50 protein-coding genes and 1 pseudogene (1 of these 51 cut by a window edge) are annotated in these 57,083 nt (G+C 60.8%); 12 read left to right on the top strand and 39 right to left on the bottom strand.

Annotation, left to right across the window (positions count from 1 at the left end; genetic code table 11):
* The 7 genes from LIY45_RS08690 to LIY45_RS08660 all read right to left on the bottom strand — a co-directional run.
* A protein-coding gene (locus LIY45_RS08690; RefSeq protein WP_226476009.1) for a TolC family outer membrane protein crosses the window boundary here: on the bottom strand, nt 1-759 show its 5' portion. It extends 579 nt beyond the left edge of the window; 759 of the gene's 1,338 nt are visible here — the first part of the coding sequence; it begins with the start codon at nt 757-759; its stop codon lies beyond the left edge, outside the window.
* 2 nt (nt 760-761) lie between these two features.
* The gene (locus tag LIY45_RS08685) at nt 762-2,096 is read right to left on the bottom strand and encodes an HlyD family type I secretion periplasmic adaptor subunit (protein ID WP_226476008.1); all 1,335 of its coding nucleotides are present in this window, start codon (nt 2,094-2,096) and stop codon (nt 762-764) included.
* Complete coding sequence (locus LIY45_RS08680; RefSeq protein WP_226476007.1) at nt 2,093-3,844, bottom strand: type I secretion system permease/ATPase; 1,752 nt, start codon at nt 3,842-3,844, stop codon at nt 2,093-2,095. Before LIY45_RS08680 ends, LIY45_RS08685 begins: the two co-directional genes overlap by 4 nt.
* A gap of 104 nt (nt 3,845-3,948) precedes the next feature.
* On the bottom strand, nt 3,949-4,317 hold the full coding sequence (locus LIY45_RS08675) for an AprI/Inh family metalloprotease inhibitor (protein ID WP_226476006.1): 369 nt from the start codon (nt 4,315-4,317) through the stop codon (nt 3,949-3,951).
* Nucleotides 4,318-4,391: 74 nt separating this feature from the next.
* On the bottom strand, nt 4,392-5,840 hold the full coding sequence (locus LIY45_RS08670) for a serralysin family metalloprotease (RefSeq protein ID WP_226476005.1): 1,449 nt from the start codon (nt 5,838-5,840) through the stop codon (nt 4,392-4,394).
* Between the two features lie 364 nt (nt 5,841-6,204).
* Nucleotides 6,205-7,305: a P1 family peptidase gene (locus tag LIY45_RS08665; RefSeq protein ID WP_226476004.1), complete on the bottom strand. Its 1,101-nt coding sequence runs from the start codon at nt 7,303-7,305 to the stop codon at nt 6,205-6,207.
* Nucleotides 7,306-7,314: 9 nt separating this feature from the next.
* Complete coding sequence (locus LIY45_RS08660) at nt 7,315-8,679, bottom strand: APC family permease (protein ID WP_226476003.1); 1,365 nt, start codon at nt 8,677-8,679, stop codon at nt 7,315-7,317.
* A 191-nt stretch (nt 8,680-8,870) separates the two neighbouring features.
* Here LIY45_RS08660 and LIY45_RS08655 point away from each other — a divergent pair, with 191 nt between their 5' ends.
* On the top strand, nt 8,871-9,671 hold the full coding sequence (locus LIY45_RS08655; protein ID WP_226476092.1) for a helix-turn-helix transcriptional regulator: 801 nt from the start codon (nt 8,871-8,873) through the stop codon (nt 9,669-9,671).
* Between the two features lie 115 nt (nt 9,672-9,786).
* Here the strand turns inward: LIY45_RS08655 and LIY45_RS08650 are convergent, their stop codons facing one another.
* From LIY45_RS08650 to LIY45_RS08635, 4 genes are read right to left on the bottom strand one after another with little or no spacing between them, the layout of a single operon-like run.
* A complete protein-coding gene (locus LIY45_RS08650; protein WP_017479712.1) occupies nt 9,787-10,866 on the bottom strand; it encodes a polyamine ABC transporter substrate-binding protein in 1,080 nt (359 codons plus the stop codon).
* 60 nt (nt 10,867-10,926) lie between these two features.
* Nucleotides 10,927-11,268: a cupin domain-containing protein gene (locus LIY45_RS08645; protein WP_226476002.1), complete on the bottom strand. Its 342-nt coding sequence runs from the start codon at nt 11,266-11,268 to the stop codon at nt 10,927-10,929.
* Nucleotides 11,269-11,295: 27 nt separating this feature from the next.
* On the bottom strand, nt 11,296-12,702 hold the full coding sequence (locus LIY45_RS08640) for an FAD-dependent oxidoreductase (RefSeq protein WP_226476001.1): 1,407 nt from the start codon (nt 12,700-12,702) through the stop codon (nt 11,296-11,298).
* Nucleotides 12,703-12,751: 49 nt separating this feature from the next.
* A complete protein-coding gene (locus LIY45_RS08635; protein WP_226476000.1) occupies nt 12,752-13,567 on the bottom strand; it encodes a helix-turn-helix domain-containing protein in 816 nt (271 codons plus the stop codon).
* A gap of 260 nt (nt 13,568-13,827) precedes the next feature.
* Between LIY45_RS08635 and LIY45_RS08630 the strand changes: the two genes are divergently transcribed.
* On the top strand, nt 13,828-14,100 hold the full coding sequence (locus tag LIY45_RS08630; RefSeq protein WP_017479708.1) for a DUF1652 domain-containing protein: 273 nt from the start codon (nt 13,828-13,830) through the stop codon (nt 14,098-14,100).
* A gap of 130 nt (nt 14,101-14,230) precedes the next feature.
* Here LIY45_RS08630 and LIY45_RS08625 read toward each other — a convergent pair whose 3' ends face one another.
* On the bottom strand, nt 14,231-16,699 hold the full coding sequence (locus LIY45_RS08625) for a UvrD-helicase domain-containing protein (protein WP_226475999.1): 2,469 nt from the start codon (nt 16,697-16,699) through the stop codon (nt 14,231-14,233).
* Between the two features lie 218 nt (nt 16,700-16,917).
* Here LIY45_RS08625 and LIY45_RS08620 point away from each other — a divergent pair, with 218 nt between their 5' ends.
* The gene (locus LIY45_RS08620; RefSeq protein ID WP_017479706.1) at nt 16,918-17,613 is read left to right on the top strand and encodes a pirin family protein; all 696 of its coding nucleotides are present in this window, start codon (nt 16,918-16,920) and stop codon (nt 17,611-17,613) included.
* 155 nt (nt 17,614-17,768) lie between these two features.
* On the opposite strand, the gene pgm is transcribed toward LIY45_RS08620, so the two are convergent.
* The 4 genes from pgm to LIY45_RS08600 form a co-directional block, all read right to left on the bottom strand.
* Complete coding sequence (gene pgm, locus LIY45_RS08615; protein WP_226475998.1) at nt 17,769-19,412, bottom strand: phosphoglucomutase (alpha-D-glucose-1,6-bisphosphate-dependent); 1,644 nt, start codon at nt 19,410-19,412, stop codon at nt 17,769-17,771.
* 100 nt (nt 19,413-19,512) lie between these two features.
* Nucleotides 19,513-20,925, bottom strand: a complete 1,413-nt coding sequence (locus LIY45_RS08610; RefSeq protein ID WP_226475997.1) for a PLP-dependent aminotransferase family protein — start codon at nt 20,923-20,925, stop codon at nt 19,513-19,515.
* Nucleotides 20,926-20,949: 24 nt separating this feature from the next.
* Nucleotides 20,950-22,359, bottom strand: coding sequence for a hypothetical protein (locus LIY45_RS08605; RefSeq protein ID WP_226475996.1), 1,410 nt, complete (start codon nt 22,357-22,359; stop codon nt 20,950-20,952).
* Nucleotides 22,360-23,007: 648 nt separating this feature from the next.
* Nucleotides 23,008-24,030, bottom strand: coding sequence for a zinc-dependent alcohol dehydrogenase family protein (locus tag LIY45_RS08600; protein WP_017479702.1), 1,023 nt, complete (start codon nt 24,028-24,030; stop codon nt 23,008-23,010).
* 248 nt (nt 24,031-24,278) lie between these two features.
* On the opposite strand from LIY45_RS08600, the gene LIY45_RS08595 reads away from it, so the two are divergent.
* Together LIY45_RS08595 and LIY45_RS08590 are read left to right on the top strand one after the other, a co-directional pair.
* Nucleotides 24,279-25,193, top strand: a complete 915-nt coding sequence (locus LIY45_RS08595) for a LysR family transcriptional regulator (protein WP_008433801.1) — start codon at nt 24,279-24,281, stop codon at nt 25,191-25,193.
* 550 nt (nt 25,194-25,743) lie between these two features.
* Nucleotides 25,744-26,211, top strand: a complete 468-nt coding sequence (locus LIY45_RS08590; protein WP_226475995.1) for an NIPSNAP family protein — start codon at nt 25,744-25,746, stop codon at nt 26,209-26,211.
* 11 nt (nt 26,212-26,222) lie between these two features.
* Here the strand turns inward: LIY45_RS08590 and LIY45_RS08585 are convergent, their stop codons facing one another.
* Nucleotides 26,223-27,107, bottom strand: coding sequence for an SMP-30/gluconolactonase/LRE family protein (locus LIY45_RS08585; RefSeq protein ID WP_226475994.1), 885 nt, complete (start codon nt 27,105-27,107; stop codon nt 26,223-26,225).
* Nucleotides 27,108-27,109: 2 nt separating this feature from the next.
* Nucleotides 27,110-27,955 carry an SDR family oxidoreductase gene (locus LIY45_RS08580; RefSeq protein WP_226475993.1) on the bottom strand — a complete coding sequence of 282 codons (846 nt, stop codon included), beginning with the start codon at nt 27,953-27,955 and terminating at the stop codon, nt 27,110-27,112.
* A gap of 308 nt (nt 27,956-28,263) precedes the next feature.
* Between LIY45_RS08580 and LIY45_RS08575 the strand changes: the two genes are divergently transcribed.
* Entirely contained in the window at nt 28,264-29,202 is a 939-nt protein-coding gene (locus LIY45_RS08575) for a LysR family transcriptional regulator (RefSeq protein WP_226475992.1), read from the top strand.
* Here the strand turns inward: LIY45_RS08575 and asnB are convergent.
* Genes asnB through LIY45_RS08540 form a run of 7 tightly spaced genes read right to left on the bottom strand, consistent with a single transcriptional unit; the run spans nt 29,199 to nt 37,150 of the window.
* Nucleotides 29,199-31,034: an asparagine synthase (glutamine-hydrolyzing) gene (gene asnB / locus LIY45_RS08570; protein ID WP_226475991.1), complete on the bottom strand. Its 1,836-nt coding sequence runs from the start codon at nt 31,032-31,034 to the stop codon at nt 29,199-29,201. The genes LIY45_RS08575 and asnB overlap by 4 nt on opposite strands.
* A 12-nt stretch (nt 31,035-31,046) precedes the next feature.
* Nucleotides 31,047-32,429, bottom strand: coding sequence for an amidase (locus tag LIY45_RS08565; RefSeq protein WP_226475990.1), 1,383 nt, complete (start codon nt 32,427-32,429; stop codon nt 31,047-31,049).
* Entirely contained in the window at nt 32,426-33,400 is a 975-nt protein-coding gene (locus tag LIY45_RS08560) for an acyl-CoA synthetase (protein WP_226475989.1), read from the bottom strand. The genes LIY45_RS08565 and LIY45_RS08560 overlap by 4 nt, the downstream gene beginning before the upstream one ends.
* 3 nt (nt 33,401-33,403) lie before the next feature.
* Nucleotides 33,404-33,688 carry an acyl carrier protein gene (locus LIY45_RS08555; protein WP_226475988.1) on the bottom strand — a complete coding sequence of 95 codons (285 nt, stop codon included), beginning with the start codon at nt 33,686-33,688 and terminating at the stop codon, nt 33,404-33,406.
* A gap of 4 nt (nt 33,689-33,692) precedes the next feature.
* Nucleotides 33,693-34,088, bottom strand: coding sequence for a hypothetical protein (locus tag LIY45_RS08550; RefSeq protein ID WP_226475987.1), 396 nt, complete (start codon nt 34,086-34,088; stop codon nt 33,693-33,695).
* Nucleotides 34,089-34,097: 9 nt separating this feature from the next.
* A complete protein-coding gene (locus LIY45_RS08545) occupies nt 34,098-35,837 on the bottom strand; it encodes a prenyltransferase/squalene oxidase repeat-containing protein (protein WP_226475986.1) in 1,740 nt (579 codons plus the stop codon).
* Nucleotides 35,834-37,150 carry a phenylacetate--CoA ligase family protein gene (locus LIY45_RS08540; protein ID WP_226475985.1) on the bottom strand — a complete coding sequence of 439 codons (1,317 nt, stop codon included), beginning with the start codon at nt 37,148-37,150 and terminating at the stop codon, nt 35,834-35,836. Before LIY45_RS08540 ends, LIY45_RS08545 begins: the two co-directional genes overlap by 4 nt.
* A 427-nt stretch (nt 37,151-37,577) precedes the next feature.
* Between LIY45_RS08540 and LIY45_RS08535 the strand changes: the two genes are divergently transcribed.
* Together LIY45_RS08535 and LIY45_RS08530 are read left to right on the top strand one after the other, a co-directional pair.
* The gene (locus tag LIY45_RS08535; RefSeq protein ID WP_226475984.1) at nt 37,578-38,942 is read left to right on the top strand and encodes a 3-deoxy-7-phosphoheptulonate synthase class II; all 1,365 of its coding nucleotides are present in this window, start codon (nt 37,578-37,580) and stop codon (nt 38,940-38,942) included.
* Nucleotides 38,943-38,975: 33 nt separating this feature from the next.
* The gene (locus LIY45_RS08530; protein WP_226475983.1) at nt 38,976-40,169 is read left to right on the top strand and encodes an MFS transporter; all 1,194 of its coding nucleotides are present in this window, start codon (nt 38,976-38,978) and stop codon (nt 40,167-40,169) included.
* Nucleotides 40,170-40,324: 155 nt separating this feature from the next.
* Here LIY45_RS08530 and LIY45_RS08525 read toward each other — a convergent pair whose 3' ends face one another.
* Both LIY45_RS08525 and LIY45_RS08520 read right to left on the bottom strand, forming a co-directional pair.
* Entirely contained in the window at nt 40,325-41,158 is an 834-nt protein-coding gene (locus LIY45_RS08525; RefSeq protein ID WP_226475982.1) for an oxidoreductase, read from the bottom strand.
* Nucleotides 41,159-41,255: 97 nt separating this feature from the next.
* Entirely contained in the window at nt 41,256-42,173 is a 918-nt protein-coding gene (locus LIY45_RS08520) for a LysR family transcriptional regulator (protein ID WP_226475981.1), read from the bottom strand.
* Between the two features lie 110 nt (nt 42,174-42,283).
* Here LIY45_RS08520 and LIY45_RS08515 point away from each other — a divergent pair, with 110 nt between their 5' ends.
* Complete coding sequence (locus tag LIY45_RS08515; protein WP_226475980.1) at nt 42,284-42,502, top strand: DUF2790 domain-containing protein; 219 nt, start codon at nt 42,284-42,286, stop codon at nt 42,500-42,502.
* Here the strand turns inward: LIY45_RS08515 and LIY45_RS08510 are convergent.
* The 8 genes and pseudogenes from LIY45_RS08510 to LIY45_RS08475 form a co-directional block, all read right to left on the bottom strand.
* Nucleotides 42,499-43,746, bottom strand: coding sequence for an OprD family porin (locus LIY45_RS08510; protein WP_226475979.1), 1,248 nt, complete (start codon nt 43,744-43,746; stop codon nt 42,499-42,501). The genes LIY45_RS08515 and LIY45_RS08510 overlap by 4 nt on opposite strands.
* Before the next feature lie 30 nt (nt 43,747-43,776).
* A complete protein-coding gene (locus LIY45_RS08505; RefSeq protein WP_226475978.1) occupies nt 43,777-45,111 on the bottom strand; it encodes an MFS transporter in 1,335 nt (444 codons plus the stop codon).
* Between the two features lie 55 nt (nt 45,112-45,166).
* Entirely contained in the window at nt 45,167-45,928 is a 762-nt protein-coding gene (locus LIY45_RS08500; protein WP_226475977.1) for a 1,6-dihydroxycyclohexa-2,4-diene-1-carboxylate dehydrogenase, read from the bottom strand.
* Between the two features lie 10 nt (nt 45,929-45,938).
* Complete coding sequence (gene benC / locus LIY45_RS08495) at nt 45,939-46,961, bottom strand: benzoate 1,2-dioxygenase electron transfer component BenC (protein ID WP_226475976.1); 1,023 nt, start codon at nt 46,959-46,961, stop codon at nt 45,939-45,941.
* Between the two features lie 10 nt (nt 46,962-46,971).
* On the bottom strand, nt 46,972-47,460 hold the full coding sequence (benB, locus tag LIY45_RS08490; protein ID WP_226475975.1) for a benzoate 1,2-dioxygenase small subunit: 489 nt from the start codon (nt 47,458-47,460) through the stop codon (nt 46,972-46,974).
* Entirely contained in the window at nt 47,457-48,833 is a 1,377-nt protein-coding gene (locus tag LIY45_RS08485) for a Rieske 2Fe-2S domain-containing protein (RefSeq protein WP_226475974.1), read from the bottom strand. Before LIY45_RS08485 ends, benB begins: the two co-directional genes overlap by 4 nt.
* A gap of 85 nt (nt 48,834-48,918) precedes the next feature.
* Nucleotides 48,919-49,878, bottom strand: coding sequence for an AraC family transcriptional regulator (locus LIY45_RS08480; protein ID WP_226475973.1), 960 nt, complete (start codon nt 49,876-49,878; stop codon nt 48,919-48,921).
* A gap of 118 nt (nt 49,879-49,996) precedes the next feature.
* A pseudogene (locus LIY45_RS08475) lies at nt 49,997-50,242 on the bottom strand (MFS transporter); the annotation flags it as partial.
* 193 nt (nt 50,243-50,435) lie between these two features.
* Here LIY45_RS08475 and LIY45_RS08470 point away from each other — a divergent pair.
* Nucleotides 50,436-51,287, top strand: a complete 852-nt coding sequence (locus tag LIY45_RS08470) for a DUF1989 domain-containing protein (RefSeq protein ID WP_226475971.1) — start codon at nt 50,436-50,438, stop codon at nt 51,285-51,287.
* 30 nt (nt 51,288-51,317) lie between these two features.
* Here LIY45_RS08470 and LIY45_RS08465 read toward each other — a convergent pair whose 3' ends face one another.
* The 4 genes from LIY45_RS08465 to LIY45_RS08450 are packed head-to-tail and all read right to left on the bottom strand — an operon-like array spanning nt 51,318 to nt 55,792.
* Nucleotides 51,318-52,295: an ABC transporter permease gene (locus LIY45_RS08465; protein WP_226475970.1), complete on the bottom strand. Its 978-nt coding sequence runs from the start codon at nt 52,293-52,295 to the stop codon at nt 51,318-51,320.
* Complete coding sequence (locus LIY45_RS08460; RefSeq protein WP_226475969.1) at nt 52,292-53,284, bottom strand: ABC transporter permease; 993 nt, start codon at nt 53,282-53,284, stop codon at nt 52,292-52,294. Before LIY45_RS08460 ends, LIY45_RS08465 begins: the two co-directional genes overlap by 4 nt.
* Complete coding sequence (locus LIY45_RS08455) at nt 53,271-54,806, bottom strand: sugar ABC transporter ATP-binding protein (protein WP_226475968.1); 1,536 nt, start codon at nt 54,804-54,806, stop codon at nt 53,271-53,273. The genes LIY45_RS08460 and LIY45_RS08455 overlap by 14 nt, the downstream gene beginning before the upstream one ends.
* Nucleotides 54,806-55,792 (bottom strand): sugar ABC transporter substrate-binding protein, encoded by a 987-nt coding sequence (locus LIY45_RS08450; RefSeq protein ID WP_017479686.1) that lies wholly within the window; start codon nt 55,790-55,792, stop codon nt 54,806-54,808. Before LIY45_RS08450 ends, LIY45_RS08455 begins: the two co-directional genes overlap by 1 nt.
* Before the next feature lie 265 nt (nt 55,793-56,057).
* Here LIY45_RS08450 and LIY45_RS08445 point away from each other — a divergent pair, with 265 nt between their 5' ends.
* Together LIY45_RS08445 and LIY45_RS08440 are read left to right on the top strand one after the other, a co-directional pair.
* A complete protein-coding gene (locus LIY45_RS08445) occupies nt 56,058-56,444 on the top strand; it encodes a cupin domain-containing protein (protein WP_017479685.1) in 387 nt (128 codons plus the stop codon).
* Nucleotides 56,445-56,512: 68 nt separating this feature from the next.
* The gene (locus tag LIY45_RS08440; RefSeq protein WP_226475967.1) at nt 56,513-56,923 is read left to right on the top strand and encodes a DUF3757 domain-containing protein; all 411 of its coding nucleotides are present in this window, start codon (nt 56,513-56,515) and stop codon (nt 56,921-56,923) included.
* The last annotated feature ends 160 nt before the right edge of the window (nt 56,924-57,083 follow it).

Genomic DNA, 57,083 nt, shown 5'->3' with positions numbered 1-57,083 from the left:
GTTGGGGTTGTTGGTCAGCGCGAGTTCGTGCCAGGTGTCGTAGTTGGCCGGGGTCAGGGTGAAGGCGGCAAATCCCGGGTTCAGCGGCGCCAGGTCACTGATGTTGACGCTCTGCACACCGATCAATGCGCCAAGCTCCCGCAGCGACGCGTCTTGCTCATCCAGCGCCTGGATTTCCTCGGCAGTCGCCAGCTCATAGCGCGATTCCGCTTCCAGGATGTCGGTGCGGGTGCCTTCGCCCTGCTGGAACAGATGCTGGTTCTGCTGAAACTGCTGCTCGTAGGCCTTCTTCTTGGCACGGGCGATGTCGATCTGGTCCTGGGCGAACAACGCCTGGGTGTAATAGGTCAGCACCCGTACCAGCAGCGCCTGGCTCTTGTCGCGAAAACTCTCGTCGGCAAACAGCGCCTGGGCCACGCCCTTGCGGTAGTTGGCATAGGCTTCGTAGTCGAACAGCGGCTGTTGCAGGGTGAAGGTGGAGCCGTAGCTGTTGTAGTTGCGGTCATCGTGATAATTGCCGCCGCGGCCATCGGGCAAGGTGGCCTGGGAGTTGTTGCGGCCCTTGTTGTAGTTGTACGACAGCTTGGGCAGCAGGCCGGCGCGGCCGATGGTGCGGTTCTCCAGGCCGGCGTCGCGCTCCTTGATGGCGCCGAGGAATACCGGGTCATTGCGCAGGGCCTGCTCGTAGACATCGAACGGCCCCATGGCGGCCTGGGCGCTGCTGCACGCGAGTAACAAGGCGATGAACATCGGCTTCATGCTCATTCCTCGGTCAGTGCCGAGCCGGCGCGGTCCAGCAGCGGCTTGAACAGGTAATTGAGCAAGGAGCGTTCGCCGGTGCGGATGAACATCTCGGCGGGCATCCCCGGCTTGATCACCAGGCCATGGAGTTTTTCCAGGGCGTTGCTGCTGACGACGGTGCGCAACACGTAGTACGGCATGCCGGTTTTTTCGTCGAGCATCTGGTCGGCGGAGATCAGGCTCACCTCCCCCGGTACCCGGGGCGTGCGGCTCTGGTTGAAGGCGGTGAAGAGGATGTCCACCGGCAAGTGGGCGCCGACCTTGTCCACCAGATGCACCGGCAAGCGCCCTTCCACTTCCAGGCGGGTGTCCTGGGGCACGATTTCCAACAGGGTTTCGCCGGCCCGCACCACAGCGCCTTCGGTGTGCACGCCGAGGTTGACGGCGATGCCGTCGGCGGGCGCGTTGATTTCGCTGTGCTGCAGGTCGAAACCGGCGGAGGTCAGTTGCTGCTCCAGGGTCAGGCTGCGCAGTTGCGCGTCAGCCAGTTGGCTGCGGACTTCCTTCTGATATTCCTCGCTGTGCTGCTGCAACTTGAGGCGCGATTCGAGGATGCCCTGCTCCACCCGCCCGCTTTCCCCGGTGTTCTGTGCCAGGTCCTGTTGCACCTGGGACAGTTGGCGCTGGTACTCCATCAAGCGGTTGCGCGGGATGTAGCCGTTGTCGGCCAGGGGTTGAAGGTTGTTCAACTGGTCACGCAGGGATTGCGCCTGGGCGGTCAGGTCGCTGCGGGCGCGGCGCATGCCGTTCAACTGCGCGGTGGCGCCTTCGATACTCGCGCGAATCCCGGCCTGTTCCCGGGCAAAGGCTTCGCGGCGGCTGCTGAACAGTTGGCGCTGGCCGTCGAGGACCAATGCCAGGGCTTGATCGGGGTTGGTGCTGAGTTCGGGGGGAAAGGTAATCGTCGACTGGTTATCCCGCTCGCTCTGCCACCGCGCCACGCTGGCCCAGGCCATGCGGTATTGGGCTTGCAGGGAGTGCACGTCAGCCTGGTTTTGCGTCTGGTCGAGGCGGAACAGGGGTTGGCCCTGCTTCACCGCCTCGCCTTCACGCACCAGGATCCGGCTGACCACGCCGGGGCTGAGGGTTTGTACCGCCTTGCGCTTGCCCGACACCACCACCGTGCCTTGTACCGGAATCCCCTGGTCCAGCGGCGCCAGGCTGGCCCACAGGAAAAACCCGCCAGCGCCGACCACCGTCAGCAGCCAGCCCATGCGGGCAAAGAAGCGCGCGTCGTGTTCGGGGTGAGTCTGTTCGTAATCGCGGTTGATTTGAATGCTGTTGTCGCTGCTCATGCGCCTGGATTCCTTCCGGCTTGATACTGACGGCTGAGGCTGACCCCGGCCTTTTCTCGCGGTGCTTCCTGCTGGCCGGACAGCGCCCGCAGCACGTCCTGGCTCGGACCAAACGCCTGCAAGCGGCCATCGTTAAGCACCAGCAGCTTGTCGGCCTGGGCCAACGCCGAGGAACGGTGAGTCACCAGCACCACCGTGCTGCCCTGGGCCTTCATCTGCATGATCGCGCTGGCCAGGGCGGCTTCGCCCACGGTGTCGAGGTTGGAGTTGGGCTCGTCGAGCACGATCAGGCGCGGGCCGCCGTACAGCGCACGGGCCAGGGCGACCCGTTGTTTCTGGCCGCCGGACAGGCCGCTGCCCTCGTCACCGAGGATCGTGTCGTAGCCGTGGGGCAAACGCAGGATCAATTCGTGCACGCCCGCTTGTTGAGCGGCCTGCACCACCCGCTCCGGGTCGGCTTCGCGAAAGCGTGCGATGTTGTCGGCGATGCTGCCGCTGAACAGTTCGATGTCCTGAGGCAGGTAGCCAATATGCGGGCCGAGGTCGTCGCGGTCCCAGCGATGGATGTCGGCACCGTCCAGGCGCACGGTGCCCGCCAGGGTTGGCCACACGCCCACCAGCACCCGAGCCAGGGTCGACTTGCCGGAGCCGGAAGCACCCAGCACGCCGAGCACTTCACCCGCCGTCAGGTTGAAGCTGACCTGATGCAAGGTCGGTACACGCCTCCCCGGCGGGCCCGCGCTGACCTGCTCGAAACTGACATTGCCCTTGGGCGCCGGCAAGGCCATCTGCTCGCTCTGGGGCGGGAATTCGCGCATCAGGCTGTCCAGGCGCTGATAAGCCAGCTTGGCCGAACTCCATTGCTTCCACACGGCAATCAACTGGTCGATGGGGCTCAACACCCGGCCCATCAGGATCGAACCGGCGATCATCATCCCTGCCGTCATGTCGCCCTTGATCACCAGCAACGCCCCCAGGCCCAGCACCAGCGATTGCAGGCACAGGCGCAGGGATTTACTGAGGGAACTGATGATCGAACCGGTGTCGCTGGCCTTGTTCTGCAAGCCCAGAAACTGCGAATGCACCTTGAACCAGCGCTTGCGCAAGGCGCCGAGCATGCCCATGGCCTGGATGGTTTCGGCGTTGTGCAGGTGGCTGGTGGCCAACTGGGTGGATTGCTGGGAAAACCCGCTGGCTTCACCCAGGGGTTTTTTGGTCAGGTATTCGTTGAGGCACGCCAGGGCAATCAGCAGCACTGCACCGGCGCTGGCCAAGACCCCCAGCCAGACGTTGAACAGGAAGATCACAAACAGGTAGATCGGAAACCACGGTGCATCGAAAAACGCGAACAGCGCCGGCCCCGTGATGAATTGGCGGATGTGGGTCAGGTCCCCCAGGGATTGCCCGCCATGGCCTTCGCCCCGTTGCAGGTTGCGCTCGAAGGCGGCCTTGTACACCCGCAGGTTGAAACGCCGCTCCAGTTGGCTGCCGATGCGAATCACGATAAAGCTGCGGATCACCTCAAGCACGCCGATAAAGGCGAAGAACCCCACCACCATGAGCGTCAACATCACCAGGGTGGTTTCGTTCTGTGAAGACAGCACGCGGTCGTAGACTTGCAACATATAAATCGACGGCACCAGCATCAATACGTTAATCAATGCCGTGAAGCAGCCAATACTGATCAGAATACTTTTGTAGTCACCGAGTGCTTTGAACAGTGGTGCAGCGGGAGTGGTCTTCGCCATGTTGCCTGATCTTCCCTGAGCCGAATGACGCGCAATAGTTTGCCAGGCGCCCCATTAAGGGGCGGGCAAACATTAAAATCGGGTTATATCGTTATAACGAACTTTTAGGGTGCACGTTGTAATATCAATACCGCGCCAGACTTTACGCGGCCTTCATATTCGCCTTCTTTCTGGCGATTCAAATGAGTGATGCCGGTGCCTTCGGCATTCATCAACCAAATACCGTCGGGCGTTGGCGTCCAACTAACGGGGGTTTCACCCAGCCATTGTCCCGCGCACTCCACATCGCCCCCCAGGGCGTTGGCCTGTTCAATCAGATCCAGCGCACACACCTGCGCTTGCTGGTGCAGCGTCCAATGCCCGGCCAACTGCGCGGACGTGGGTAAAACCAGACTGCTTGCCATTGCTGTGGCTCCTGCCGACATAAGCAACGCCTGGAGACACCAGGCAACTGTACTGCGAAATAGCGTCATCACCTTCGCCCGTTCAAGGGGTGGATGCAAGGGCAGAGGGCGGCGCGTGTGCGCCACCCTCCTTTACACCTGAATCAAGCCACGATGTCGCTGACGGCTGCCTGGCCAACGGTGGTGACGAGGAAATCCGCCACGCCGTGCCCGGAGAAGTCCACTGCCAATGTGCCCAGATTGGTACCCGAGGCGTAGGACAGTACCGCGTCGCCGGCGTGACCGGTAAACGCGTTGACGAAGGTCAGGCCTGCACCTTTGGTGATGCCGGTGAGGTCGATCTTGTCCGAACCCGAAGTGAAGTCGAAGATCTTGTCGGCCGCACCTGGCTTGGAGTCCGAGCTGGCGCCGAACACAAAGGTGTCGTTGCCTGAACCGCCCCACAGCTGGTCTGCACCGCCGCCGCCGTAGATGATGTCGTTGCCGGCACCGCCCTTGAGGACGTTGGCTGCGGCGTTACCGATCAGCAGGTCGTTGCCCGAACCGCCGATGGCATTCTCTACGGTCACGCCCTTGGCGATGGAAACGTTACCCACCAGGCCGCCAACGTCGGAGAACGAGGTCTCATTGAGGTTGATCTTCTGGTTTTGGGTAAAGCCGGAGAAGTCCAGGGTGTCGTTGCCGCCACCGTCCCACACCGAGAACACCAGCTTGTCGGCCGATGAGGTGGCGCTGAGGAAATCACGCCCGGTGTTGGAGTTGAAGCCGTAGGTGGTGTCGCCGGCGCGGGTGTTGTAGTTGGCGCCGTAGAGCTTCTGGATCGCGGCGATGTCGTCGATCAGCGGGCCGGAGGAGTAAGCCTCTACCCCGCCTTTGCTGAAGTTCTGGTTGGTGTTGCTCTCGCTCCAGTAACTCATGACGCTGTAGCCACGCGTGTCCTGTCCATAGTCCGCGTCTTTGTAAGAAGGGTTGCCGGTCCCGGCGTTGTAGTCGCCAGGGTGGTCCAGGCCCAGGGTGTGGCCGATTTCGTGGGTCAGGGTCTGCCGGCCATAGTTGTTCAGGTCTGGCGTCTTGTTCGGCGTGTAGCTGTTGTTGGTCAGGTACCAGGAAGTGCCGTCAAGCCCGCTTTCGTTGTACTTGGCGTTGGTGCCTGGCAGGTAGGCAAAGGCCGCTGCGCCGTCCTGGCCGCCGCTGTAGTTGCCGAAGGTCATGTGGAAGTCACCGCCCGAGGCTTTCTCGGTGAAGGTGACATTGGCCACGTCAGCCCAGGATTGCATGGCCAGTACGGCCTGTGCTTTCTGCTGGGTGTTGAACTGGCTGAACCCGGTGATCCCATGCTTGTTCATGGTGGCGTTGGAAGCCGAGGTCAGGAAGGTGTAGGTGAGATCGATCTTGCCGTTGCCATCCACGTCCCGGTACGCGGCGTTCTCACGCAGCAGGTGGTCGGCGGCCTGGTCAACGGTGAACGAGGGTTTGCCATTGACCGTGAGGTTGCCGCCACGGTCGTATTGATGGCTAAAGCTATCGATTTGCGTATAGGCGGTACTTGCTTGAGCCGCCGACACAATAGCTTTGTCTTTTACTTTTGACATAAACGTACTTCCTTGTTTGCAAGTGGAACAGTTTTTGTCCGACCGGACTCACTTTGGCGAGTAAGTCCGATCACTCGCCCCTTTTGAAGGCGAAAGAAAACTGACACAACCTGAAATCATTCGTCCAGCGGTTTTTATCCAAGGAAAAAGTTGGGCCGACGAACAAAACCTGCAAACATTGGCAAATAGCACCTTATAAAAATCCAGCTATTTAAATATTAAATACTCCTAAAGACATTTGATGAGGAATGGATCCAAAGTATTGCTTGAGGTGCACTAAGAAAGTGTCACCGTGTCATTATTAGTATTGAATGGCCACTATTTAAGTATTTGTCCCGCATTACCGGGACAAGACTTAGTTTATTTATCGGTCGCGCCAGCCTGCTTTACGTAATGCCTGCAGGAGTGTTTGCGAGTCCAGCCCCGGCACGCATACCCCGTCGTCGGTGAGCATGTCCTCCCCTGCCACTATCGCATTAATGATCGCTTCCTCGACCGCTTCCGCCGCCGCGCTGAACAAGGGCGAAATGTGGTCGTTATTGACCATCTGCAGCGATGTGCTAAGGGGCAAGCCCTTGCGCCCGTAGTCGGCCGCCGGTAAATCCTGGTTGCCAGTGGCAAACGCGAGGAACAGGTCCCCGCTGGAGTCCTCGGTACCGCCACCCGTGCGCGCAATCCCTATGGACGCGCGCTGTGCCAGGCGCTGGCATTGATGGGGCAACAACGGCGCATCGGTGGCAATGATCACCACGATGGAGCCCATGCCGGGAGTGCCGCGATCGGCGAACGGTGAGGGAATTTCCATCAGTTGCCGACCTACCGGATAACCGTCCACCCGCAATTCCTGGCGCTTGCCGTGGTTGGCCTGCACCAGCACGCCGACGGTCCAGCCACCCTGCTCCGCCGACAGGCGCCGCGAGGCCGTGCCGATCCCGCCCTTGAACTCATGGCAGATCATCCCGGTGCCGCCGCCCACGGCGCCCTCCGCCACCGGGCCGGACTCGGCGTTGGCCAGCGCCTCGCGCACATGCTCCGGGCCGACGTGCTGGCCCCAGATATCGTTGAGCAAGCCGTCGTAGGTTTCCATCACCACCGGCATGCACCAATACACGGCGGGGTCTTCGAGGCTTTCGCGCTCCAGGGCGATCAGCGTGTCGCGCACAATCCCGATGCTGTGGGTGTTGGTGATCGCCAGCGGCGTGGTCAGCAACCCCGATTCGCTGATCCACTCAAGGCCCGTGGCGTCGCCATTGCCGTTGAGCACGTGGTAGCCGGCAAAACACGGCTGATACCGCGCGGCACCGGCCCGGGGCTGGATCGCCGTGACCCCGGTACGCACCTGTTTGCCATTGATGCGGGTCTTGATCGTGCTGTGGCCGACCCGAACCCCTGGAACGTCGGTGATGGCATTCAACTCACCGGGCGTGCCCAGTCCCAACGTGATGCCCAATTGACGTGCGCGCATAACCACTCCTTACAATTTCTGAAACGCCGGACTCAACCGGCCACTGATGCAATACAGGATCACCGACAGTGCCAACAGGCCGATGATAATCATGATGTCCCGAACCGAGGCGGCCATCGCCAGGGTCACCAGCAGGTAACCGGCGCCGATGACCGCCAGCAATGCCGGCACTGGCCACAACGGCATGCGATACGGATGCTCGCGGTCACGCAGCAACACCCGGCTCATCAATGCGCTCAACGCCACAATCAGGTACACCAGCATGATCAGCAGCACGCTGAAGGACGTCAGGTCCGCCAGGTTCGAGCTGAAGCTGAGCAACGCCGATGGAATCGCCAGGAACAGCGTCGCCAACCACGGTGAATCCCAGCGCGGATGAATCCGAGTGAACAGTTTGTTGATGGTCGGCGTCCACAGCGCATCGCGGCCGCTGCTGAACACCACCCGACCGATCTGAATCACGATGGCGACAATGGCGTTGAACACCGACAGGAAAATCCCGGCGCTCACCAACCGTGACAGGGTTTCATTGCCATGGCTGGTCAGCAAGTAGCCGATCGGGTCGGGGCTGCTGATCATCGCGCTGAGGGAGGGAGCACCGATCAACAACGCTGTGATGGGCACCAGTTCGATGACCACCACCAGGCCCAGGGACCACAACACCGCCTTGTGCACGCCCTTGCCGCCGCACTTCATGTCTTCGGCCAGCAACACCGCCGGGCCATAGCCATTGAAGGAGAACAGGCCAATGCCCACCGCACCGATCACCAGCGCCCAAGGCGCCAGGTGCAACACGCCGTTTTCGACGATTTGCGGTTGCAGCAGCACGCTGATCGGCTGCACCGGGTTGCCGAAGCCGATAAACACGATCACCAGCAACGCCGCCACTTCCAGCAGCAGGCAGGTGCCGGTGATCCAGGCATTCAGCTTGATATTCAGGATGCCCAGGGCGTAGCTGCACACCACAATCACCAGGGCTACGGTTTGCGAGTCGAACGTTGTACCCAGGGCGTTATTCAGGTAAGTCGCCGCCCCGGTGGCCAGCACCGGCGGGATAAACAGCAACATCACCAATACCGTGAGGAACGTCGCGTAACCGGCCATGCCGCCGAACACCCGCTTGGCGTACACGTACTCACCGCCGGCACTGTTGTGGGCGCGCCCGAGTTCGGCGTAGCAAAAGGCGAACATCAGCGCGAGCAACGCGGCCATCACAAAAGCCAGGAACACCCCGCTGCCGGCCTGCTGGATGGCAAAGGGCGCAATCACGAACACTGAACTGGCCGGGGTCACCGCCGAGACGGTAATGGCCACCACATCGAACACACTCAGGGTGGGTTTCAGCACGCCGTCGGGCGTGGAAGGAGCACTCATATCGTTATCCTCTTGATTGTTCTTGGTTTGAGGCAGAAACGAAAAGGCAAAGCGACGCGGGGTATGTTCCCCGCTGACTGGCGGCCAACTTAAACGCTCTGTATAAGGCGGCCAATTCCCCTATTGGAGTACTCCCCTTGACGCCGCCGGGCAAAAGTCGAACCCTTGCGGCCTGAATCCTTTGCGTGGAGCTGCACATGAGCCTGTTCAGGGAAGTCGGCATGCACGCGGGCCTGGGCCGTACCGTCGCACAGATCGGCACCGGGCGCTTCTGGAAACAACTGGTGCTGTTGTTGCATCAATGCGTGCCCTTCGACAATGCCCTGGCGATCTTCTACCCCACCGATGGCGCGCCCCAGGCGCTGGAAGAATACGACGCACAACCGAGCAGCAAACCGGCGTCGATGCTGGTTTACCTCAATGGCTTGTACTTGCTGGACCCATTTTTCCAGGCATGTCGCGAGGGGTATGCCAGTGGCGTGTACCGCCTTGAAGAAGTCGCACCGGATCATTTTCGACAGAGTGAATACTTCCTCAACTACTTCCACGACAACGTGCTGGAGGACGAGGTGCAGTTCATCCTGCAATTGCCGGGTGCGGGGACGTTGTCGCTGTCGTTGGGCATGCAGCGGCTGTTTACCGGGGAGGAGACGGGGTTGATGACGACGTTGGCGGCCTGGGTGTTGCCGTTGATGCAGCAGCATTGGCAGCAGAGTACCCAGCGGGTGGCGGCGCCTGCGCAAATGGCCAGCCAGATTCGCGATGCGCTGAGTCATTTTGGTTGCGGGGTGTTGTCGGAGCGGGAACTGGAGATTGCACGGCTGGTGTTGCGCGGGTTTTCGTCAAAAGCCATGGCCGAACGGCTGAATATCTCGCCGGATACGGTCAAGGTTCACCGTCGGCACCTGTATGCCAAGCTGGATATCTCGTCGCAGCCGGAGTTGTTTTCGTTGTTTATCCAGTCGTTGGGGCATGACTTGGAGAATCCTTAATGATCGTTCCCACGCTCTGCGTGGGAACGCCGCCCTGGACGCTCCGCGTCCGCTTTTGAAGTCGTGACGCGGAGCGTCACAGGATGCATTCCCACGCGGAGCGTGGGAACGATCATCAGCGGCCGGTGCGAATGGTGTTCCACACCCGTGTGCGAATCCGGTCGATGTTCAGCGGCATCGCTTCCAGTGCAAACAACTTGCCCATCATTTCCGGGCTTGGGTACACCTTGGTGTCGCTCTTGATCGCCGGGTCTACCAGGCTGTCAGCTGCGGAGTTGCCGTTGGCGTAGTGCACGTAGTTGGTGATGCTGGCCATGACTTCCGGGCGCAGCAGGTAGTTCATGAACGCATAACCGGCTTTTTCATCCGGGGCATCGGCGGGCATGGCGACCATGTCGAACCAGATGGCGGCGCCTTCCTTGGGAATGTTGTAGCCGATGTTCACGCCGTTCTTGGCTTCCTTGGCGCGGCTTTCGGCCTGGAGGATGTCGCCGGAGAAGCCCACGGCCACGCAGATGTCGCCGTTGGCCAGGTCGGCGGTGTATTTCGAGGAGTGGAAGTACGCCACGTACGGCCGCACTTTCATCAGCAGGTCCTCGGCCTTTTTGTAGTCTTCCGCCTTCTTGCTGTGGTGCGGCAGCCCCAGGTAGTTGAGCGCTGCCGGCAGCAGTTCCGGGCCATTGTCGAGGATCGCCACGCCACATTTCTGCAGCTTTTGCATGTTTTCGGGCTTGAAGATCAGGTCCCAGGAATCCACCGGGGCGTTGTCGCCGAGTACCGCCTTGACCTTGTCGATGTTGTAGCCAATGCCAGTGCTGCCCCACAGGTAAGGGAAGCCGTGGGCGTTGCCCGGGTCGTTGTTTTCCAGGGCCTTGAGCAGCACCGGGTTGAGGTTCTTCCAGTTGGGCAACTGGCTCTTGTCGAGCTTCTTCAACGCCCCGCCCTGGATCTGCCGGGCCATGAAGTGGTTGGACGGGAACACCACGTCGTAGCCGGATTTGCCGGTCATCAACTTGCCGTCGAGGGTTTCGTTGCTGTCGTACACGTCGTAGGTGAAGCCGATCCCGGTTTCTTTCTGGAAATTCTTGGTGGTGTCGGGGGCGATGTAGTCCGACCAGTTGTAGATCTTCACCGTCTCGGCGGCTTGGCTGAGGGTGGCGACAAATACCAGCGGCAACAGGGCAATGGGTCTCATGGTTCGATTTCCTGGCGGTTTTAGGGCTGTTTTTATGGCAGGCGATCAAAGATCAAAGAATCAGAGGATCAATACATAGGTCTTGCGCACAGTTTCCTGGATGTCCCAGATACCGGTGCTGTTGGCCGGCAACATCAGTGCGTCACCGGCTTCTATGTGGAGCATGTCCCCGTTGTCGGGGGTGAAGGTGCAGCGTCCCTGGATAAAGTGGCAAAACTCCTGGGCTTTGATCTGCCGGCGCCAGCGCCCGGGCGTGCATTCCCAGATGCCGCTTTCGACGCCGTCGTTGCGCTCCACGCTCAGGGTCGAGGCCACCGCCACTGGCGTGCCCAATGGCACGGCAACCGGCGAAGCGTCCGGCAAATGAGCGCTGAGTGTGTCTTTGAACTGGGTAATGCTCATGTTCATACCTGTGGTGATTGAAACGACTTAGTGCATGAAACCTTCCATGAAGCCGGCAAGCCCGCTGGCCAGCTTGCGGCGCCACGGCGCGGTGTTGGGGTTGGCCAGCACCTGGTCCTCATGGACAAAACTGCGAATGATCGCGTTGTAGCCCAGCCAGCGGCAGGGTTCCGGCTCCCAGGCCTTGAGCCCGTCCAGCCGGCCCGGCTGGACGACCCATGGCTGCGTGACCAGCGGCGTGTCGAGCCCCAGGATCAAGTCTGCCAACGTGCGGCCGCCCAGGTTGCTGGCCCCTACGCCCTCGCCGCCATAACCACCGGCCAAGGCGATGCCCGCTGCGTGATCGCACAGCATGTGCGGCTTGAAGCGCCGGGACATGCCGAGGTTGCCGCCCCAGGCGTGGGTGATGCGGACTTTCTTGAGCTGCGGGAAGAGTTCACCGAACAGGTAGCGACGCAGTTCGACTTCGCTGTCGGTGAGGTCGAAGTTGTGCCGCAACTTGCCGGCAAACTGATAGCCCCCACGGGCGCCGAACACCAGGCGGTTGTCCGCCGAGCGCTGGCCGTAGGTGACCTGGCGACTGCTTTCGCCGAACGCCTGGCCACGGTTCAGGCCGATTTCATCCCAGGTGCTGGCGGGCAACGGCTCGGTGGCGACAATCAGGCTTTGTACCGGCAACTGATAGCGGCCCAAAGGCGCCAACGTGGTGGCGTACCCTTCTACCGCCGGCACCACCCATGACGCGCGTACTGAGGCTTTAGCCGTGCGCAGGCTGCCGGACTGCCACTGGGTCACCGGGCTGTTTTCGTAGATCGTGACGCCCATCTGCTCCACCACCCGCGCCAGGCCACGCACCAGCTTGGCCGGGTGAATCGTGGCAACGTGGGGGGCATAGATGCCGCCATAGGGTTTGGCGATGCGGATTTGCTCGGCCAGTTGCTGCGGGCCGAGCCAACGGTAATCATCGTCGGTCAGGCCCTGAGCGTGAAGCTTGGCCAGGTAGGCCCGCAGGGTGGCTTCCTGTTCGGGATAGCGCGCGGCGCAATACAGCACGCCACCCTTGCGGTAGTCGCAGTCGATGCCTTCGTGCTCAATCACCTGCGCGACTTCATCGGGAATCGCGTGCAACAGGTCGAACGAAGCCCGGCGCTGTTCGGGAGACAAGCCGGCCAACAGGCGGTCTTCCCCCAGCAAGTTGCCCATCAGCCAGCCGCCGTTACGGCCCGAGGCACCGAACCCGGCGGTTTGTGCCTCAATGATCGCGATTTTCAGCTCGGGCGCCTGGCGCTTCAGGTAATACGCGGTCCAGAGCCCGGTGTAGCCGGCGCCGATAATGGCCACGTTGACGTCCAGGTCGTGCTCCAGGGACGCGCGAGCCACCAGCGGCTCGTCCAACTGGTCCATCCATAAACTGATATTGCGCCATGCAGGCATGCCAAGCTCCACCACCACACTTCGATGGCCGTGATCCTAGAGCCTGGCCTCAGGGGCTGTCTTGCGCGCGTGCACGCAGGGAAATTTGTTTGACGTAGGCCTTGGGCGACTGGCCGGTGTGCTGGCGGAAACAGCTATAGAACGCCGACGTCGAATTGAAGCCCGCGGCAAACGCCAGTTCGTCGATGCGGATCGGCGGCGTGGCCTTGTCCAGTGCGGCCAGCAAATGCTGGAGGCGCGCCTGGTTGACGTAGCGGTAAAAGCTTTGGCCCAGCACCTGGTTCAGCAGGTAGGAGATCTGGTTGCGGCTGTACCCGCACTCCTTTGCCACCCGTTGCAGGTCCAGTTCGGGATCCAGGTACGGTTGCTGGCGCTCGAAGTACTGCTGCAGGTCGTTGGCCATGTAGCTCAGTTGCTGGGGCGACAGGCCCAGGCGGCTGACGGTGGGGCGCGTGGTCTCGCTGCGGCTGGCGGACTGTTCGTGCACCAGGGAGGCGTATTCGTTGACCCGCCAGATCAGGCCATCACGTACGGTGATGGCTTCACTGGTGCGAAATGACACCAGTCCCTGGCCGCCGCGCAACGTGATGCGGTACTGGATGAAGGCGGTGTCGCCGTCGGCGCGAATACGGTCGGTGTGCTCGATCGCTTCATCCGCGCCACGGGGCATGCTGGCTTGCAGGTACTCGCGCAGCTCGTCTGCACCGACCACGCGGTTCTGGAAGAAATCGTGGTACTGGATGTCCGGGTGGTAGTACGACATCACGCCATCCAGGTCCCGGTGTTTCCAGCACAGATGGTGACGCAGCACCAACTCGCCAGTGGCTTGGGTTTGCTGGGAGTCATCCGCGATGAAGTCGGGCATGGAGCGCTCTAAGGCTGGGACAGCCTGCGAGCTTGCCGAACTTTCCGGGCGGGTTCAATGGCCATTTGACAGTTATCACTAATGGCCTTTCGCCCATTCCCGCGTAGGACATGACCCACATCAACCTTCCCGGAAACAACCGCTGAACGGGGCGAAAAAACTCCCCTGCCGGATGCGAACGAATGCTATTTTTAGAGCTCACGACGGCCAGGACCATTGATGGTCATGGCGCCCCTGCTGCGAGCTAAAGGAAGTGCTCAATGAACAAGGTGGGCAAGATGAACAAAGTGACATTCCCCAACGCTTGCCAGCTGATGCGCTGGCATTTTCATCCCATGGGCTTTGAGGCGAGCATGGATGCTCCCGGTAGCATGATCGCCCGCCTGTTCGACCGCGCCAGCGGAGAAACCCTGATTGCGATTGCCGGCATTCCTTGTGCCACGGTGATGAATGCCGCTGATGTGGAGCGGATCATCGAGGCCGTGGAGGATGAGTTGGAGTCGTTTGTGCCGCCGCTGTCGCTACGCGCTTGATCTGGCGGAGCAGGTATCCTGTGGCGAGGGAGCTTGCTCCCGCTGGAGTGCCCAGCGCTCCCAGGATTTTGGGACTGCTACGCAGCCCAGCGGGAGCAAGCTCCCTCGCCACCTGATTCAACGTCGGCCCTTATGATTTGCTGATGCGCTGATCATCAAAACACGGCTTGTCTGCGGCAATCCGGTCCGAAGCCTTTGGCACATTCACCCCTTGGCCATCCTGCGCCTCGACATACCAATAGCAATGGCTCACCGCCCGGGTAATCCCCACGTAGGCCAGGCGCAGTACTTCGTCCTTTTGTGCACTGTCGTAAGGTTCGGTGTCACCGTCCTTGCCCAGGCCCGCCATGCGATAGACCTGGTTCTTGTAAGGCGAAGTGGTCAAGTGCTGGCAGTCGCCCAGCAGGAACACCGCATCCGCTTGAAGACCCTTGGCGCTGTGATAGGTCAGTTGCTTCAGACGACGATCGCCGTACGGCAAGCTAGAATCCAGATTAACTACAGACTGAATATGCTCTTGCATCAATGACTTATCACTGCTTTTTCGATACAACATTAATACCGAATCACCCTTTTGATAGTGCGCCAGCAGTTGCTGGCCCAGCGCCGCATCGTCACGATCACGCACGGTGACAGGCACCAATGCCTTCGGCGTTCCACTGGCCTTGGCTTTTTTGCCGCTGATGGCCGGGGCGGCACGCACGATGTGTTCGGCAGCATCAATAACGTGCTGATGGCTGCGGTAATTCTCGCCCAGCATCACCCGTGTGGTGGTGGGCGACGGGAATTCCTTGTTGAACTCCATGAAGTACTTCGGCGAACTGCCGCGCCAGCCATAGATGGATTGCCAGTCATCCCCCACGCACAACAGCGAAGAGCGCTGGGCACCACGGCCTACGTGCATGGCCGGGCCGCGACTGCGAATCTCCCGCAGGCTGGCACGGACCCACGAGACGATCTGCGGCGATACGTCCTGGAATTCGTCGATCATCAGGTGCGACATCGGCCGCAACAGGCTATCGCTGAGGAGCTTGAGGTTTTCCGGGGTATTTTCGCCAAACAGCGAGAACATCCGGTTGTAGGTCATCACGGGGGGCGACTGGTCCAGCAAGTGGTCTTCCAGGGCTTTCCAGAAAATGCTCAGGGCTTCGAAGTAGAAACGGTCCGGATCGTCCTTGGCAAAGCTCATCTTGCCCACGGCGGTGGGCACATCCAGCCCGAGGTTCTCGATAAACCCGGCGGCGGCGACAAAGCTGTCCAACAGCGGCGCCGAACCCAGCTCGCCCTTGACCTTGTAATCGAAGCCCGGGCCCGCAGTTGCGTCGCCAGCCAGGCTGCTCAAAAGGCGCTTTGATGACTCATAGTTATCAATCCATATCAGTGGCTTACGGCAGAAAGCTTGAAACAGGGTGCGCTTTACCGCCCACTCTGCGCGCACGGACAGCTTGGAGCCAGGGCGACTGAGCAGGGCATTTTCCCGAGGGTCAAAGCCCAGCATCACCCAGGCATCCAGCTCGGCAATGTAGCCGTGGCAATGGAACTGCGCGCCATTGATATCGAAGGTCTGGCGGTTGGGCTCAATCCCTTTGATCGGCCAGGCCCCGGCGCGAAACCACAGGTCTTCGATCACATCACAGAGTTCTTCATCGCGCCTGGCCGCCAGTTCGGTCACCGCCACGCGTTTCTGTACGTCCGGATGATCCCGTTCCAGCTCCTTGAGTTGCAGGGCATGGCGCGCCAACGGGGCGATCAGCTCGCGGAAGCGCGCGTGACGGCCATGCAACTGGTGGTAGCAGGCATTCAGTTGCTGGCGCTGGGCGTCGTTGATGCGCAATTCGAAGGGATTACTGTCAGCCTCATCAAAGCCCGCTTCGGTGCGCGCGTTGAGGTTTTCAAACGCCTGCAGCCGTTCAAGGCCCGTCAGGCTGCGCACCATCGGCAGAATGCGCGAGTGAAAGGTGCGCACCACGGCTTGTGCCTCTTTCATACCAAGGGGTTGGCCCCACAAGGCGAGAATTTCCATGAGTTTGTTGATGAAGTCCTTGCGCGACTCACGGGTGAAGGTCACCACCGTCATCGAGCTCAGCTCAAAGCCCAGGTAATGGGTCAGCAGCAGGATACGCAGCACCAGCGAGGTGGACTTACCCGCACCGGCGCCGGCGATCACCGAGGTGGACGGCGTATCGCTGAAGATCATCTTCCACTGGGCTGCGCTCGGCTGGGCATGGGCTGGCAGCAGGCGTGCCACGTCGGCCTTGATACGTTTTTTCAACTCGGCGGTCAGTGGCAGGCGCCAATCGTCGAACAGGTTGTCGTCGACACCTGGCGCGGTGTGTTCATCCGGCCGAAAGTCACGAATCAGCAGGACCTGGCGGCCTTCCTCGATGCCATCCGCCTTGCCTTCCTGATAGCCATATTCCACGCCGGCCGTGTGGCCACTTCGAAAGCCGTCGGCCTGGCCATGCAACCAGGAAAAACGGTGCTGGGCGCGCAGGCGCGTCAGGCCGTGACCGAATAATCGGGCGGCGAGCCGTTTCAACAGGGGCATTTCGGCCAGTGGCCGCAGTTCGGGAGGCAGATCGGGGGTGTGTTGCGGCACGCGGACTCCTGCAATGCGTTAACTCGGACAAGAGCCCTATGGTCGCCGCAAATGCCCCACAGTTCCAGCCAATTGCTTTGGGCTCATGCAGTTAGGCGATGAAGTGAAGATAGGTCCTTAGGATCGGCATCGAAGCATTCGATAGGAATCCTGCATTTTTTACGCTTTTTATCGATCTGGCGCTGCTGGATCATGGCTCCCATCCACAGGAGACGATCATGCTTGAACTTCGACCTTTCAACACCCTGGGCGGCGCCAATCACGGTTGGCTGGACGCTCACCACCACTTTTCCTTTGCCGAGTACCACGACCCCAAGCGTATGCACTGGGGCAACCTGCGGGTATGGAACGACGATCTCATCGCACCGGGCACCGGCTTCCCGCAACACCCGCACCGGGACATGGAAATCATCACCTATGTGCGTGAAGGCGCCATCAGCCATGCTGACAACCTGGGCAACAAAGGCCGCACCGAGGCTGGCGATGTCCAGGTGATGAGCGCCGGCACCGGGATCGCCCATAGCGAATACAACCTGGAAGCCACGCCGACCAAGATTTTCCAGATCTGGATTATTCCCAACGAGGCCGGTTTGCCGCCGTCGTGGGGCGCCAAGCCGTTTCCGAAGGGTGACCGCGAAGGTTTTGTGACCCTGGCCAGTGGCAAGGCTGGAGACAGCGAAAGCCTGCGCATTCGGGCGGATGCACGCCTGGTGGCAGCTAATTTGAAGGCTGGTGAAAGTGCCGAGTATCGGCTGGACAGCGGACGCCGGGCGTATCTGGTGCCTGCCACTGGGGTGATTGAAGTCAATGGCTTGCGTGCACACGCTCGAGACGGTGTGGCGGTTGAGGATGAGCAGGTGTTGCGGGTGACGGCGGTTGAAGATAGCGAGATCGTGTTGGTCGACCTCGCCTGAATTCGCAAGCTTACAAATCCAATGGGTAATGAGCTTTATGTGAGAGCTGGCTTGCCTGCGATAGCATCAACTCGGTATGGCTGAAAGACCGAGTTGACTGCATCGCAGGCAAGCCAGCTCCCACAAAAGCCTGGCTACCACATTGGGTTGTGGTGTTACTGGGAAATCGCCCCGTCCACTAACACCTGTGCCTCTTCCACCAGTTGCTTGAGGTGATCCTCACCGATAAAGCTCTCGGCGTAGATCTTGTAGATGTCCTCGGTGCCCGATGGCCGTGCGGCAAACCAGCCGTTTTCAGTCATGACTTTCAGCCCGCCAATCGCCTGGTCGTTACCCGGCGCATGGCTGAGGATCTGCTGGATGCTTTCCCCCGCCAACTGCGTGGACGTCACCTGGTCCGGCGACAGCTTGCCCAGCAGGGCCTTCTGCGCCGGGGTGGCCTTGGCATCCACACGAATGGCGAACGGTTCGCCCAGCGCATCAGTCAACCCACGGTAGATCTGGCTCGGGTCCTGGCCTTTGCGTGCCGTCATTTCGGCAGCCAGCAGCGCCGGGATCAAACCGTCCTTGTCGGTGCTCCAGACGCTGCCGTCCTTGCGCAGGAACGACGCACCGGCGCTTTCTTCGCCGCCGAAACCCAGTGAACCCTCGAACAGCCCGTCTGCAAACCATTTGAAGCCTACCGGCACTTCGTACAGGCGACGGCCAATGCGCTTGGCAACCCGGTCGATCAGGCCACTGCTGACCACGGTCTTGCCCACGGCGGCATCCGCACGCCACTCAGGACGGTTCTGGAACAGGTAGTCGATGGACACGGCAAGGTAGTTGTTCGGGGCCAGCAAGCCACCGGATGGCGTCACGATGCCATGGCGGTCGTGGTCCGGGTCGCAGGCGAAGGCCACGTCGAAGCGGTCCTTGAGACCAATCAAGCCTTGCATGGCGTAGCTGGAGGACGGGTCCATGCGAATCTGACCGTCCCAGTCGACGCTCATGAAGCGGAACGTGGCGTCGACTTCGGTGTTCACCACATCCAGGTTCAGGCGATGGTGCTCGGCAATGGCCGACCAGTAGCGCACCCCTGCTCCGCCCAGCGGATCAACGCCCAGGCGCAGGCCTGAACTGCGGATCGCATCAAAGTCGATGACGTTGACCAGGTCGGCCACGTAGGTGTTGAGGTAGTCGTGACGATGGGTCGTGTCGGCCTTCAGGGCCTGGGCATGGGTGATGCGCTTGACCCCGGCCAGCTTATTGGCCAGCAGTTCATTGGCCTTGGCTTCGATCCACTTGGTGATGTGGGTATCGGCCGGGCCGCCATTCGGCGGGTTGTATTTGTAGCCGCCGCTTTGTGGCGGGTTGTGGGACGGCGTGATCACGATGCCGTCGGCCAGGCCGCTGGTGCGGCCGCGGTTGTAGCAAATAATGGCGTGGGAAATCGCCGGTGTCGGGGTGTACTCGTCGCCTTCGGCCAGCATCACGTGCACGCCATTGGCCGCCAGCACTTCCAGGGCGCTGGCGCCGGCAGGCGTCGACAGGGCGTGGGTGTCCAGGCCGACAAACAGCGGGCCGTTGATGCCTTGGGCTTCACGGTAAAGGCAAATGGCCTGGCTGATGGCAAGCACGTGCCATTCGTTGAAGCTCAGGTCGAACGAGCTGCCGCGGTGCCCGGAGGTACCAAAGGCCACGCGCTGGGTGGAGATCGCTGCATCAGGCTGGCCGGTGTAATAGGCCGTTACCAGTCGCGGGATGTCTACCAGCAATTGAGCTGGTGCCGGCTTGCCCGCAAAAGGACTGAGAGTCATGCATAAACCTCTGAAAGAGAAGGATTCGGAAAAAGAGTGCAGTTTACTGAGAGTTGGACTGCTCCGCGACGTTATAAATCCTACAACAATCAGTGAAATTTCATTCGAAGCCGGTCTGTGCCTGCCTCAGCGCCTGGGCCAACTCATCCAGGGCGTTTTCCAGGCTATGCGCCCCGTCATAGGTATGGCTCAGTCGCAAGTGCTGGCGGTGCAGGCCGCTGATGCTGAACAGCTCTCCCGGCGCGATCACCACCTGCCGGGTGAGCAGGCGCTGGAACACCTGGCGCATGTCCACCACCGCCGTTGAACGCAACCAGAAGGTGGCGCCAGCGGCAGGCATCCGGTAGCTCACCTGCTCCCCCAAATGCTCATCCAGGCGCTGGCTCATCAGTTGGGCCTGCTCGTTGAGTTTCGGTCGCAACTCTCGCAGATGCTGGTCGATCCGCCCGCTGAGATAGAGCCGCGCAATCGCCCGCTGGCGAATGGAGGACAGCCGGAATTCACGCAGCAGGAACTGGCGTTGCAACTCGCCGCTCAAGTGGCGGGACAACAAATAGCCAAACGGCGCTTCGGGCCCGAGCATTTTTTCGAAGGTGGAAAACACCATCAGCCGCTCGGGGTTGGCCAGGTCACGCAAGGCGGTGGTTGGCTGCTCAAAGCCCAACTCACCATGGCTGTCATTTTCTAACAACCAGCAGCCATGCTGGTTCAGCAACCGGACCAACTGCAGGCGGTCATGGGTGGACAGGACGATGCCGGACGGCAGGCTGACGCCCGAAGAGAGCAGCGCCAGTTGAACCGACTCATTGCCGAGCAATTGCTCGAGCAGTTCCTGGTCCAGGCCGCCGTCCGCCGTGAAAGGCAGTTCCAGGACCTTCACCCCCGCGCCCTGCAACAACCGCAGGATCAACCAGTCACAGGGCGATTCCACGATGATCGCCGCGCCCTTGAGCCCCAGCACCTCAATCAGGATTTCCAGGACCCCGCGCAGATCGGCACCGATGTACACCTCATCCGCCTGCCAGCAACGGGTGGGCGACGAGGTATAACGCGCGGCCAGCGCGGCGCGCAGCTCCCAGACGCCGCACGGCTGCGACCATGGCTGCAGATGACGCGGGTAGTGACGCAACAGTTCGCGCTCCAGCAGCAACAGTGCACCGTCCAACGACGCCCCAAGTGCCGGTTCATCGGCGCTGAGCACCCGCATTCCCGGGCGCCGTGCACCGGCGTAGAGGCGCTCCAGCAGATCACCACCGCTGCTGCCTGGCGGTTTATTCAATACCGGCCAGGCGTAATAGCCCGACTTGGCCACCGAATAGACCCGGCCTTCCTTCTCCAGCAGTGAGTAAGCGTATTGAATGGTCGAGATCGACACGTTCAGGCGCTCCGATAATTGCCGCAATGACGGCAACTTTACCCGGGCATCGGTACCGACCTCGTTGATGAGGTTGATCATGTAGCGATACACCGCCTGGTAGGCGAAGTCGGTTTGCCTGTCGTCCCTGAGGTTCATCGCTGCTCACCCGCCGTCACCCCGTTAACGCCCGGTTGCCATGGCAGGCGCGCCTTGCTGCGGGGCTGCGGCCGCGCACGGAATCGCGGTGGCCGGCCGTTTGCGATAGAGGTGCTGCAGCAGGTGGATCGGCAGCCCGCTGATGTCGACAGCCCATTGCACCAGCATTTCGGCCACCGGCTTGCCTTGCAGCGCCTTGTGCAGCTCGGGAAGTGCCACCAGCATGCCGGGGTGGCACTGGCGCAAGAAGCTCTCGAGGCGCTCGCCGTGACGGATAAACGGCGAAAACATCAGGCAGCTCAGTTGGCTTTCATCCAGCCCGAACAGCGCCTGGGCGTAGCCGGCGGACAAGGCGCGGCCTTCCGGGGTGGCAGCCTGGGCAATCATAGGTTCGGGAATCTGCTTGCGGCGCATGAACAGCAAGGCCTGCTGCACAAAGCCCAAGGCGCCCTCTTCGTAGTCCAGTTCCCGCAGGCACTCGGCCTGCAAGCCTCGCAGATGGGCCATCAGCATTGGGTTCGCGTAGGTCGCGTGGCTGAAATGAAAGCCAAACTCGTCGGGCTTATAGTCGAGGAACTGCCGTAACAGCGGGCAGGTCGGGTACTCAGCCGCCGCCATCAGGTCCGCCATGCAGATGTAGGCGATGTGGCGGTAGTTGTCCTTTTCAGACGTATCGACGGCATCGTAGTGCTCACCGTAGACGTCGCAGTAATAAGCGTGACTCCACTCATCCATGCGCGCAAACAGCCCGCTGAGCATCAGGGGCTGGCGGGCCGGGATCTCTACTCCGGCCGCCAGCGCGGCCTTTTTCAACCACGCAAGGTACTCGCGTTGCTTGCGCGCGGAATCACCGCTGACCAATGCATGCACGCCGCCATTCCACGTGGTCACGCGCTGGTAAAAATCGCCAAGGGCCAGATAGGCGTCGTTGCACAGGGTCTGGCGAAGGTCGCCCGAGGTCAGGTGCCCCACCATCAGCATGTTGCGCCGGCTGGTGTCACGCGCAGTGCCGGAGGCCGGCCGCAGGTGATTGAACGGCAACACTTCCTGGTTTTCCACCATCAGCAGCTCGACACGCGGATCGTCATGCATAAACAGCGCGCTGTAGCCGCGATGCAATGTGTCCAGCGCCGACTGCGTCATGCCGGCATGGCGCAAGGTGGCGACGCGCAATTGAAAGGTCCGCGGCGCCCGGCCCGCAAGTGTCAGTTGTGCCGCCCGCAGCAAGGTCAAGGCGTAGCTGGTGCCAGCGCCCGTTCCATGAGCCAGCAGCACCTTGTAATCACCGATCCGCTCCATGCCACCTGCCGCCACCACGATGCGCTGAATCAATAATTGGAGCGAGGTGCGTTCTGTTCGTGAGAAATGCCCTACCAAGCGTTGCAATACTTGTTGATAGACATAGTTCATGGCTTGCTCGTGAATAGCGCTCATAGTTCTACTACCTGAGTTGAAATATCAGTTTCGGGCAACCGTTAACGGTGTTTGCCTGACCTGTTGTTTCTGTAGGGGCGTTACAATATGTGACTTCAGAAGATTAGCACCGAGCCATGCCTGCAAACGTGCGCCTCAGGGCCTCCAGCCCAGCACAAGCGCCACACTTCGGGGGGCATAGCTAAAGCGGGCGATCTTAGGAAGATTCTGACAACTTCCTACTCGCTCCTAACTTACAAATTAAAGAATCATCCGACATGTCCAACTTTAATATAAGTTTTTCGCCTGGCCGGGCATATAGCGCATTATTGGATTTAACGAACGCACGGGTTAATTTCAGATATTCAATCATTGCTCAATCCTTGAGATGAAAGTGACCGCGCAATTATCAGCACTTGCGACGTGATTAACAGATACAGAACGGCCGCTAAAACCAGTTCAGATGGGGGCACCCGTGGGGTGTCGAATGTCCAGACACGACAACGCCGCGCTGGGATTCAGGGCGGCGTCAGGGGGCAGACAGGTGATTTATCGGGTTGAAACGTTGAAGTCCCGATTCAAACGGTGAGCAGGTTAAGCCCTGTCAAATGGCGCATTTGCCCCATGCGCCCGGGGGCAGGAATACTCGCTTGAGAATATTCCCACAGATCAAACAGCTTCTACCTGCAAGGCCACACGTTCACGGCATGGGCATTCGTCCATATAACGGTGTGCTTCAACGAACTGGCTGAAGGGAAATACTGTGGTCTTCAGCGGTATCAGCACCTTGTCGGCCGTCAATTGGTTGATGTCACGCAGGGCACGCTGCAAGGCCACCTGGTCCTGGATGATGCCCAGTTCCGGTTTGCCGGTGAAGTTGCCGATGCAGTGCACAAAGAACTGGATGTTCTTCTGGAACGCCGCGCAGGCCGGGAATGGCGTCTGGTTACCACCTTGCAGGCCGTACAACACCAGGCTGCCACGGGGCGCCAGCACATCACCCAGCAACGACATCTGCGGGCCACCCAAGCCATCGAACACCACGTCTACGCCGCGGTTGTCGGTGAACTTGTTGACTTGCATCAGCAGGTCCTGTTCTTCGGTAACGATGACCTTTTCCGCCCCGAGGGACAGCAGGTATTCGCGCTCATCACTGGTCTTGGTGGCGGCAATCACCCGCACACCCAGGGCTTTGCCCAGCTGCACAAACGATGGACCGGCACAGTGACTGGCGTCCGTCACCAGGGCGAATTGCCCGGGCTTGACCCGCGCCAGGTCCATGTACGCAAAGTAGGCAATCAGCAGCGGCGTGTAGTGCACGCTGGCTTCGATCGGGCTCAGGACATCCGGGTAACGGGTCAAGGCCGAACGGGGCAGGACAATCTGTTCGCCGTATACCGGGTAATCATTCGGGCTCTCGGCCGGGAAGCTGGCGACCTTGTCACCCACCGCCAGGTCGTCGACACCCTCGCCAACGGCCACCACCACGCCGGCCATTTCATGGCCCAGGCCGGATGGCAGCCGGGCATGGGACGACGCCAGGTTCTGGCGCCAGAGAATGTCGTACCAGCTGATGCCAATCGCCTCGACGCGCACCTGCACTTCGCCCGGTGCGGGCTTAGCGGCTGCATGCTCTTCGCATTTGAGCACCTCGGCCGGACCAAACTTGTGAAAACGGATCGTGCGGGACATCGCAAACCTCGTCAAAGTAACCTCTATTGCCATGAACTCTATCTGGGCTTTCGGAGCAAGGCCACCGGTCGCCGTTAATAGTCGACATGCCTGTCATTGATTCCGCACATACGGAAAACGCACCAAGCCATGTAGGAAAACTGAATTAGCCGGTGCAGAGTACCAGCCTTTCCCCGTAAGATTCATGCCGGTCATTGTTCTTATATGACCGCTCCCGTCAAGTTTACTGACGCCGCCTGGGACACAAGATGAACCGTAACGACCTCCGTCGTGTCGACCTCAACCTGTTGATCGTATTCGAAACCTTGATGCATGAGCGCAGTGTGACCCGCGCTGCCGAGAAATTGTTCCTTGGCCAGCCGGCCATCAGCGCGGCGTTGTCACGCCTGCGCGGCCTGTTCGACGACCCATTGTTCGTGCGTACCGGGCGCAGCATGGAGCCCTCGGCCCGTGCAGTAGAAATCTTCGCCCTGCTCTCCCCGGCCCTGGACTCGATTTCCACCGCCGTCAGCCGCGCCTCCGAATTCGACCCGGCCACCAGCACCGCCGTATTCCGCATCGGCCTGTCGGACGACGTCGAATTCGCCCTGCTGCCGCTGCTGCTCAAGCGCCTGCGGGCCGAAGCCCCCGGCATCGTGCTGGTAGTACGCCGCGTCAACTACATCCTGATGCCCGGCCTGCTGGCCTCCGGGGAAATCTCCATCGGCGTGAGCTACACCACCGATTTGCCGGCCAACGCCAAGCGCAAGGTCCTGCGCCGCAGCAAACCGATGCTGCTGCGGGCCGACAGCATGCCGGGCTCCATGAGCCTGGATGACTTCTGTGCGAGGCCCCATGCCCTGGTGTCGTTCGCCGGGGATTTGAGCGGATTTCTCGATGAGGAACTGGAGAAACTGGGCCGCAAACGCCATGTGGTGCTGGCGGTGCCGCAGTTCAATGGACTGGGGACATTGCTGGCGGGGACCGATATTGTCGCGACCGTGCCGGACTATGCCGCTGAAGCGTTGACCTCAGCGGGTGGCTTGCGGGCGGAAGAGCCGCCGTTGCCGGTGCGTACGTTTGAATTGCACATGGCGTGGCGTGGGTCTCAGGATAATGACCCGGGGGAACGATGGTTGCGGTCGCGGATTCAGATGTTTTTTGGCGATCCTGAGAGTCTTTAGGCGTTGTCGGGCAGGCTGTTTAGCTGATCATTTCTGCCTTTCCACAAACCATGGAGCTCCATTCACTTCCAGTGGATTGCTACAGTGGGGGCACATCTGAGGGTATGCTTTGGATTGCTTTAAAAGGATGCCCCCGACCTAGGGTTCAACCCCCCCTTCTCGAGAACTCCCCCGTTGATGGCGGGACAAAATTAAAAGCAAAGTCCGTTATTAATGCTTATCACGTCGGTGAGGTCGCACCTCATCTGGAAGCCGATAGCAAATTTTCACGGATGGGCCAGAAGCTCCGCTAGCTGCTCAGGCTGGGGGGCTGTTTCTAGAACCGAGCCGCGTAATCCGGCACAGTCGCCAGAGAGTCGGCCAAGGATATCGCCCGCCCATGACCCTCCTGGATCGGTCTGAAACACGCGTTGCCGTGCACACGATTAAGACTGTGGGCGTCTCACACGCCTATTGAAAAAATATTATACAAACCCGCCCCGCTCCCCAAACATCCATGGGCCGCCCGCGTCAGCGGAACTTCCCCGGTTTTTTGAGCAGGCCCCCTCTTATGGCACGATTTAAAACCACGCTGCTGGCTTTCCATTTCCTGACCCTCGCAGGCCTATTCATGTCCTCACTAACTGCCCACGCCAACGCGACCGACTCAACCGCAGCGCAGCTTGCGCAAGACGCCATCTACCAACTGCGCATCTACGAAATTTTCGAAGACAATAAGGTTGCGTTTCATGAAAGATTTCGTGATCACGCCATGCGCATCATGGCCCGTCATGGGTTCGACATCATCGCGCTGTGGGAAACCAAGACCGACCAACGTACCGAGTTTGTCTATCTGATCAGATGGCAGGATACCGAGAGGATGCGCCAGGGTTGGGCAAACCTGATGGCTGACCAGGAATGGTCTGCCATCAAAGAAAAAAGCGCCGCGGAGCACGGCGCAATGGTGGGCCAGATTCAGGAAAAGGTGATGGCGTTGACCGACTATTCACGGATACCTGCCAGCCTGCCACGGCCTTGATGCATATGCGACTACAGTTCCTTGAAACGGTGGCGCGGCCTCCCGGGCACCGGCAACCGGATGCTGTAGATATTGCCCGCCGCCGGATAGTCCGCGTGCTCGGCCGCCGACATGCCGAATTTGGCGGTGGTAATGAACAGGGTACGCATATCCGGTCCGCCAAAGCAGCAACTGGTGGGCCGTGGCACCGGCACCGGCAAGGTCTGCAGCAGGACCCCATTGCGGTCGTATTGCAGCAGGCAGCCTCCGTTGAATTGGCAAACCCACAGGTTATCCTCGATATCCAGCGCCAGGCCGTCCGGTCGGCCCAGTTCCTCCGGTGTCCGGGCGAACACGGATACCTGTTGCAGGTAGTTGCCGTTCGCCAGGTAAGGAGCGCGGTAGAGCGTGCGGGCCACCGAGTCGACGAAAAACAACTCGTCGCCCTCACTTGCCCACGCCAGTCCGTTGGGCAGGCTGATACTGTCCAATATCACCGAGGCGTTCAGGCCGGCGTCGTAGCGATAGAGCTTGCCCGTATTGCGGCTGTGACCTTCATCCATCAAGCCGGTGATGAAGCGGCCCTGCGGGTCGCACGCACCATCATTGAAGCGATAGGACGACAGCGTAATGGCCAGCTTTGAGTTCTGAGTGACCCGCAGGCTGGTGCGGTCGAGGATGGCAACGCCAGCATTCTGGGTGAAAATCAGGTTGCCCTTTTCAGTCAATGCCAGGGCGCCAATGCGCGCAGGCGACTCATACAGTCGCGTCAGGTGCCCGTGCAGGTCCAGGGCATTGATCTGGCCGCCACTGATGTCGACAAAGAGCAGGCACTGATGGGTTTCATCCCAGACAGGGCTTTCACCCAGATCGGCCTGGCACGGTGAAAACAGTTTGAGCTCTTCCTGAGCAGGCATATTCAACGCTCCTTGATGTGATCCCAAAGCTGGGCAACTTGTTCGGCACTGGTGGCCTTCACTCGGGCCAGATCGACCGGGTAGTCGACACCTGGGTTTTCGACAAACCGCGTCGCCGTAAACTGGCCATTGCTGGCACGCAGGACATAACCGGAGTCTTGGCACTGCTGCGACGCCAGGAACACCACGCCAGGCGTCACCCATTCAGGCTTGAGGTTCTCCGGTTCGCCCGTCACGCCCCACATGCGGGTCTTGGCCACTGGGGATACCGCATTGACGAGAATGCCGGCTTCCGTGCCTTCCATGCTTAGCGCATTCATGATGCCCAGTTGTGCCATCTTGCCGGCGGCATACGCCACCAGGCCCGGTTGGGCATATTGCTGGTACATCGCGCGGTCGGATGACGTCAGCACGACCCGTGCGGCAGCAGACTGTTTGAGGTGTTTCCAGGCATGTTTGCATAACCACACGGGGGTATAGATATTGATATCCACCGCGCGGCCGATGAATGTTACATCAGCCTCCTCAATCGCTTGATAACCGACCCAGCCGGCGTTGTGAATCAAGATATCGAGTTGGCCAAATGCCTCGATGGCCGTTGCCACCAATTGCTCGCAACCCTGTTCGCTGGACAAGTCCCCATGATGCCCTACCACGTTCAAACCTTTGTCCCTGAGGGCTTTCGCAGCCTCCATGGCGATGGAGCCATCGCCCCCGGCGCCCAGCTTATCTGCGCCGATATCACTGATCACCACATTGGCGCCCAGTGTGGCCAACGCGTGCGCATAACTAAAACCGAGCCCTCGGCCAGCGCCCGTTACAACTGCGGTCTTTCCTGTAAAGTTCATTGGCTGTTTCCTCTTGAGTGCCACCTCACCTTAACAATGAATATGCACGCTGTTTAATACTAACGGCGGCGCAAGTTGATACCTGGTTCATATCAAGTTGATGTTCAATCCGAATGATCCCTTGATGATTATTCGTCTTAAGGCCCAACCGGAAACCACTCCACGGCATTCGGACCTGCTCGATAGCGCTTGCAAGTTTTGGATCCAAAGTTCAACTTAGCCGTGTTTATTGTTTAGTCGAGCGCCTGTTTGCCGGTAACATTGCCGCACCCAGTCCACAGATCAGTTCAAATGAAGGAACAGAAGAAATGATCGAAACCCGCCTGCTACGCCAATTCATCGCCGTGGCTGAAGAGCTGCATTTCCACAAGGCCGCCATTCGCCTGCACATGGCCCAGCCCCCGTTGAGCCAAGCCATCAATCGGCTGGAAGACAAACTGGGGTTCAGTCTGTTCACACGCAATAAACGCGGGGTCAAGCTGACCCCCGCTGGTGGTGCATTCCTGAATGCGGCCTACAGCACGTTGAAGGAGTTGGAGCTGGGCATCGAACACGCACGCCAGGTGTCCGAGGGCATTGCTGGCAAACTCACGGTGACGGCGGTGTCCATCGCCTACTACGAGTCACTGCTCAATACCCTGCGCCAGTTCCGCGAGACCTACCCCAAAGTCCAGTTGATCATCAAGGAGATGCCCTCCTCCAGCCAGGCCAAGGCCATTCTGTCGGGAGAAGCGGATATTGCCTTCATGCGCAAGTTGCCGATCTCGGCGGAAAACGTCGAGTCACGCCTGTTGCTGGACGAAGAGATCGTGATGGCGCTGCCCGCCCATCACCCGAAGGCAAAGGAAGGTCAGATCGACTTGAGGGACTTCGCCGGGGAAGACTTCGTATTCACCCCCGAAGCCCTGGGCACCGGCTATCACAGTCAGCTGATCGCCTTGTGTGAAGCCGCCGGTTTTTACCCCAAGGTAGTGCAGGAGGCCGCGCAGATCCATACCTTGATCGGCTTGGTGGCCTGCGGTTTCGGCGTTGCCCTGGTGCCTGAGTCGATTGCCAACTCAATTATGCGCGACAAGGTCCTGTTCCGCAGGATCTACCCCGTGACCGTCTCCCCCAACCCGGCCATCGGCCTGTACATGAGCTGGAACACACACAACGAATCACCGTTGATGGACAGCTTCATTTCCATGCTCGATTTCAATGCCGCTCCCCGGGTCGAGGGGATGCTGGCCGCTCAGGTCAGTTAGAGCGCCAGTTGGTAATCCTTGAGCCACGCGGCAAGGGACAAGGCGGTTTCCAGGTTATTGCGCTTGAGCTGGGAGTTGAAATCACCCACAGGCTGTTCAAGCTCGCGACGCAAGTGCGTGCGATCAATAATCTGGAAGACCGGGTTGCCGGCCTGTTGCAACAGCGCTTTGGTCTGCGCGCGCAGGAACTGTTCATACGCCAGGTTGGCAGACGTCGGGTATGGACTTTTCTTGCGCTGCAGCACGGCGTCAGGCACCAGGTCAGCACAGGCCTGCTTGAGCAACCACTTTTCCACCCCGTCTTTGCCCTTGATGCTCCACGGTACGTTGTAGACGTATTGCACCAGCTCATGGTCGGTGAACGGCACGCGCACTTCTAGACTGGCGTACATGCTCAGGCGGTCCTTGCGATCCAGCAGGATCGGCAGCCAGCGATGCAGGTGCATGTGGCAGACTTCGCGCATCCTGCGCTCCTCAGGGCTGTCGCCCTGCAGATGCTCGACGCTGTCGACGGCCTGGCCGTAACTGCTGCGTTGGTATTCGGCGAAATCACACAGTTTGTTGAAGTCCGGGTTGATCATCTCCGACTGCAGCAGCTGCATGCGTGAAAGCCAGGGGAAGCGCTGGGCTTCAAGCGCCTGGGAATCGCGAAACCAGGCATAGCCACCAAATACTTCATCCGCCGCTTCACCGGAAATGGCCACGGTGGAGTGCTCGCGAATAGCCTTGAACAGCAAGTGCAATGAGGTGTCCACGTCGCCGAACGTCTGGGCCGAATCGTTGGCCCTGAACACCGACTGCCGCGCCGCCTCGCTCACCAATTCCTGATTGTCGATCAGGATGGTCTGGTGATGGCTGCCGATCGCTTCGGCCGCCGCCAGCGCGAAGGGCTGGTCGCGATCCGGACGGAAAGTATCGGCACGGAACTGTTCGGCCTGCCCGACAAAGTCGACCGAAAACGAGTTGACCACACCGCCGTGTTCGGCTTGCAGCTTTTTCTGCGCCATGGCCGTGAGAACGGTCGAGTCCAGGCCGCCGGAGAGCAAGGAACAGACCGGCACGTCGGCATATAGTTGTTCGCCCAGGGCCCGTTCCAGCAAGGCCCGGGTTTTTTCGACGGTCTGCGCTTCGGTGTCGGTGTGCTCGTGACGCTCTACCGCCCAATAGCGCTGTACGCTCGGCGCGCGCCCGGCCAGCAATTGCAGGCGATGGCCAGGCGGCAATTCACGAATGCCCTTGAAGGCGGTCTGCGCGGTCGCTTTGCACAGGGATAACGCATCCACCAGGCCCACGACGTCCAGCGCTCGCTGGAACTGCGGGTGAGCGAGAATGGCCTTGGGTTCCGAGGCGAACAGCATGCCTGCGTCCAGCGCCGCATAAAACAGTGGCTTGACCCCCAGGCGATCGCGCAGCAGCAGGAAACGCCCCTGGCGCTCGTCGAAAATGGCCAGCGCAAACATGCCGGTGAGATGGTCGACGCATTGCTCGCCCCACTCCAGGTAGGCGTGCAGCACCACTTCTGTATCGCTGCGGGTGGTGAAGTGGTGCCCAGCCTTGCGCAAACGCTCACGCAGCGGGACATAGTTATAGACCTCGCCGGTGTACACCATCGCCACCGTCGCGCCGCCTGCGGTGGTGAATGTCATCGGTTGCGCGCCGCCGCTCAAGTCAATGATTGCCAGCCGGCGGTGCCCAAGCAATGCGTGCTGGCCCTGCCAGATTCCCTCGGCATCCGGGCCACGTCGCGTGAGGCTGGCGGTCATTTTCTCCACCAGCGGACGTTGATCGTTGAGGTCTCGCGTAAAGTCGACCCAGCCTGTAATTCCACACATGTCAGAGAATCCTTATTGGTCGATTGCAGCCGCAGGTAAAGGGCCGCGCAGCGCTTCAAGGCGTTTCGCCAAGTCAATCAATTGCAGCTCGCTGTCGCGCCGTCCCATGATCTGCAGAGCCAGGGGGGCCTTGCCGTCAGCACTGAGCATGATCGGCAGGGTGATCGCCGGCAGGCCGCTGAAGCTGGCTAACGGGGTAAAGCCGATTTTCTGTGAATAATCCGGATCGGCCGGTGACGGGATGGTCGAGTCGCCCGGCAGCGGCCGACGCACGTCGAAAGGCCGGCATGGGTCGATGGGAAACACCACCACATCCACACCTGCGTCTTCAAAACACTGGTCGATGCCGGCCCGCACCGCTTGCATGCGCTCGGTTATCTGCCCGTACTCGGTGTCGCTCACGGCGGCGCCCACATCCAGTGCGGCTTGGGTCGACCAGTGCAGGTCCGTATCGAAGACCCCGCGCCACACCTGGGAGGCCAACCAGGCGTCCCGCGCACATAACTGCCAGGCCGACCCACGACTGGCCCACAGCGCTGGCAATTGCACAGGCACCTGAGGCAGGCCCAAGTCAGCCATAAGGCTTTTCGCCTGTTGCATCATGGCGAGCATCGGCGCGCTGGTGACGTCCTCGTCAATGTGGCTCAGCACGCCAACCCGGTAGGTGTCGGCCAGCGGCTTTTGCTCGCCCAAATGTTGCTCGAGCCCCAGCATGGGCATCAGGAAGTCCAGATCATCAGCGGTACGCGTGACCCAACCCAGAGCGTCCATGGAGGGTGACAACGGAAACACGCCATCCAGGTTGGAAGCCTTGTGCGTCATGCGCAGCCCGACCATGCCGCAATGGGCTGCCGGCCAACGCACGGATCCCAGCACGTCGGTTCCCAGGGAGATGTCACACAAGCCCGCAGCCACGGCTACCGCCGAGCCGGTGCTGGAGCCGGAAGGGTCAATGCTCGGGTACAACGGGTTACGCGCCCCGCAGCCAAAGCCGATGTTGAGTTCGGTGGTGGCGACCTTAAACAGGACGCGCACGTCGGGATGCAGCGACCGCAAGGCGCTGGCAGAGACATCCGGGTAGTGTCGGTAACTGCGCAACCCCAGGCGGGTCGGCAGGCCGGCCACATCGACGGTGTCCTTGACCCCCATGCGGAACAGGACACTGTCGTCGGTCACACTCGAGACCAGGCAACGGTATTGGCTATCCGCCGAGCCTGCCCACTGGTTGTACTGCCCGGCCCATTGATGCCGCAGCCGGGGTTGCTCCAGTAGCAAACGGTGGCGCTGGCGTAACGGTAACCGGAGAAAGTCCGGCACAGCCTCGGCCTGTTCACGTTGGCTGGCGTGGCCTGACAGGTAAGCAGTAATGCTCTGCTCTGCAGTACGGATGCTCATGAATCACGACTCCCTGTTTCCTGGATAGCCCATGCCTGGGGTTTGCCGCTGGCTGACAACGGCACCTGTTCGACGTGGCGAATTCGCACCGGCTTGGGAAAATGCCCTCCCAGGCGCTCGATGGCCTGGGTGATGCTCGCCGCGCTGAGCGTGGGCGAACTGAACACGATTTCGTAGGCCTCGCCGCGCACCTCATCGCGCAGGGGCACGCATGCCAAGTGCTGGCATTGGGTCACCGCACTGAGGTCAGCGCGCAAGACGCCCAGGTCCTGGCGCACGCCATTGATTTTTATCAGCTGGCTGGCACGCCCCAACCACTGGAACTGCCCAGGCCCCACCGCAATAATCCAGTCATCGCTCTGGTGACTTGGCGCAGCCACTTCATCCTCGACGGCCCTGGCGATTCGCGGGCTGCGCACCCTGAGGCGTGACTCCACACCCACTGGGCTGAGCAACGAGACATCCTCGAATACCGTCCAGGGCATGGGCATTTCGCTGACAGGCCGATGGGCAATGGCACCGGTCTCGGTCGAACCGAGCAGTTCGATGAACGTCACCCCGGGCCCGGCAAAACGATTGACCACCCCGTACGCCTTGGACGGCAAAGCCGAGGTGCTGTGCAGTACCAATACCGGCACCTGCGGCGCCAGGCGCTTGAGCAGCGACGCGAGCAGTGTCCAGGTGCTGGCAATGCACAGGATCACTGTCGGCCCCCTGACTTGCAGGTCCGGCAGTGTGAGTGTCTCCAGAGAGCAGCATTGCAACCTGGCCTGGGTCACCTCGGCGCCTATCTGACCCAGGATCATGCCGTAGCTGTGCTCGGTGGGGGCGAACGTCAGGATGTCGGTCACACCGGCGGCCCATGTACCGAGGATCATCCGCGCTTCCTGCTCCATCTGCCGCCGTGTGCGGCCCCACTGGCGAGGCGCCTGGGTTGAGCCGGAGGTACGAAAAACGTGCTCCACGCTCATCGCCTAAACCGCCTGCAACGTGGCAGTGTCTTCCAGGCGCTCGGTGACGAACTGCTCCATTTTTTCCAGGGTCTCGAACCAGTAGCGAACGTCATCGCCGACGTAGTCAACCTCGATACCAAAGCGCTCCTCGATAGTGGTCACCACTTCTACCGCCATCAGGCTATCGAAGCGCTCGCCGATGAAGTCGCGAAAACTCTGTTCGGCGCCAATGGTACGGACCTCAGGCCCGAGCAAGGCTTCCAGGGCTGAGCGAATATCGTCTTTTACAGTGTTGGAATCGGTCATGTTATTAACCCTTTGTGCCAGCGTTAGTCAGTGTTTCACCCGTGGCGTAAAACACACTTTCAGGAAAAACATCTTCGTACTGCAGATAAAAGAATGAATCGGCAAACTGCGCAGTAAAAAAATTGAACAGTTGCGTGGCGAAATCCTTACGGAAAAACTGATCACGGCTGGCGGCAATCGACGCACGAATAAAAAACACTCGACTGCGCTTGCTCTCGCCATGATTAATGGGCATCGGGAGTCCGGCGCTGAATACACTTTCTTCGTCCAACGCACTAAAAATCACCATACAGTGCGACGGATCCAGGCCATGCCCCTTGAGTTCGCGAGCAACTTTCAAGGCGATTTTCTTTTTTTCACTTATTCCAAGAAACCCGGAGCGAATATTGATCGTCGGCACATCACCCTCTCAAGACAAATACAAGTTAGGAAGTACAGGCAGGTGCCCTTTGAACCATTGCCCAACCAGGCTGCCCAGGCAGGTGGACAGCGCGTCGTGCCCTTCGCGGTACATCGGTGACCAGGCGTAGCCGCCGTCCGTCTCGACGTTTTCCAGGAAATACAGCACGTGAGCGCGGTCCACCTCGAGGCCGAAGTCACAGGAGGCAGCCATGGCTTCGTAGGTGCTGAGCAAGTCCGGGATGCGATTGCCGATATTGGCGAAACCACCCTGCTTGACCTTGTGCCGCTGCAACAGCGCCAACATCCCTTCATTATCGGTGTAGCCCAGGTAACGCAGGCACTTGAGCGCCTGGACACTGGAGCGAAACGTCGCTACGCCACCCGGAAAGTTGGCAAAGGCCAGGGGCTCCTGGGTAATGGCGCAACGCCGGATAAAACGCTCCAATTGCCCGCAGTCGACGCCGTCACTGCGGCCCAGACGGGTGATGATCGACACCGCGGAGGCGGTCGACACCATGTCCGAGCCACGCCCTTCCCAGAAGCCGAAACCGCCATCGGGGTTCTGGATCCGCGCCAGCCAGGCCAGCACAGCCTGCCGGGCCTCGGGCAAGTCACGCAGCGCGCCGGCCGCCAACGCCCAAGCGGTGCAGCGCACTTCGGCGCCTCGCCCGGGCATGTACATCACTCCGGCTTCGTTGGGCAGCTGGCAACCCTCGATCCACTTCACCGCCGAGGCACGCGCCTGCGGGGTGAGGCGACCGTCCAGGACGGTGGCGGCGGTGGTCAAGACGTCCGCCGCTGCACCTTTTTCACGGTAGGTGTAGCCGCCGCTGTCGACATACAGCTGCTGGATAAACCGGCTGACGCCCTGGGCCAGCCCACTCACATCACGGCCCAGGGCCTTGAGCGAGCCAACCGCACAAAACACCGCCCAGACGTCTTCGCAGTCATAGCCTTGCCAGCGCACGAAACCGCCTTCGGGGCCACGCAACAACTCGATCCACGCGACACAACCGGCACTGTGCAACGGCGCGCGCCCCAGCGCAGCAAGGGTTGCGGTGGTGCGATAAGTCGCCCACAGGCACGCGGTGTCCGCCGCCTCGCTGAAGCGAAAGCCGCCCCCTGCAACCTGCTGGGCCTGCATCCAGTCGATCAGCCGATCCATGTCCCAAGCCGGCACCCAGTCGCCTTGCTGGCTGAGGGCCTTCCAGGCCATCACCGCATAAAAGCACGCGCGCACGTCCGCCTTGTTGCGCTGGGCAAATGCCGGCGACCAACTCAACCCACCATTTTCACACTGCAACGCACTGAGCCAGTCGAGCAGTACGGCCGGGGCTTTCACCTCACCGTGACAGACATTGATCAAGGTGCGCACCGCATAGTGGGTCGCCCACACATCCGCGCCCTGCCCCGCGCACATGGCGTAGGCATGCCCATCCCACAGGCTGTCCAGCCAAGGTTCGGTCTTTTCCGACACCTGCTCCAGCGCGCCGAGGTCGTTCAGGGTTTCGGTGCAGTAAAACGTTGCCCAGGCATCCGAAGGCATGCCTTTGCTCCAGGCGTAGCCGCCATCGCGGTTCAAGCGCGACTCGATGTAGCGACGAATCTGCGGCTGGTCGACCGTTTGCAACTGATCGACCCAGGCCAGGCTGCGGATGGCCGCATAGGTGCACCAGAGGTCCGGCTGGCCGCTGACCGCTGCGCGACCTTCGGGAAAGCGCGGCGGAATCTGGCTGAACGCATTCATTGCTGGCCACCGACGAAACGCAGGTTGGTCTTTTTCCAGCTTTTCTGCGAAGCCCCGCTCTTGCTGACCGCCGCCAGGTTGTTGACGAACAGGATCCTGTCCCACCGCAGCTTCATGCGTTCCTCGGAACACTCGCGCAACGAGTGTGCAAGCCCGGCCTCCAGCTCATTGTCCCAGACCACATCGCGCTCCAGGATCAGACTCGCGCTGTCCGTGGTGCGGTCCACTTCGATCAGGTAGCCGGTGGCGTTGCTGTGGCCATAGACGATTTCTTCGATCTTGCGGATTTCCAGGTCCACCCCAGACACCACGACAGCGTCGGAATCGCGACCGTTGACCATCATCGTCGGGCCCGGCAACCCCACGGCGTACTCGGACGTGATGGTCACACTGTCGCCGGTGTCCAGGCGCAACAGCGGGCGGGCATACAGGTTCAGCGGCGTGACGACAAGACGCCCGCTGGCACCATTGCTCAAGGGTACGATCTGACCGCTGGCGGTCACCAACTCGAAATAATTGGTGCCCGTGGTCAAGCGTTGCGCCTTGCCCTGGGTCACCGCCGCCAGGGTGCCGGTTTCGGTGCTGCCGTAGCTGGCATCGTGAATATCGCAGGCCCACCACTGCGCGAGGTTTTCCCGGAAGGGCTGGGTATTGACTTCGCCCAACAACATAATCGCGTTGATCGACTCACTGACACGCTCAAGCATCTGCCGTTGCTTGAGATAGCGCGTCAGTTGCACCAACACCCCAGGCGCGATGAATATCACAGTCGGACGGTAGGTCTCGAACAGCCTGCACAGACGCTCCCAATCCGTGATCCCCGTGGTGAAGGGGTAGGCACGCACATGGGAAACGTCGAGGTATTCGCATACATTGGCGATCAAGTCGCCCACCGGGACGATGTCCGACGGCATCAGGTTGGCCACCCGTGAGCCGGGTTCGATGACGTGGCGCCAGTGGAACGCGACCGACACGGCGTTCCAGATGATGTCCTCCTTGAGCCTGGGGCTGGGAGTGGGCTCGCCGGTGGTGCCAGTGGTCGCGTAATACTTGGCGGCCTGGCCGTAATCAACGGTGCAGAATGCACGCGGGGAGCCTTTGAGACTGGCCTTGGGCGTCAGCGCCAGGGCCTGGAACCCGGCGAAGCTGAAGTCGCCCAGGTCGCGATAGAACTCGCTGTGGCGGGCGCGCTCCCACACAGCCTGCAGTTTTCGCTCATAGAAAGGGGCGTCGGGGATCAACTCCCCATGACGCAGGATTTCGCGTTCGGCGCCCTGCAAAACCCTATAGTAATGATCGTTATGAACTAACATTAACTTGCCCTCGTTAAAAAACCCCAACGAGAATTGGCGAGCCGACCGATAAAGTAAAATACTTTCGCGGTCTATTAGTAAGAGCCTGCAGATATCAGAGAGAAAAACCGATACTTGACGACTCGAGCCTCTTGTTTAGTTAGGGTCGTGCTCCCCGCGATACGCCAACCTGCCGAAAATTACAACTAAATAAACAGCTCATCGTGGATTAATACGGGCGCCATCAAAAAGAAACTAAGCCTCGCCAATAGTATTAAGCAGAGACTTTTATAGTATTTCTCATCTGACTCTTAGTGCCGCACTATCACCGCCACCTTTGCAAGAACGCGTTCCGGGCATCGCCACGGCAGTCGGTTTAACAAGACGCCAACTTAGTGCACCTGCGCCGGCTGGATCCCCGATTCACGCACAGACAAGGAGACGCTGAATGCTGACGACACACCCACATTTCCAGGCCATGGCCACTGACTGGACACCCGATACCTGGCGCTCACGACCAGCCTTGCATCAGCCCACCTATCCCTGCCCCGCCGAGCTCCAGCACACCTTGCACGCACTGGCCCAGCGGCCAGCGCTGGTGAACGCCGACAAGATCCTGCAACTCAGGCACCTAATCGTCCAGGCGCAGAACGGCCACGGTTTTATCTTGCAGGGCGGCGATTGCGCGGAGTCCTTCGAGCACTGCTCCAAAGACGCCACAGCCAGTCAGCTCAAAGTGCTGCAGCAAATGACCCAGGTACTCATGCAGGGCCTGCAAACACCAGTCATCTGCCTGGCGCGCCTGGCGGGGCAATATGCCAAGCCGCGCTCAAGCGAGCGTGAAACACAGGGGCAACAGACCCTGCCGGTGTACCGTGGCGACATCGTCAACGATAGCGCGTTTACCCCACACGCACGCAGGGCAGATCCGAAGCGCCTGTTGCAGGCCCATGCGTGTAGCGCTGCAACGCTCGGGTTTGCCCGTGCGCTGTATGAAACCGGTATCGACGAACTGCTCAAACCCGCGCACTGGCCCACTGCATGGATCGACGCGCTGCCCGAGCGGGAGGCCTTCCACCGCACCCTCCAGGGGGTGCAGCACACCACACACTTCATGACCTCGCTGTCGGGCAGCGATGCAGACCGTTTCCTGCACCGTGAAACCTTCGTGTCCCATGAGGCCCTGCTGCTGGACTACGAGCATGCCCTGACGCGCCAAGTGCCCGGCTTCGACGGTTGGTTCAATCTGTCCACGCACTTTCCGTGGATCGGCAAACGCACCGCCGAGCTGGAGGGCGCTCATGTGGAGTACTGCCGGGGCATTCGCAATCCTTTGGGCGTCAAGGTCGGTCCCGATGTGAGCCCCGATGCCTTGCTGGCGTTGATGGGACGGCTCAATCCCCGCAACGAACCCGGTCGTCTGACACTGATCCACCGCATGGGCGCTGACCAACTCCGGGAAACACTGCCTGCCTTACTCAACGCCGTCACGCGCTCAGGCAGCAACGTGCTATGGCTGTGCGACCCCATGCATGGCAATACCGAAACCCTGACGTGCGGCACCAAAACCCGACGCTTTGAGCAGATCATGCGCGAGATTGAAGCGGCCTTCAGCGTCCATCGCGAACACGGCACTCGCCTGGGCGGCCTGCACCTGGAGCTCACAGGGGATGACGTCACCGAATGCCTGGGCGGCGCGCGCAACCTGCAACCCGATGACCTGTCCCGACGTTACCTGAGCAAGGTCGACCCACGCCTCAACCATGAACAAGCCCTCGAACTAGCGCTACGCGTTGCACACCTGGCCCGCTGAGACGCCCCCGCCCTTCCCCACAGCCGAGTTTTTATGCCTGCCGTCATCTACATTTTTTCGCTCTGTACTTTTACATTCGGCTTGTCCGAATTCGTCGTTGCCGGCCTGGTGTCGGCGATCTCGGCGGACTTGCATGAGCCCATCTCGCAAGTCGGCTCAGCCATCGCAGCCTATGCCTTGGGCGCCGCCATTGGCGCCCCGTTCATCACGGCCCTGTTGGCCAACTGGCGCGACAAAACCGTGTTGTTGCTGACCCTCGGCGTGCTTGCCGCCGGCGGCGTGGCCATCAGTCTGGCGCCCGATGTACTGACCTTGCATGGCGTACGTTTCATCGTCGGCCTCGCACATGGAGTATTCATGGCCGTGGCCTCCAACGCGGCGGTCAAACTGGTCGACCCGATGCGCGCAGGGCGAGCGCTGTCGCTGGTATGGATGGGCCTGACCCTTTCAATCGCCTTTGGCGTGCCTATCGGTACATTCTTCGGCAGCTACTGGTCATGGCGCGTGGTGTTCCTGGCCATCGGCGGCCTGGGCCTGATCAGCACCGTCGGCTTGGTGCTTCTGATGCGCCAGCAACCCCTTTCCTCGAAGAAGCGCGCCACAGACCTGAAACAAAACCTCGCGGCCCTGTTGCACCGCGAACTGTTGGGGGCTGCCACGATCGCGACGCTGGTGAGCGTGGCGACTTTTTCATTCTTTACCTTCGTGTCGCCGTTCCTGCTGGACATCACCCGTGTCCCGCCGCAGGTTCTGAGCCTGGCAATGCTGCTGTTCGGTATCTGCTCCATTCTCGGCAATTTGCTTGGCGGCTATCTCATAGATACCTTCGACGCCGATCGATGTTTGCTCGGTGGGTTGACGGCATTGATGCTTAATCTATTGAGCTTGCACATCTGGGGCGATTCGATGATCGCCACGTTAACGCTGGTGGGGCTATTGGGAGTGGTGTTCTTTGCCATAGTGACCATATCGACCCTGCGCATGCTGCGCCTAGCACACCACTATATTCCGCAGTCCAGTGCAGTGGCTTCAGGGCTTAATATTGCGTCGTTCAACCTCGGAACGGCGTTGGGAGGCATCGGCGCAGGCTGGGTGATTACCCATTTCGGGCTCGCCAACATCCCTATTGCGGGCGCCGCTGCAGCATCGGTGGCCATCGGCACGCTTGCCCTGCAGATGAAAAGTAGGTCTCCAACTGCCGATGGACACGCGGATCAATGCCCCTAGCGACCAGCGCCATAGCAACATCATGCAGAGCAAGAGCCTCTCGCGAGTCAATGTCAAGACAGGTGCTGAGAGACAGACCCGACAAGTCCGCTTAGGGATATTAACTCATTGTCAAAATGTTTTTTTGGGGATCCTGACAGCCTCTGATTCACTGTTTAACCATCCGTAGAACGTGTCACAGCCTCCCACTGCTCGATATCCCGCAGGGATTGCAGCAGTTTTTCCCGCACATAACGCAACGCATCACTGCCCAGCAGCAAATGCGCCGGTGGGTGGTCGCTGGCAATCAGCGTCAACATCGCCTGCGCGGCTTTTTGTGGGTCACCCAATTGGTGGCCGCTTTTCTCTTCCCGCGCCTGGCGCACCGGATCGAAGCTGGCATCGTAGTCGGCAATGCTGCGGGGCGTGCGCTGCATCGAGCGGCCGGCCCAATCGGTGCGAAACGAACCCGGAGCCACGGCCGTGACAAAGATGTTGAAGGGCTTGAGTTCTTTGCTCAGGGTGTCGGAGATGCCTTCCAGCGCGAATTTGCTCCCGCAGTAGTAGGCGATGCCCGGCATGGTGATCGTGCCGCCCATGGAGGTGATGTTGATGATGTGCCCACGGCGGCGCTGGCGGAAGTAAGGCACGAAGGCCTTGGTCACCGCAACGGCGCCGAACACATTGACGTCGAACTGACGACGCATGTCCTCCAGGGGCGACTCTTCGAAAATCCCCTCATGACCGTAACCCGCATTGTTCACCAGGACGTCCACCGGGCCGAAGCGGGTCTCCACCTCGGCGACGACGTTGTCGATCCGCTCAAAATCCGTGACGTTCAGGATCACCCCATGGGCGCGTTCCGCCGACAACACTTCGAACGCCTGCAGGGCCGTCTCATTGCGTACGGTCCCGATGACTCGGTGGCCGGCAGCCAATGCCTCTGCTGCCAGCGCTTTGCCAAAGCCGCTGCTGATGCCGGTGATGAACAGTGTTTTTTGCGTACTCATGAAAAATGGCTCTTGGTGGATGTACTCCCATGGTAGTCAGGTAATCACTGTCGACCTATGCCGGTAAATCTATGAGGTTTGCCTATTCCTATCAGCGTCAGGGAGTCTCAATCACGTTCACCTGCCCTGCCAGCAACACCGGCAATTGCGCCTGCAAAAACGCTACCCATGTGCGCACCTTGGCATCCAGGAAACGCCTTGACGGATACACCGCGAAAATACTGCGCTCTCTAAGCCGGTACTCGGGTAACAGCCGCACCAGCGAACCGTCGTGCAGTGCCGTGCTTGCACTGAAAAACGGCAACAGACTGATGCCCATTCCTTCCTGGGTCGCCTTGACCATCGCATCCGCCACGTTGGTCCTGAAGGTATCACCCGGCGAAATCGCAATCTCGCCCTCTTCCCCCTTGAACAGCCACGCATCCTCCTGGAAATCCTGAAGGTGCAAGCGTCGGTGCTGCATCAGTTGCTGCGGACTCTCGGGCACGCCGTATCTGGCCAGATACCCCGGTGCCGCACACAGTACGCTGAACAACTGCCCCACCGTCTGGCTCACCAGCGCTGAATCCGGCAATGAATGGGCGATGGAGATCACCACGTCGTGGCCCTCTTCAAGCGGGTCCGGGTTGTGCTGGGACAGGGTCAGCTCGATGGACACGTCCGGGTATTGGTCGCCGTAGCGGGCAATCAACGGGATGAGCAGCACGCCAAGCCCACTCATGCAATGCAACCGCAAACGCCCGCGCGGGTTGAGGTGTGCGCCGCTGGCTTCGGCGGTGGCGTCCCTCACGTCCTCAAGAATGTCGCGACAGCGCAACAGGAAACGCTCGCCCGAATCAGTAAGGCTCAGGCGCCGGGTGGTACGCTGCAAAAGTCGAGTTTCAAGGGTTTTTTCCAGCTCTGAGATCAACCGAGATACGTGGGCGCCGGACATCTCCAAGGCCTCAGCCGCCGCAGCAAAGCTGCCTGTGTCGACAACTCGGGCGAACACCTGCATGCCATTGAGCAGATCCATCAGCGTTGCCCCTCGATTGCTACCTGATACGTACGAGTCATTCACCTGTTCCTGTCTTTATCCCGCTGCGGCAATCACTAAAATGAACCCTACTCACAGAGGGACTCATCATGAATATCAAATGGCTCGGCCTGATCCTGCTCCTCACCGCTACCGGCACCCTGGCGGCCGGTAGCGCTGGAACACCGGATATCCAGCACATCGTTTCAATCACGCCCGTGCCCGGCAGTTGCCAGGTGGAACCGGCGACGATGGTTTACCTCGACAGCCAGGGCGTCAGCCACACCCTCAACTACCAGGTCATGGGCACTTGCCAGGGCGGGGTTTAAAGCAGCTTCCAGGTGTAACTGAGGATCAGCCGGTTCTCGTCGATGTCGCTGCGGTAGTTTGAACGGGCCATGACGTTACGCACTCGGATGCCCAGGCCGCTCAATGTGCCGCTTTGCACCACATAGCCGATATCCAGGTCGCGCTCGCGGTCCTTGCCTTCGTAGCCGGCGCCGGTGGTCACGTTGTTACCGGTGATATAGCGCACGGTGGTGGTCAGCCCCGGAATGCCCAGCGCCGCGAAGTCGTAGTCGTACCGCGCTTGCCAGGAGCGTTCGTCGGTGTAGGCGAACTCGTAGGTGGGCACCTCGTTGCCCAGTGGCGAGATGTTCGCGAATACCCGGGGGAAGGCACTGTCGCCGTACATGGCTTGATAACCGACGTAGAAGATATGGCCGCCATGCTTGGCCGACAGCAGCGAAAAAAACGCCTGGTTGTCGATCTTGCCGAGCAATTGTTCGCCATCTTCCCGGGCATCGTAGTAGCCGAGGTTGGCGCCGAGCACCCAGTCGCCCATCGGCTGGCTGTGCTTGAGGCCGACAAAGTCCTGGCGGTAGATGTCCTTGAGTTGGCCATGCCAGTAGCTGACGCTGGTACGGTTGGTGTTGAAGGCGTAGTCGCCGCCGACGTAGTTGAACCCATCACTTTCTGCGCTGCGTTGCGGCACATGGCCGAGCATGGCGATCATCTTCTCGTCGCCGGCTTCGTTGCGCAGGCGGGTGGTGGTCAAGTGCCCGGCCTGTAGCGTCAGGCCCGCGATTTCGCCGGAGCTGACACTCACGCCCTGATAGCTCGGCGGCAGCAGGCGGATATCGCTGAAGGCCAGCACCGGCAAGTTGGGTTGCAGTTCGCCGACCTTCAATTCGGTTTTGGAGAATCTGGCCTTGAAGGTCAGGCCCAAACGGCTGTAATCGTCCGGGGCGCTGCCATCGCCCTTGACCGGGAGCAAGCCGGTATTGGTCCGGTCCGGGCTGCTGTCGAGTTTGAGCCCCAGGGTGCCCAGTGCATCCAAACCGAAACCGATCGGCCCCGGGGTATAGCCGGATTTATAGGTCAGGATAAAGCCCTGGCCCCACTCCTGCGCCTTTGACTGTTTGTTGGCGCCCACGATGTCCGAAAAGTCGCGGCTGAAGTAATAGTTGCGGGCCTGCAAGGTGGCCGTGGAGTCCTCGATAAAACCGCCCTCAGCCGCCGTCGCCGCAAGGGGCATGCCCAACAGGGACAGCCAGATACGTTGTGTGTTCATGTCGTTGCTCTTAGTTATTGTTATCGACAGTTATTGCGCCGGGGCGGTGATCTCGTCGTGCCGGCCTTGACGCTCATTCAGGGCATACCCCGTCATCGCCAGCACAGCGATAGCCCCGGGAATGGCAAAGGCCATGAAGTTCAGGTGCAGGGGCAACTCAATGCCCATGAGTGCGCCGCCCAGCAGCGGGCCTACGATGGCGCCTGTGCGGCCAATACCGGAAGCCCAGCCAAGGCCAGTGGCTCGAATGTTCAGGCCATAGAGTTGTGCGGCACCGGCGTACAGCAGGATCTGTGTGCCGATGGTGGTGGCGCCTGCAAAAAAGATCAGCAGGTACAGGACCGGCATCGGGCTATTGATCCCCAGCAGGCTGATGGACATCAGCGCGGCGATGAAGAAGCCGATCACCACCTTCACCAGGTTAAGCCGGTCACACAGCCAACCGCCGACGAGTGCGCCGGCAATGCCACCAAAATTCAGGGCCAGCAGGAAGGACAGGCTCGATCCCAAGCTGTAACCGGCACCCGCCATCAGTTTGGGCAGCCAGGAACTCAAGGCGTAAACCATCAACAGGCAGCAGAAAAACGCGACCCAGATCGCTGCTGTTCTCAAGGCCAGGCCATGGCGGAACAACTCCAGCACCGAGGCGCCCTTGCCTTTACCGGCGCTGACGAGCAGTTGGTCTTCCGGGTCGATCCGGGTCTGCGGCGACAGGCGCTTGAGCAGCTCACGCGCCTGTTCCTTGCGGCCCTGGCGAATCAGGAACCCGATGGATTCCGGCAGCCAATACACAATCAACGGCATCAGCAGCAACGGGATGGCCGCCGCGAAGAACATGGACGACCAGCCAAAACGCGGCAGCATGAAAATCCCGACCCCGGCCGAAAGCATGCCGCCCAACGAATAGCCACCGAACATCACTGCCATCAGGATGCTGCGCATTTTCTTCGGCGCGTATTCAGTAATCAGTGCAGCGGCGTTGGGCATCAACCCGCCACAGCCGAGCCCGGCAATAAACCGGCAGATGCCGAACTCCGTCGGGTTGCTGGCAAAGCCGTTCACCACGGTGGCGACGCTGAATAACGCAAAGCAGATGGCGATGCCTTTCCTGCGACCGAACTTGTCGGCCAGGCTGCCGAAGACCAGCGCGCCGAACATCATGCCGAACAGCGCATAACTGCCCAGGGCGCCGGCCTGCAAGGGCGATAGCCCCCATTCCTGCATGATCGACGGCAAGACTACGCCGTAGATGAACAAGTCATACCCGTCAAAGATCAACAGTACGGCACACAGGCTGACTACCAGCCAGTGGAACCGATTGAACCGGGCGTTATCGATAATCGAATTAACGTCATGAGTACGCATGGCAATGCTCTCTTTATTGTTGTTGTGAGTCAGCGTCCGCAGGTACAGCGATGGGTCAGCCGAGGTCGCCGCCTCCTACCGGCAAGGTGACACCCGTGATGTAGGAAGCCTCATCGGAGGCGAGAAACAGAATCGCGCCGGCTTGTTCGTCGATGCTGCCGTAGCGCTTCATCAGGCTGCTGTCGAGGGTCTGGTCGACGATCTGTTGGTACCAGACCCGCTCCTGGTCGCTCTGAGGCTGGCTGTTGCGCGGGATCCGGCGCGGTGGCGCCTCGGTGCCGCCCGGTGCGGTGGCGTTGACCCGAATGCCGCTGCCCGCAGTCTCCAGGGCCAGGCATGCGGTCAGGGCGTTGACGCCGCCCTTGGCTGCGCCATACGGCACGCGATTCACCCCGCGTGTAGCCACGGACGAGACATTGACGATGGCACCACTGCCCTGCTCCAGCATGTAGGGCAACACGCAATGGCAGCACCACAACGTGGGGAACAGCGAACGACGCACTTCAGCCTCGATTTCGTTCTCGGCGTAATGTTCGAAGGGCTTGGCCCAGAGGGTCCCGCCGACGTTGTTGACCAGCATGTCGATACGCCCGAATCGCGCCTTGGCGGCGGCCATCACACGCGCGCATTCGGCGTGCTGCTCCAGGTCGGCAGTGAGGAGCAGCGCCCGCTCATGCTGCAACTCATGCACCAGCTCCGAGCGGTCGACCGCCACCAGCCAGGCGCCCTCTTCCAGCAAACGCTCGGCAACACGCCGGCCAATGCCTTGGGCGGCGCCGGTGACCAACGCGACCTTGTTGTTGAAACGTGGGTTCATGGTGCTTTCCTCAGGCAGCGTCGCCGGTGACGATGGCGTTGGGCGTGAACTTCTCGTAATGGAAGCTGGCGGGCGTTACCCCCTGGTTCTTGAAGTGCTGGCGTACCGCATCGACCATCGGCGGCGGCCCGCACAGGTACACATCCACGTCGCCGTCGTTCAGCACGTCGGCGGCCATGTGTTGGGTGACATAGCCCTGCTGCGGGTGCGCAGTCTGTGGGTCCGCTACGCAGGTGACATAATTGAAGTTGGGCAGGCGCCTGGCGAAGGCGTCCAGCACCTCGACCATCACCAGGTCCTGGTCCCGCGTCACGCCGTAGATCAGCGTGACGGGCCGGGTTTCCTCACGTTCGGCCAGCACTTCGAGCATCGACAGGAATGGCGCCAACCCCGTGCCGCCCGCCAGCAACAGCAATGGCCGCGACACGTCACGCAGGTAGAAACTGCCCAGCGGCCCGGTCATCGGCACCGCGTCACCGGGTTGGGCGCGCTCCAGCCAGCCACTCATCAACCCGCCGGGCACATGCTTGATCAGGAAGCTGGCGCGCTTGTCGCCGGGCTTGCTGCTGAAGGAATACGCGCGGGTCTGCCCGCTGTCGGGCACGCCGATATTCACGTATTGGCCCGGCAGGAATACCGGTGCCTGGTCCAGCTCGAAACTCACCTCCAGGGCGGCATCCGCATGCCGGGTAATGCTCGCCACCGTCGCGGCAAACTGCGCGGTGCCGGTCTTGCACGCACCGGACGGTACCGGCACGGCAATCACGCAGTCGGATTGCGGCACCATCTGGCAGGTCAACACCTGGCGCTCGCTGGCTTCATCCTCGCTCAGAGCGTCTTCGATGTAGTCGTCGCCCAACTCATAGGTGCCGGTTTCACAGCGGCATTTGCAGGTGCCGCACACGCCGTCCGAGCAGTCCATGGGCAGGTTGATACGTTGGCGAAAGGCCGCGTCGAGGACCTTTTCACCCACCTTGCAGTCGATGAAACGGGTCACCCCGTCCTCGAAATTCAGGGCAATGGAGTACGTCATGGGCGTGTCCTCAGATGTGGTAGATATCGATGACCTGATGGATGTAGTCGTTTTTCAGCACCACTTTCTTGCGCGTGATCAGCGGCTGTTCGGCGCGGATGTCCAGGCGATAGAACGAGGTACCGAAGTACGTATCCGTGGTCTTGTAGCGATGGCTGAGGGTTTGCCAGTTGAAACGCAACTCCACGTGCTGACCGTCGTCGGCCAGCACTTCGAGGTTGGTGATCAGGTGCGCGGTGCGCGGCTCCGGGGTGCTGGCGCTGGAGCGCTCGGTCTTGATCCGGAACACCCGGTCTTCCAGGCCGTCGCGGCTGGGGTAATAGATCAGCGAGATTTCGCTCTGGGGGTCTTCGGTCAGGGTGTCGTGGTCATCCCAGGCCGGCATCCAGTACTCGACCTTGGGTGAATAGCATTCGAGCCATTCGTCCCATTGGCGGTCATCCAGCAGGCGGGCTTCGCGGTATAGAAAGTCCAGCAGGCGGTCACGGGAAGGGCTCATGACAGCACCTCCTTGTCTGTGACGATCAAGCCTTGCTGTTCGCGCTCGATCGCCCGTTGCAGGCTCTGGGCCCAATGGGCGTGCTGGCGCACGAACAGGCCTTCATCTTCGGTTTTCACGCCGCTGAGCTGCGGATTCATGCCCATGGCCCGGGCGTTGTCGTCGGCGCCTTCCACCCATTGTTTCGCGCCGCGGCTGAGGTCGTTCCACAAGGTGGTCGCGCCTTGGTAGCCGGTCTGGCAGGCGCGAAATTCTTCGAGGTCGTCCGGCGTACCCATGCCGCTGACGTTGAAGAAATCTTCGTACTGGCGAATACGCGTGGTGCGCTCCTCGGCACTTTCGCCCTTTGGCGCCATGCAGTAGATCGTGACCTCGGTCTTGTCGACGGCAATCGGGCGCACCACGCGGATCTGCGTGGAGAACTGGTCCATCAGGTACACATTCGGGTAGAGGCACAGGTTGCGGGTTTGATCGACGATAAAGTCCGCACGCTCCTGGCCCAGGCGCTCGGCCAGCGCCTCGCGGTGTGCGTGCACCGGGCGCACTTCGGGATTGAGCAGGCGCGTCCACAGCAGGATATGCCCGTGCTCGAAGGCGTAGACGCCGCCCAGGCTTTTCGACCAGCCATTGGCGTCGACGGTACGGGTGCCTTCGGCTTCGTAGTTGCGCCGGCCCATGGTGGCCGAGTAGTTCCAGTGCACCGAGCTGACGTGATAACCGTCGGCGCCGTTTTCGATCTGCAGCTTCCAGTTGCCGTCGTACACATACGACGAACTGCCCCGCAGCACTTCCAGGCCCAGGGGTGCCTGGTCGACCATCTGGTCGATGATCACCCGGGTTTCCCCCAGGTAGTCGCTGAGTTCCGGCACCGTCTCGCTGAGGCTGCCGAACAGGAAACCGCGATAGTTTTCGAAGCGTCCAAGGCGCTTGAGGTCGTGGGAGCCGTCACAGTCGAAGCGCTCGGGATAGGCGCCGGTCTTGGCGTCCTTCACTTTGAGCAGCTTGCCGGCGTTGCTGAAGGTCCAGCCGTGGAACGGGCAGGTAAACGAGCCTTTGTTGCCTTGTTTACGGCGGCAGAGCATGGCGCCGCGGTGGGCACAGGCGTTGACCAGGCCGTGTAGCGTGCCTTGTTTGTCACGGGTGATGACCACGGGTTGGCGACCGATCCAGGTGGTGAAGTAGTCATTGATCTCGGGCACCTGGCTTTCGTGTGCCAGGTAGACCCAACCGCCTTCGAAAATGTGTTTCATCTCCAGGGCAAACAGGTCGGGGTCGGTGAAGATGTCGCGGCGGCAGCGGAACACCCCGGTGGCGGGATCTTCCTGGACGGAGTCGCGCAATTGTCGGGCGAGTCGGTCGAATGTGCTGATCATGGGGTAGGCCCTCGGTTGTTCTTGTATCAGGCCCTCCCACCCTATTTGCTTGCCCGACCTATCAATATCCGCTGACTGCAATTCGCTATCCGCCTGGCGCAAGCCGGCGCTTCCAGGTCTGCGAGGGCAACTCGCCGAAGCGTTTGCGATAGGCCTCGGAGAAGCGTCCCAGGTGCACGAACCCGTGATCCAGCGCCACCTCGGTGACGCTGCGCGCCGTGGCCCGTTGCAGCATGGCGTGCACCCGCTCCAGCTTGCGCTGGCGCATGTAGTCCCGAGGTGACAGGCCGACCTGGCGTTCAAACAAGGTATACAGCGACCGTTCGCTGACCCTGGCGATGGCCATCAGTTGCTCGACGCTGATGTCGTCCGTCAGGTGCTCCTCGATAAACTGGCGCACCGCTTCAAAGCCGCCACCTTGATCGGGCCGCGGGACCACCCGCAGGACGTTACTGGCCAGCAGCGCCAATAACTTATTGGCCACGATGCGCTCGTACAGGCCCTGCACTTCGGGTTCGGCGGCGTTTTCGGCCTCGTGGCAGATCAAGCCCAGCAGTTGCAGGAACCCGCCCATTTCAGTGAGTGCATGGCGCGGTGCGGCGAAACGGATGCCCGGCTGCGGCAACGTCCAGTGCTGTTCAAGGCAGGCGTTTTCCAGCAGGCGCACCGGCACTTTGACGATGAATTTCTCGCAGTCGGCGGAATAGGTCAGGTCTACCGGGTCATCCGGATTGATCAGCAGCACCTCCCCTGGGCCCAGCACCTGCTCTTCGCCACGGGAATTCGAGCGGCAGTGGCCGTGCAGCAGGATTTGCAGGTGGTAGATGGTTTCCAGCGCCACCGACGTCACCCGCACCGGCGCACCGTAGCTGATGCGGCACAGGTCGAGGCTGGAGAAGGTTCGGTGACTGATGCTCGCCTGCGGGCGGCCCTTGGGTGGCAGGCGGATGCAGTGGCTGCCTACGTGCTGGTTGACGTAGTCGGACACGGCATAGGCATCTGCACGGTCGAAAATCTGGCTGCGCTCACTCAATAGCACGGTCATGGTTGCGCCTTTTATTGTTATGGGCCCTGCGTCTGTACGTCGCCGCAGAGTGATGCGGAGGACTCGAACCGTCCAATATTCAATAGGTGTTGCTTCATACCTCGCAGGTATCGTGGGTTCACTTGCGTTGCAGCACTGACTCCCCGGCCTGGGGCGGCAGCCGCAGGTTATCCAGCAGCGCCACGCCGGCAATCACCGCCACCAGCAGAAACGTCAGCTGGAAATCGGCGGTGGCGGCCTGCCCGGTATTGCCGTGAAAATTCATGGCAAAACGTAACAACAGCGCGCCAATCGCCACGCCCATGGCCATGCTCAGTTGGAAAAACAGGCTGAACAAGGTTGAAGCGTCGCTCATCTGCGCCTGGGTATAGGCCACCCACAAACAGAATGAATAGGACCAGTGCCCAACGGTTGCTGTTCACTCAGGGTTTCGAACCGGTACTTTATCAATAAGCGATTTTTTCAGGCGCGCCTCTGAGCTTTATTTCCCTGCTGGACCACACTTGGCACGATAGACGCTTGCGTAGCCTCCCATTCCCTTGAAAAGAGGTCCCACCATGTACAAGGATTATCCAGCGGCCTACCAAGTCAGCAAAGGCGCTGCCTTGCAGGTCGACAAAGCCTTCTATGACCGCGTGCGCGAGTCCCGGGATGGGCGCACCCTGATCGAGCAGTTCGACGTGCCGATCCGCACCGGCCGCGCCTGGAAAGTACCGGCCGGCCATGTATTCCGCGTGACCACGCCGGTGGGCCCGCAGGTGGGCGACTTCAACGTGTGGAATGCCAACGACCCGCGCGAACGCATGTGGGCCGCACGTACCCGCCAGTTGCAAGGCGCTCACGTCACCACCTACGACCGCCTGTGGTCGAACCTCCCGTTTTTGCGGCCGATGGTCACCATCACCGATGACAGCCTGGCCGACTATGGCATCGACGAACACGGCGGGCGCCTGCATGATTTGCTGGGCACGCGCTGCGACCCTTACGTGAACAAGATGCTCACCGGCGAAGACTTCCACCACCATTGCCATTCCAATCTGACTCGCGCTGTACTGCCCCATGGCCTGACCGAGTTCGACGTGCACGATGTGCTGAACATCTTCCAATGCACCGGCCTCAATCACGACGACATGTACTTCATGAAAGCCTGCCCGGCCAAACAGGGCGACTACCTGGAGTTCTTTGCCGAAATCGACCTGCTGTGCGCCCTCTCCACCTGCCCGGGTGGCGACCTGTCACTGCCGATGTGGGGGCCGGACGCGGAAGACCCGCTGAAGGTCTGCCGTCCGTTGGGAGTGGAAATCTACCGCCTCGACGACGCGCTGCTGGAAGGCTGGAAACAGCCCGAGCGCGCGGCCTACAACGGCAACCATGGCCTGTTGATTCCCAAGGCTGACTGGGAAAAGTAACCGCCGGATTGACACCTGGGGCGCCGCGCCTCAGGTGTTCTGGGCGATCCTGCGGCTGATAAAACTGAAAGCCAGCACCACAAAAATCAGCACGCCGGTGGCCACCTGTTGCCAGTAGAAATTCCAGCCGATCAACAACAAGCCGTTGGCGATCACATTGATAAACAACACCCCCAGCAGCGTGCCCGGAATATTCGCCCGGCCCTGGCGGTTCAATGTGGTGCCGATAAACACCGCGCCAATCGCATTCAGCAAGAATGCATTGCCCGACAGCGGCACATAAGCGCTCACCGTCGAACTCAGCAGAATCCCCGCTACCCCGCACGCCAGCGCCGCCGCCAGCACCGTGGTGGTGACGATGCGCCGCACCGACAACCCCGAGTAATACGCCAGCAGCGGCTGGGTGCCCTGGGCCAGCAGTTCGCGCCCCAGGCGCCCACGGGCCAGCAGCAGGCCGTAGACCACTGCCAATACCAGCACGACCAGCAACGGCAACGGCACACCCAACGGGCTGACACTCGCCAGTTCCGGCTTGAAACCCTGGGCGATGTAGATCGGCTGGCCGCCGTCCGAGAGCAACTGCTGGGCACTGGTGCCGATAAACAAGGTGCCGAGGGTGGCCAGGAACGGGCTGATCCGCAGACCCGCGATCAACCCGGCATTGAACAGGCCTACCAGCAGCCCGGCAGCCAGCGCACCGGCAATCGCTACACCCAGCCCGTGCCCGGCGTTAAGTAACACCACAAAGCTGAAGCTGGCAAAGTCCAGCGCGGTGCCCACCGACAGGTCGATGCCACCGGCCGCCACCGCGTAGGTCATGCCGATGGCGACAATCGCCAGCAGCACGAAGTTGTTCAGCACCAGGCTTTTCAGGTTGCCGCCACTGAGAAACCCCGGTGCCTGCCAGGCAAACACCACGACGATGGCCACGAACACCAGCGGCAACGTCAGGGGCAACAGCGAACGCCAGCCGCCACCACGCGCTTGTAGCGTTGAAACCTGACTCATGAAGGCTCTCCCCGGTTCAATGCACTGGACGCCGCGACCACCAGCAAAATCAGCACGCCCTGCACACCGTTGACCCAGAAGCTCGACAGGTTGAGCAGTTGAAACCCGTTGATCAAAAAGCCGATCAGCAAGGTTGCGAGCAAGGTGCCGGGAATGCTCGCCACCAGTCGCCGGGAGAACACCACCCCGAGAAAAGCAATCGCCACCACCGATAGCAGCATGTCGCCGGAGCCGGTGGTGCTGCCGCTGAAAAACGCCGCTGAACACAAGGCCGCCACGGCCGCACACACCCCCGACAGCAGATAGCTGGAAAGCACATACGCCGGCACTCGAATCCCGGCGGCCTCGGCGGCGTGCGGGTACTCCCCGACGGCATGCAGACGCAGTCCGTAGGCGGTGTGCTGGATCAGCAACGTCAGCACGAAGCCTGTCACCAGCAACACCCAGGCGAGTGCCGGCACGCCCAGCCAGGTCCCGCCGCTGAGCAGGTCGAGCAACGGTGAGTCGGTGGAAACCACCGTATTTTCGGTCAAGACCAGTTCCAGCCCGGCCAGCACATTCATGCTTGCCAGGGTCGCGAGCAACGGTGGCAAACGCAGTACCACCACGGCCAGGCCATTGAGCAGGCCGACGGCCAGGCCGCAGCCCAAGGTCAGCAGCAGGCTGGCCCAAAGGTCGAGACCGGCATTATTGAGTCGGCTGAACACCGCAGCGCACAACCCCAGGTTGGCCGCCAGGGACAGGTCAAGCCCACCGGATACCACGTTGGAACCGCCGCCGATGATCACGCAGGTCAGGCCGAAGGCAAGCACCCCCAGGATGGCCGACTGGCTGAACACATTGGCGATATTGCCCACCGACAGGAAGTTGGGCGCGGCCACTGCAAACCCCAGCAGGATCGCCAGGAACACACCCACCGAACCTCGCCGCAACAACAGCACCCACAACCGTTGGGACAACCCCGGCGCAGCCGTTTCAAGCAGGGACATGCGCCACCTCCCGATTCACCGGCACGGTGACCGTGGGCGGCACAGCCCCGGTGGCACACGCCAGCAGTTGATCGCTGTCCGCCTCACCGGCCAGGAACTCGCCGGCAATCTCGCCTCGATGCAATACCAGAATGCGGTCGCAAATTCCCAGCAGCTCGGGCAAGTCCGAAGACAGCACCAGCACCGCAGCGCCCTCTTCCACCAGGCGCCCGACCAGGCGATAGATCTCGACTTTGGCGCCGACATCCACGCCCACGCAGGGCTCATCCAACAGGTAAACGGCGGAACGCCGGCTCAGCCATTTGCCCAAGGCAACTTTCTGCTGGTTACCCCCGCTGAGCTGGCTGACGGCCGCCTGCGGCCCCGGCGCCTTGATCGCCAGTTCGTCGATCAGCCGCAGGCTTTCAGCCTGTTCCTGGCGCTTGTTCAGCAACCCCCAACGGCTGAACCGCGCCAGCCCGGCCAGCGTGAGGTTTTCCAGCACCGAGAGCAGCGGTGAAATTCCTTGGCTGCGGCGCTCTTCCGGCACCAGGGCAATCCCTTGGGCGATGGCGTCACCGGGGGAACGCAGGCGCAACAAACGGCCTTCCAGGTGGATGCTGCCGCTGTCGGCATGCACCACGCCAAACAGGGTCTTGAGCAAGTCCTTGGCACCCGACCCGACCAGCCCGGTCAAGCCGACGATTTCGCCTCGGCGCAGCTCCAGGTCGATCTCCCGGTAACGCCGGGCCAGACTCAGAGACTGCACCTGCAGCAACGGCTCACCCAGTTCGACCTGAACCTTGGGATACATGTCCTGTACCTCACGGTTGACCATCAACCGCGCAATCTGCGCGCTGGAGGTATCCCGTGGCTTCACCACCGCCACATCGCGGCCATTGCGCAACACCGTCACCTCATCGCACAGGCTGTCGATTTCCTGCAGGTAATGGGAGATATAGAGGATCGACAAACCCTGGTCCCGCAGGCGCTTGACGATCCGCAGCAACTGGTCGACCTCACGCTTGACCAACGCCACGCTGGGCTCGTCGAACACCAGGATCTTCGGCTGGCGAATCAATGCCCGAGTGATTTGCAGCACTTGGCGCTCGGCGCTGTTCAGCTCGCCCACCAACGCGCCGGCCGGCAGTTGCAGTTCAAAATATTCCGCCAGCAAACGCTCGGCCTCGCGCTGCTGCCGGCGCCGATCCACAAACGGACCACGGCGTAATTCATGCCCGAAAAACAACGCCTCGCCCACCGTAAAACTCGCTGGCAACAGCCGCTCCTGATGGATGAACTGCACGCCCAGCGCGTCCACCTGGCGCGGCGACAGCGCGGCATACGCCTGGCCATCAATGCTCACCTGCCCCGAGTCCGCCGTGTGGATCCCCGCCAGGACCTTGATCAAGGTCGACTTACCGGCCCCGTTCTCGCCCACCAGACCGTGAATGGTGCCGCGTTCGACTTTCAGGCTCGCATCATCCAGCGCCACGGTGGCGCCAAACCGTTTGTGCAGGTGCTGCAAGTGCAACGCGGCCATCAATCACCCCGCAGTTGCTGGACCTGCGCCAGGTTGGCAGCCGTGGTCAGCAGCGTCGCGACGTGAGTCTCCTTGGGCAGGTCACGCTGCCCGGCGAGGTAGCGCGCCACGTTCTGCACCGCGGTCTTGCCGATCAGTGCCGGTTGCTGGGCGACCACCGCGCCCACCGGCGAATTGGCCTGGCCGAGCAGCTCCAGCACTTCCGGCGTGCCGTCCACACCGTAGGTCTTGATTTCGGTGCGCTTGGCATCGATCAACGCCTTGCTCGCCCCCAGTTGCGGAATGTCCCACGCCGCCCAGATCGCCGAGACACTCCCGGCCGGGTACTTGTTGAGCAACGCCGACACCTGGGAATAGGCATCCTGCACGGTGTTGGGGATCACATCCCGCAACTCCGGCTCGATGATTTCCAGTTGCGGATGGTCCTTGAGCGCGAGCTTCAACTGGTCATAGCGAATCGCGCACACCGGCACGCCGTAGAAGCCGTTGAACACCAGGATCTTGCCCTTGCCGCCGGCATCCTTGATCAGTTGGTCGGCCAGGGCCTTGCCGGTGGCGACGTTATCCGAGGTGGTGTTGTTGAGGCTGTACTGCGAAGGCGCATCGATGGTGAACAGCGGGATGCCGGCCTTGCTGATGCGCTTGAGCCACGGGTCGATCACGCTGAGGGTGCCGAGGGTCTGGATCACCGCATCGGGTTTCTGGGTGACCACGGTTTGCAGCTGGGTTACCAGGTTCTTGTCATTGCGCCCGGCGTCGAGGGTGATGGGCGTGCCGCCGAGGCGCTTGATCTCGTCGACCTGGGCCTGGAATGCCTTGATATCGAAATAGTGACTGGTGCCGGTCATGCTCACGGCAATGCGCTTGCCGGCCAGGGACGGCACTGCATCGTCGCCCTCGGCGGCCTGGGACAGGGCGGCGTGGCCCAGCAACAGCGCTGCGCCAAGCCAGATGAAACGGGAACGCGAGAAAAAAGTGCAAGGCATACAGGGCTCCGCTGAGCGACGGGTGAAAGGGTTCACCTGTGTGTATTGCAGAGCCCATGCCACAAATTATTTTCAATAAAATCAATGCGATAAAAACAACGGGCGATGTTGTGCTGTCTCGAGCAAACCACAACTGTCCGACTGCTGTTGCACAGCCAACAGTTGCACGCCCCCAGGACCATCGCGCGCTGCACGATCATTCAATATCCGGCCGGCCGTTGGGCCTAACTTAAGGCTCCAATGTCCTGAAACCCTGGAACCTACAATGCCTGCTAGCCAAGCTTCGACGAATTACGCTTCGATCAACTTCGCCCAGAAGTACGCCCTGTTCAGCGAGCAATGGGCGCCCAAGGTCGTCGCGCAAATGAACGACTACCAGTTCAAGGTGGTGAAGATTGAAGGCGACTTTATCTGGCACGACCATGCCGACACCGATGAAACCTTTATCGTCCTGGAAGGCACGCTGCGCATCGACTTCCGCGACGGCGCGGTGACCATCGGCCAAGGGGAAATGTACGTGGTGCCCAAAGGCGTCGAGCACAAGCCGCACGCCTTGGGTGAGGTGAAGCTGCTGTTGATCGAGCCCTGCGGTGTGTTGAACACCGGCGCCGAAGGTGGAGAGCGTACGGCAATCAACGACGTGTGGATTTAGCACCCTCCCGCGTTGCCTGTTTGGGCTAGTCTTCACCTCACTGTTTCTCCAGGCCAGGAGCACGCGTGATGAACAGGCAGCTCAAGATAACCTCAGCCCTCGTGATGACCCTGATGGCGTTGGCGGGCAACGCCTACGCCGGCACTGGCGCCTGCCCGCCCACCGATGCCCTTAAAGACGCGTTCAAAAAGACGCCGACCGGGGAAGTGGTCGCCTACACCGCGTCCGGCCCGGGCGGCCAGCAATGGACCGGGCAAAACCCGATGACAGAGCAGAAGGACCTGCATCAGGTCCACTTCGAAAAGGCGGTGATCCAAAGCAGCCAGGGTCAGTCGTCGGTGGCATGCCACTACCTGGATCAGAACCATGAGCCGGTGAGCATGACCCTGAAAAACCCGGTCAATGCCAAGCCGGTCGGCAGCGCATGGGCAGGCAACGAATGCACGGCAACCAACCCGGCGCTCTGCACCTTTGAATAGCCAGCACGCCGACAGTTTATGGGGCGCACTGTTCCTTGCATCCTGCGCAACAGTCCTTTGTCATCAACCGCATTGATAGCTCCCTAACGAAACCTGCATGCTAGAGGGCTCGCTTTACGCTTATATCATTCCGAATGATAGTTACCTTTGTTTCATTCGA

It is taken from the genome of Pseudomonas sp. MWU16-30323, from assembly GCF_020515595.1.
In the GTDB taxonomy this organism is placed as follows: Bacteria; Pseudomonadota; Gammaproteobacteria; order Pseudomonadales; family Pseudomonadaceae; genus Aquipseudomonas; species Aquipseudomonas yamanorum.
The sequence above is the reverse complement of the archived record's forward strand: the minus strand, read 5'-3'. Positions and strand labels throughout refer to the sequence as shown.

Excerpts from the sequence above, each read along its gene's own strand:
- LIY45_RS08685 (WP_226476008.1), bottom strand. The coding sequence starts at position 2,096 with ATGAGCAGCGACAACAGCATTCAAATCAACCGCGATTACGAACAGACT.
- LIY45_RS08680 (WP_226476007.1), bottom strand. The coding sequence starts at position 3,844 with ATGGCGAAGACCACTCCCGCTGCACCACTGTTCAAAGCACTCGGTGAC.
- LIY45_RS08675 (WP_226476006.1), bottom strand. The coding sequence starts at position 4,317 with ATGACGCTATTTCGCAGTACAGTTGCCTGGTGTCTCCAGGCGTTGCTT.
- LIY45_RS08670 (WP_226476005.1), bottom strand. The coding sequence starts at position 5,840 with ATGTCAAAAGTAAAAGACAAAGCTATTGTGTCGGCGGCTCAAGCAAGT.
- LIY45_RS08665 (WP_226476004.1), bottom strand. The coding sequence starts at position 7,305 with ATGCGCGCACGTCAATTGGGCATCACGTTGGGACTGGGCACGCCCGGT.
- LIY45_RS08660 (WP_226476003.1), bottom strand. The coding sequence starts at position 8,679 with ATGAGTGCTCCTTCCACGCCCGACGGCGTGCTGAAACCCACCCTGAGT.
- LIY45_RS08650 (WP_017479712.1), bottom strand. The coding sequence starts at position 10,866 with ATGAGACCCATTGCCCTGTTGCCGCTGGTATTTGTCGCCACCCTCAGC.
- LIY45_RS08645 (WP_226476002.1), bottom strand. The coding sequence starts at position 11,268 with ATGAGCATTACCCAGTTCAAAGACACACTCAGCGCTCATTTGCCGGAC.
- LIY45_RS08640 (WP_226476001.1), bottom strand. The coding sequence starts at position 12,702 with ATGCCTGCATGGCGCAATATCAGTTTATGGATGGACCAGTTGGACGAG.
- LIY45_RS08635 (WP_226476000.1), bottom strand. The coding sequence starts at position 13,567 with ATGCCCGACTTCATCGCGGATGACTCCCAGCAAACCCAAGCCACTGGC.
- LIY45_RS08630 (WP_017479708.1), top strand. The coding sequence starts at position 13,828 with ATGAACAAGGTGGGCAAGATGAACAAAGTGACATTCCCCAACGCTTGC.
- LIY45_RS08620 (WP_017479706.1), top strand. The coding sequence starts at position 16,918 with ATGCTTGAACTTCGACCTTTCAACACCCTGGGCGGCGCCAATCACGGT.
- pgm (WP_226475998.1), bottom strand. The coding sequence starts at position 19,412 with ATGACTCTCAGTCCTTTTGCGGGCAAGCCGGCACCAGCTCAATTGCTG.
- LIY45_RS08610 (WP_226475997.1), bottom strand. The coding sequence starts at position 20,925 with ATGAACCTCAGGGACGACAGGCAAACCGACTTCGCCTACCAGGCGGTG.
- LIY45_RS08605 (WP_226475996.1), bottom strand. The coding sequence starts at position 22,359 with ATGAGCGCTATTCACGAGCAAGCCATGAACTATGTCTATCAACAAGTA.
- LIY45_RS08600 (WP_017479702.1), bottom strand. The coding sequence starts at position 24,030 with ATGTCCCGCACGATCCGTTTTCACAAGTTTGGTCCGGCCGAGGTGCTC.
- LIY45_RS08595 (WP_008433801.1), top strand. The coding sequence starts at position 24,279 with ATGAACCGTAACGACCTCCGTCGTGTCGACCTCAACCTGTTGATCGTA.
- LIY45_RS08590 (WP_226475995.1), top strand. The coding sequence starts at position 25,744 with ATGGCACGATTTAAAACCACGCTGCTGGCTTTCCATTTCCTGACCCTC.
- LIY45_RS08585 (WP_226475994.1), bottom strand. The coding sequence starts at position 27,107 with ATGCCTGCTCAGGAAGAGCTCAAACTGTTTTCACCGTGCCAGGCCGAT.
- LIY45_RS08580 (WP_226475993.1), bottom strand. The coding sequence starts at position 27,955 with ATGAACTTTACAGGAAAGACCGCAGTTGTAACGGGCGCTGGCCGAGGG.
- LIY45_RS08575 (WP_226475992.1), top strand. The coding sequence starts at position 28,264 with ATGATCGAAACCCGCCTGCTACGCCAATTCATCGCCGTGGCTGAAGAG.
- asnB (WP_226475991.1), bottom strand. The coding sequence starts at position 31,034 with ATGTGTGGAATTACAGGCTGGGTCGACTTTACGCGAGACCTCAACGAT.
- LIY45_RS08565 (WP_226475990.1), bottom strand. The coding sequence starts at position 32,429 with ATGAGCATCCGTACTGCAGAGCAGAGCATTACTGCTTACCTGTCAGGC.
- LIY45_RS08560 (WP_226475989.1), bottom strand. The coding sequence starts at position 33,400 with ATGAGCGTGGAGCACGTTTTTCGTACCTCCGGCTCAACCCAGGCGCCT.
- LIY45_RS08555 (WP_226475988.1), bottom strand. The coding sequence starts at position 33,688 with ATGACCGATTCCAACACTGTAAAAGACGATATTCGCTCAGCCCTGGAA.
- LIY45_RS08545 (WP_226475986.1), bottom strand. The coding sequence starts at position 35,837 with ATGAATGCGTTCAGCCAGATTCCGCCGCGCTTTCCCGAAGGTCGCGCA.
- LIY45_RS08540 (WP_226475985.1), bottom strand. The coding sequence starts at position 37,150 with ATGTTAGTTCATAACGATCATTACTATAGGGTTTTGCAGGGCGCCGAA.
- LIY45_RS08535 (WP_226475984.1), top strand. The coding sequence starts at position 37,578 with ATGCTGACGACACACCCACATTTCCAGGCCATGGCCACTGACTGGACA.
- LIY45_RS08530 (WP_226475983.1), top strand. The coding sequence starts at position 38,976 with ATGCCTGCCGTCATCTACATTTTTTCGCTCTGTACTTTTACATTCGGC.
- LIY45_RS08525 (WP_226475982.1), bottom strand. The coding sequence starts at position 41,158 with ATGAGTACGCAAAAAACACTGTTCATCACCGGCATCAGCAGCGGCTTT.
- LIY45_RS08520 (WP_226475981.1), bottom strand. The coding sequence starts at position 42,173 with ATGGATCTGCTCAATGGCATGCAGGTGTTCGCCCGAGTTGTCGACACA.
- LIY45_RS08515 (WP_226475980.1), top strand. The coding sequence starts at position 42,284 with ATGAATATCAAATGGCTCGGCCTGATCCTGCTCCTCACCGCTACCGGC.
- LIY45_RS08510 (WP_226475979.1), bottom strand. The coding sequence starts at position 43,746 with ATGAACACACAACGTATCTGGCTGTCCCTGTTGGGCATGCCCCTTGCG.
- LIY45_RS08505 (WP_226475978.1), bottom strand. The coding sequence starts at position 45,111 with ATGCGTACTCATGACGTTAATTCGATTATCGATAACGCCCGGTTCAAT.
- LIY45_RS08500 (WP_226475977.1), bottom strand. The coding sequence starts at position 45,928 with ATGAACCCACGTTTCAACAACAAGGTCGCGTTGGTCACCGGCGCCGCC.
- benC (WP_226475976.1), bottom strand. The coding sequence starts at position 46,961 with ATGACGTACTCCATTGCCCTGAATTTCGAGGACGGGGTGACCCGTTTC.
- benB (WP_226475975.1), bottom strand. The coding sequence starts at position 47,460 with ATGAGCCCTTCCCGTGACCGCCTGCTGGACTTTCTATACCGCGAAGCC.
- LIY45_RS08485 (WP_226475974.1), bottom strand. The coding sequence starts at position 48,833 with ATGATCAGCACATTCGACCGACTCGCCCGACAATTGCGCGACTCCGTC.
- LIY45_RS08480 (WP_226475973.1), bottom strand. The coding sequence starts at position 49,878 with ATGACCGTGCTATTGAGTGAGCGCAGCCAGATTTTCGACCGTGCAGAT.
- LIY45_RS08470 (WP_226475971.1), top strand. The coding sequence starts at position 50,436 with ATGTACAAGGATTATCCAGCGGCCTACCAAGTCAGCAAAGGCGCTGCC.
- LIY45_RS08465 (WP_226475970.1), bottom strand. The coding sequence starts at position 52,295 with ATGAGTCAGGTTTCAACGCTACAAGCGCGTGGTGGCGGCTGGCGTTCG.
- LIY45_RS08460 (WP_226475969.1), bottom strand. The coding sequence starts at position 53,284 with ATGTCCCTGCTTGAAACGGCTGCGCCGGGGTTGTCCCAACGGTTGTGG.
- LIY45_RS08455 (WP_226475968.1), bottom strand. The coding sequence starts at position 54,806 with ATGGCCGCGTTGCACTTGCAGCACCTGCACAAACGGTTTGGCGCCACC.
- LIY45_RS08450 (WP_017479686.1), bottom strand. The coding sequence starts at position 55,792 with ATGCCTTGCACTTTTTTCTCGCGTTCCCGTTTCATCTGGCTTGGCGCA.
- LIY45_RS08445 (WP_017479685.1), top strand. The coding sequence starts at position 56,058 with ATGCCTGCTAGCCAAGCTTCGACGAATTACGCTTCGATCAACTTCGCC.
- LIY45_RS08440 (WP_226475967.1), top strand. The coding sequence starts at position 56,513 with ATGAACAGGCAGCTCAAGATAACCTCAGCCCTCGTGATGACCCTGATG.